We start from the raw sequence: 56,505 nt of genomic DNA, 5'->3' as shown, positions 1-56,505 counted from the left end.
GATGCCCCAGCACGCCGCCAACGAGGAGGTCCTCCGCACGTGCGGGGCGCCGTTCACGTCGCTGCGCAACGGCTTCTACGCCTCCACGGTGCCGAGGCTCCTCCAGGGCGCATGGCACACCGGGGAACTCCGGGTGCCCGAGGACGGGCCCGTCGCGTGGACCACGCACGGCGACCTGGCCGACGTCACGGCGCTGGCGCTGACGGGCGACGAGTTCGACGGGCTCACCCCGCCGCTCACAGGCCCGGAGGCGCTCACGATGGAGCAGGTCGCCGCGATGGCCTCGGAGACCGCCGGCCGCCCAATTCGTCGTGTCGTGGTGTCCGACACGGACTACCGCGCCGAGCTGGTCGGCCACGGCGCACCGGAGCCGGCTGCGGACATGCTCGTCGGGCTGTTCGCCGCGAGCCGGCGCGGCGACTTCGCCGCGGTCGACCCGACGCTGCCCCGCCTGCTCGGCAGGCCGGCGACGCCGCTCCGGGAGGTCCTGGCCACGGCGGTGCCGGCGGCTCAGGCGTAGTCGTCGTTCGTGCGCCCGGTGAGCACCGAGGTGTTCTCGTCCCGGGCCGGGTCCCGGCCACGATCGGCGGCCTCGTCGTTGGTCTTGATCATCAACCAGTCGTCGCCGCCCGTGCGCAGGAACGCGTAGCCGCCGGCGAGCTTCAGGCCGTGCAGCTCGACGGTGAGGTGGCCGTTCGCGAGGGCCTCGGCCGCGGCGCCCTCGGTCCGCATCTCGTAGGTGCCGGTGTCCCAGACGATGACCGTGCCGGTGCCGAGCCGGCCCTCGACGTCGATGTGGCCGAGCGCGTGGTCGTCCACGCGCTTGGCGAGACGGCGATGGGCCGGATCGGTCGACGGCCCCTTCGGCACGGCCCACGACACCAGCACGCCGTCGATCTCCAGCCGGACGTCGAAGTGCAGCGTCGAGGCGTGGTGGCGCTGGACGACGAAACGGCCGGCGGTGGTCACGACAGGCGCAGGGTCGCGACGAGCGGGCGGTGGTCGGACGCCGTGACCTCCGGCGCCTCGGGCTCGCCGACGGGGACGAGCCCGCGCACGAAGATGTAGTCGATCTTGCCGAGCAGGCTCGTCGCGAGCCGGGCGTCGGGGTCGACCTCGGTGAATCCCTGGCGCAGGGGCGCGAGCTCGGGCTGGGATGCGATGAGGTTGAGGTCGCCGAGCACCACGGCGGGCGCCGCCCCGGCCGCGTCGGCCGCGAGACGACGGAGCTGGTCGTCCTGCGTCCCGTCCAGCCCGAGGTGGGTGGTGTGGACGGTGACGGGGCGGTTCGCGCGGGTCGTCACCTGCAGGGACAGATAGCCGCGCTGCTCGTCGCGCCCGTCGGGCGGGTAGGTCGTGACGCGCGGGTCGGTCACGGGCAGGAGCGAGAGCACGGCCAGGCCGAACTGCACGTCGTCGGGACCCGTGTCGCAGGCGGGGCCGAGCGCGGCGTTGACCGACGCGTTGGCCTCGGCGGGGGTCGGCGGGCGGATCGGCCCCGGGACGACCTCGTAGATCAGGCCGTGGTTGCGCTGCAGGAGCCGGGCGAGCTCCTCGGCGTCGGCGGTACAGATCTCCTGCAGGGCGAGGACATCCGGGCGCAGCTGGGCGACGACCGGGGCCCACTCCGGCGGGTCGTGTGCGCCGGTCTGGACGTTCCAGGTCATCACGCGCAGCGCGGCGGGCTCGGCGGGGTCGGGGGTCGTCACGACCGGATCGGCGCCGCAGGCGACGACCAGGCCGACCAGGAGGGCGAGCCCGAGCGCCTGCCAGCGTCGCTGCACGTGCCCATGTTCATGGTTGACGTCGTCGAAGGCGCGACAGGGGCTGATCCTGCCTGCCGCGGAGCCGGATCCTCACCGACTGCCCGCGCCCCATCTCGTCCTGTGAACGCCCTCCGGACCGCCACCCGAACAGACGCATGGCCGTCCTTGTCTCGATCTCGCGCAGGTCGAGAGACTCGGTCCGCAGGCGTTCTGGTGGGAGAGGCGCGAATTCACGCCGCTCGGGACACCGTCGCCTGCCTCGAGGGGGACGCCGCCATGCCCGATGCCGCACAGGTCCGTGACCTTCTCCAGCGGCTCGAGGACGCGATGAATTCGCGGAAGCTCGAGGCGCTCGACGACATCGTCGCGACCGACTTCGTCCGGCACTGCGAGGCGACCCCGGACTTCGACGTCCGCAGCCTCGAGGACTTCAAGGAGTTCCTGCGGGCGAACACCGCGGGGTTCCCGGACAACGTCCAGACGTTCGAGCAGGTCGTCGTCGAGGGCGACCGGGCCGGGATCTGGGTGACCTACGAGGGCACGCAGACAGGTCCGTTCGGCCCGTTACCGGCGTCGGGGCGCAAGGTCCGGTTCAGCTTCGGCGGCGTCTTTCGCGTGCAGGGTGACAAGCTCGCTGAGCTGTGGGTGACCTGGGACAACATGACGATCCTCGGACAGCTCGGCGCTCTCGCCGGCTCCTGATGTCACCGGGGACGATCAGCCGAAGCGCTCGGTGGTGATGGCGCGGGCGGGGACGCCGAGGCTGCCGAGGCCGTCGAGCGCCGCGCCGACGAGCGGGGGCGGCCCGCAGACGAAGTACCGGTGGCTCTCGGGGACGCCCGTCGGCAGCACCGCCCGGAGCATGCCGGGATCGAGGCGGTGTCCGCCGGTGCGCAGGACCGAGAGATCGAGACGCCGGGACAGCGCGAGGATCTCGGTGGCGAACAGCGCCTCGTTCTCGCGCTCGGCGAGCAGGAGGGCGTGGGCGCGGGGATCGGCCGCCGCGGCGTGGGCGCGCAGGATGCTCATGATCGGCGTGATGCCGACCCCGCCGGCGATGAGGACGAGGCCGCCGCCGCTGATGTCGGTGGCGGCGATCGGCACGAAGGCGCCGTGCGGGCCGTCGACCCACACGTGCCGCCCGGCCTCGAGGGCCTGGAGACCGCTGCTGAACGGCCCGCGGTCACGGACGGTCAGCTCGAGCCGGCCCGCCCGCGTCGAGGCCGCGATCGTGAACGGGTGCTCCTCGGCGAGGGGCAGGCGCCGCAGCCGCAGCCACACGAACTGCCCCGGCTCGGGCGCGGGGTCGAGCGCGCGCCGCGCCGGGGTGAGCACCACGGTCGAGGTGTCCGACGACTCCGGGCGCACCGCGGACACGACGTGCAGGCCGCGGTCGAGCAGCGGCACGGCGATCCAGCGCCGCACGACCACGCCCACCAGCACGACGCCGAGCGCGCCGAGGGTGACCCCCACCAGCGGGTTCTCCGGCAGGTGCCCGAACAGCACCACGTGGGCGACGACCAGCAGCACCGTGGTGACCCCGAGCGCCGCGTGGACGCGGGAGGACAGCCCGTAGCGCCGCGAGGTGGCGCGGGGCCGCAGCGTCACGAGCACGGTCATGAGGACCGCCGCGATGATGCCGACCTTGATCGGCGGGCCGACCGCGAACAGGTTGAGGATTCCCAGGCCGCGGTGCGAGTGCGCGACGGCGGACACGACGTGCGTGACGGTGATGCCCACGACGGCCACGCCGAGCCGCCGGTGGAGCGCGACGCCGACCTCCACCCCGAGCACGCGGGTCAGGCCGCGCACCCGCGAGACGAGGACGACGATCGTCGCCATGAGCACCGCGGCGACGAGACCCGTCCCCGAGGTGAGCGAGACCGTCTCGGCGAGCTGGGGCGAGCCTGAGGAGATCATCAGGGCCACGATCGGCATGAGCACCAGCAGGGTGAGGACCATGACCCACGTCCGTCCCTGCTCGCTCATGGCGCGGAAGCTAGGCCGGTCTCCGACGGCGCCGGTGCCGTTCGGTGGCGCTGTGACCTTTTCGTGACCGAGAGGGAGCCCGTGACCGAACTCGTCGCCCGGGCCGTGGTCCTTCACCACGGCGCGCTGCTGCTCGTGCAGGAGCGGGCCGCCGGCTACTGGTTCTTCCCCGGCGGGCACGTCGAGGCGGGGGAGACGCCCGAGGACGCGGTGGTCCGCGAGCTGCGGGAGGAGCTCGACGTCGGCGCGACGATCACCGCGCGCTGGGGCGAGCTGGAGAACCGCTGGGACCGGCACCACGAGATCAACCACGTCTTCGCCGTCCACATCGACGCCGCCGACCCGGTCAGCCAGGAGCCGCGCCTCGCCGCCGGGTGGCACCGGCTCGAGGACCTCGACGACACCGACGTCCGCCCGCGACAGCTCGCCGACCTCGTCCTGGCTCACGCCCGCCGCAGGTAGCGGGGGTCGAGCGCGTCGGTCAGCCAGGTGTCGTCGTTGCCGCGGCGGAAGACGACGCCGTCCGCGGCGGCGGCGCGGGCGTCCACCACGAGCACCACCGGCCGCCCGTGGCGCGCGCCGACCGTGAGCGCGGTGTCGGGGTCCGGCGACAGGTGGACGTACTGGCGGCCGCCGGGGAGCAGGCCGTCGCGCAGGATCGCGTCGACCACGACCGACGACGTCCCGTGGAACAGCTCGTCGGGCGGGGCGGCCGGTGGCAGGGCGACGTGGCCGGGCAGCGAGTGTCCGTAGCGGGCACGCACGCGATCACCACAGAGCTCGAACCGCGCCTTCGACCCGTGCGCCACCACGTCCTCGACGTCGGCGCGCGACACCTGCAACGCCCGGCACAGCGCGTCCAGCGACACCCACCCCTGCGCGTCGAGCGTCAGCCCCACACGCCCCGGATCGTGGCGCAGGGCGCGGGACAGGCGCTTCGAGAGCCGGACGCGGTCCACGACCAGCAGGTTTGTCGACGGCCCCGCGGAGGCAAACGCCGGGACATGACGACCGTCGCCGGCATCGACGTCACGCACCCGGACAAGGTGCTCCTGCCCGCCCGCGAGGGCGGCGAGGACGTCACGAAAGCCGATCTCGCCCGGTACTGGGAATCGGTGGCCACCACGGTCCTGAAGCACCTGACGGGTCGGCCCCTGACCCTGCAGCGCTTCCCCGACGGCCTGGACGCCGGCGGGTTCGTCCAGCAGGACGCCGGGAAGCGCGCGCCGAAGGGCCTGCACACCGTCGACACCCCGCGCCGCGAGCGCAAGAAGGACGCGGACGACGTCGTGCACCACCCGGAGGTCGAGGAGACCGCCGACCTCATCCGGCTCGTCCAGTTCGGCACCGTCACGCTCCACGGCTGGAACGTCGTCGCGGGCGCGCTCGAGCGTCCCGACCGGCTGATCGTCGACATCGACCCCGGCGAGCGCCAGGACCTCGCCGGCATCCGGGACGTGGCGCGGGCCGTGCGGCACGCCGTCGAGGGCCGCGGCCTCGTCGCCTTCCTGCAGAGCACCGGCAGCCGCGGCTACCACGTCGTCGCGCCGCTGGACGGCTCCGCGGACCAGGAGGCCGTCCGGGCGGCCGCGATCGAGATCGCCGAGGCCGTCGCCGTGGACGACCCCGACGAGCTCACGACGGAGGTGCGCAAGGACGCCCGCGGCGGCCGGACCTTCCTCGACATCGGCCGCAACGCCTACGGCCAGACCGCGGTGATGCCCTACTCGCCGCGGGCCCGCCCGGGCGGACCGACCGCGACGCCGCTGGAGTGGGACGAGCTCGGCCGCGTCACGCCCGACCAGCACGACGTCCGCTCGATCCCGCGCCGCCTCGCCCGCAAGGCCGACCCGTGGGCCGGGTTCGCGGAGAACGCCCGCGCGTTGCCCTAGCCCGCGCTGCGCAGCACCGACCGGATCCCGACGACCAGCCCGACGGCGCAGGTCAGCGCGGCGGCGATCGCGCCGTAGAGGATCGACGGGTCGCCCAGCGCCCCGGTGAACGCCGCCCGCTCCGCGTTCACGACGTAGGTCAGCGGGTTCACCGTCGCCGCCGTCTGCATCCAGGCCGGCCCGGACTCGAGCGGCAGCATCATCCCGGAGAGGATCAGCAGCGGGAAGATCAGCGTCTGCTGCACGCCCCAGAACAGCCACTCGCGGTTCTTCGACGCCAGCGCCAGCGCGTAGGACAGCGCCCCGAGCCCGACGCCGAACACCCCGAGGATCGCCAGGCCGACGAGCACGCCGACGGGCGAGAACGTCACGCCGAACGGGACGGCCGCCAGCGTGATGATCACGGCTTGGACGACGAGCGGGGCGAGCTCCTTGAGTGCCCGCCCGACGAGGATCGACGCCCGCGAGATCGGGGTGGCGAGCACCCGCTCGTAGCTGCCGGTCATGAGCTCGAACAGCAGGTTGGCGCCGGTGCTCCCGGTGCCGAACAGGGCGATCATCACGACGACGCCGGGCAGGAACCACGTCAGAGGCGACTCGCCGCCGAGCTGGTCGGCCGACAGCGAGCCGGCCAGCAGCGGGGCGAACAGCCCGAGGAAGACCAGGGGCTGGAGCAGCGAGAAGATCAGCGAGAACGGGTCGCGCAGGACGAGCGCGAACTCGCGCACGAACACCGCGGCGGTGTCGTGGACGAAGCCGGACCGGGGTGCGACGACATCCGGGGGCGAGACGACATCGACGCTCATGCCGCGGCTCCTTCCTCGCGCAGGCTGCGGCCGGTCAGGGCCAGGAAGACGTCGTCGAGACTCGCCTCGTGCAGGTGCGCGGAGTGCACGGTGACGCCGGCCCGGTCGAGGCGGGTGAGCAGGCCGGGCAGCACCCGGGCGCCGCCGGTGAGGCGGAGCTCCACCCTGTCGGCGAGGGCCCGCGAGCCCTCGACCAGGCCCGCGACCGCCGCGGGGTCGTCGACCTGGAGCACCAGCCGGTCCTCGGCGTGGCGCGTGCGCAGCTCGGCGCTGCCGGCGTCGGCGATGACCTGGCCGTGGTCGACGACGACGATCCGCTCGGCCATCGCGTCGGCCTCGTCGAGGTAGTGGGTGGTGAGGACGACGGTGGTGTCGTGCTCCTCGCGCAGGCGGGTGATGTGCTCCCACAGGTTGGCGCGGGCCTGCGGGTCCATGCCGGTGGTGGGCTCGTCGAGGAAGAGCAGCCCGGGGCGGTGCATCAGGCCGATCGCGACGTCCATGCGCCGCTTCTGCCCGCCGGAGAGCGACGCGACGGTGCGGCGTTCGAGGCCCTGCAGCTCGAGGGCGTCCATGAGCTCCCCGGCCCGTCGGCGGGCCGTGGCGCGCGTCTGCCCGTAGAAGGAGCCCTGGGTGATCAGCTCGTCGAGCACGCGGTGGTTGTGACCGCCGGCGTTGCCCTGGCCGACGTAGCCGATCCGTCGCCGCACCCCGGTGGGGTCGGCGACGACGTCGATGCCCGCGACCTCCGCGGTGCCCGACGTCGGCCCGAGCAGCGTCGTCAGCATCCGCAGCAGCGTCGACTTGCCGGCGCCGTTCGGGCCGAGGACGGCCACGAGCTCGCCCGGCTCGACCCGCAGCGAGATGCCGCGGACCGCCTCGACCACCGCGCCGCGCCGTCGGAAGGTGCGGCGCAGGTCTTCGGTGCGGATCATCGCGATCCTTTCGGTACAACGTCTGGAAAGTGCCTGCGCTAGGTTAAGCGGACGCTGTCCGGAAAGGCAAGGGAGTGCTGATGGGCGACGAGCACCACCTCGACCTGCTCTGGGGACGGGGTCCCGCGACGGGACGGGGCCGGCCGGCGCGGACGACGCGCGAGCAGGTCGTCGCGGCCGCGCTCGCCCGCGCCGACGCCGCCGGCCTCGAGGAGCTCTCGATGCGCGCGGTCGCGGCCGACCTCGGCGTCGGGGTGATGGCGCTCTACACGCACGTCGAGAGCCGGGAGGGCCTCGTCGCCCTGATGATCGACGCGGCCTTCGCGGAGATCACGGGCGACCTGTATCCCCACCCCGGCGAGCCGTGGCGCGACGCCGCGGCCCGCCAGGCCCGGGCGCTGTGGGAGCTCTACGCCCGCCACCCGTGGATCCTCCACCACGGGAGCCGCCTGCCGATGGGGCCGCACGTCCTCGGCATGGAGGACGCCTTCTTCGCCCCGTTCCTCGACATCGGTCTCGCCCCGGCGGAGACGGTCAATGCCGCGATCGCCCTGCGCTCGCTGGTCACCGGCCTCGCGCGCGACTCGACCAGCGAGCAGGACCAGGTCCGGCGCACCGGTGTGGGGCTCGCCGAGTACTGGTCGTCGATCAACGCGGTGTTCTGGGAGCGGTACTTCGAGGAGGAGCGGTACCCCTCGATGACGCGGCTCTGGTACGAGGGCGGCTTCGAGAGCGAGGACGTCCTGGCCGAGGAGGGGATCCTCGAACGCGCGGTCGACGCCTATCTCGACGGGATCGCCGTTCGGGTGCATTCCGGAGGTTCCGGGCAGGACGCGGGCGGCGCCTGATCCCAGGGAGCACCATCGAGGGCAGGGGGCCCACCACCGTCACCGGGAGGACCGCGATGACCGACCAGGCGACCCACGCGTGGACCGGCGAGGTGGCCGCGCAGCGCGACGGCTTCACGCTGCTGCCCGAGGTCGAGGAGCTGCGCGACGCGGGGGAGACCCGCCGGGTCGCGACGCCGTTCGGGCACGAGGCGACGATGGTCACCCGCTACGCCGACGTCCGTGAGCTGCACGGCGACCCCGAGCGCTTCCGCCTCGACCGCGTCCCGGCGCCGCCGGCGCTGGTGGCGGCCGGCCGCGACACCGCCGAGTTCCGCCGTCGCCAGGCCGGCAACCTGCTGGGGCAGGAGCCGCCGGACCACACGCGGCTGCGCCGGATGCTCACCGGCGAGTTCACCGTCAAGCGGATGAAGCGCCTGGTCCCGCGCGTCGAGGAGATCGTCACCGAGCACCTGGACGCGATGGAGAAGGCGGGCCCGCCCGCGGAACTGGTCGCCGACTTCGCCCTGCCGGTGCCGTCGATGGTGATCTGCGAGCTGCTCGGGGTGCCGTACGAGGACCGCGGCGAGTTCACCGAGCGCAGCGCCCGCCAGCTCGACAGCACCATCGAGGCGGGCGAGCGGATGCGGCTGGCCGACGAGTCCCGCGTCTACATGTCGAGCCTCGTCTCCCGGCACCGCGAGGCCCCGGGCGACGACCTGCTCGGCATGCTCATCCGCGAGCACTCCGACGACGTCACCGACGACGAGCTCATCGGCATCGGCAACCTGCTGCTCGTCGCCGGGCACGAGACGACGTCGAACATGCTGTCGCTGGGCACGCTCGCGCTGCTCGAGCACCCCGACCAGCTGGCCCGGGTCCGCGACGACCCCTCGGCGGTCGACGGCGCGGTGGAGGAGCTGCTGCGTCGGCTGACCGTGGTGCACGGGAGCTTCCCGCGCGCCGTCGTCGCGGACACGACGCTCGGCGGGCACCCGGTGGCGGCCGGCGAGCTGGTGATCGCGTCGCTGGTCGCGGCCAACCACGACCCGGAGGTCGTCGAGCACGCCGAGGAGCTCGACATCTCCCGCCCGCCGTCCCCGCACCTCGCCTTCGGCCACGGCATCCACCACTGCCTGGGCGCCCCGCTGGCGCGGATCGAGATGCGCGTGGCGTTCCCGGCCCTGCTGCAGCGCTTCCCGGGGCTGCGCCTGGCCGGCGAGCCCGAGTTCCGCCACCGCACCCTGATCTACGGCCTGCACCGCCTGCCGTTGGCGTGGTGAGCTGCCGCCCGTGATCGGGAACGAGCCGGAGCTCGAGGTCGCCGAGAACTACCGTCGCTTCGCCGTCTCCCAGGCGCGAGGTCGCAGCCCGCTCTACGAGGAGCTCGCCCATGGCGTCGCGGAGGACCACGAGGTGGTGGCCCTCCTCGAAGAGCTCCCGCCCGAGAAGCGCCAGCCCAACCTGCTGCTCGCCGCCGTCCGCTTCCTCGCGGGCGTCCAGCCGGACTACCCGGCCTTCCGCGAGGTCGTGCTGGGGCGACGGGGCGAGGTCGTCGCGACGATGCTCGCGCGGCGTACGCAGACCAACGAGCACGCGCGGTGCGCCACGTTGCTCCCGGCGCTGGCCGCGCTCGAGGGTCCGCTGGCCCTGCTCGAGGTCGGCGCGAGCGCCGGGCTGTGCCTGTATCCCGACCGCTACGGCTACCACTACCGGCGCGCCGACGGCGAGGACGTCCGGCTCCCGGGGACGCCGGCGCTGACCTGCGACGTCCGGGGTCCGGCGCCACTGCCCGACGAGAAGCCGACCGTCGTCTGGCGCGCCGGCATCGACCTGAACCCGCTCGACGTCGCCGACCCGGACGACCTGCACTGGCTCGCGTGCCTCGTGTGGCCGGGCCGGCCGGAGCGCGTCGAGCGGCTGGAGGCGGCCGCCGCGGTCGCTCGCGAGGACCCGCCGCGGATCGTGCGCGGCGATCTCGTCGAGGAGCTCCACGCGCTCGCCGAGCAGGCGCCGCGGGAGGCCACGCTCGTGGTCCACCACTCCGCCGTCCTGACCTACCTGCCCCCGGACCGGCGCGCGGCGTTCGCCCGGGCCGTCGGCGAGCTCGATGCCGTGTGGTTCGCCAACGAGTCCGCCTCCGTCCTCGCCGATCTCCCGCAGCCGCCCCCGTCCGACCTGCCCGCACCCCCGCCCGGCCCCGTCCCGTTCCTGCTGGCGCGCGACGGGCACCGCCCGCTGGCCTGGGTCGACGCGCACGGCACGTGGGTGCAGTGGCTGTCGGGGTGAGGGCCCGACTCACCTGGAGAGAACGCTTCGGTTTTCGAAGCGTTTCCTGGAAGGCCGTCGGACCGGGTCTCTAGTGTCGCGCACCGTGACGCTCGTGCTCGGGATCGACATTGGGACGTCGTCGTCGAAGGGCGTCCTCGTCGACGCCGGCGACGGCACGGTCGTCGCGCGGGCGGAGGTCGAGCACGCGACGTCGTTCCCGCGGCCCGGATGGGTCGAGCACGACGCCGAGGACGTGTGGTGGGGCGACGTCGTGGCGCTGACGCGCGAGCTGCTGGCCCACGGCACGCCGGACGCGGTCGGCGTCAGCGGCATCGGGCCGGTGCTGCTGCCCGCCGATGCCGAGGCGTGCCCGCTGCGTCCCGCGATCCTCTACGGCGTCGACACCCGCGCCACCCGGGAGATCGACGAGCTCACCGACGAGATCGGCGCGGACGCGATCGTGGCGCGCGGCGGGACGCCGTTGTCGAGCCAGGCGGTCGGGCCCAAGTGGCGGTGGCTGCAGCGTCACGAGCCCGAGATCTGGGACGCGACGCGGTACTTCTTCATGGCGAGCTCGTACCTCGTGCACCGCCTGACCGGCGAGTACGTCCTCGACCACCACTCGGCGAGCCAGTGCGACCCGATGTACGACCTCGAGGCCGCCGACTGGGCGCCCGACCTGGCCGAGCTCGTCGCCCCCGGCCTCGCCCTGCCCCGGCTGCGGTGGCCGGGGGAGGTCGCGGGGGTCGTCACCGAGCACGCGGCGGCGCAGACCGGGCTGCGGGCCGGGACACCGGTGGTTACCGGGACGATCGACGCCTGGGCGGAGGCGGCCAGCGTCGGCGTGGAGAGCGCCGGCGACACGATGGTCATGTACGGCACGACGATGTTCCTGGTGCAGGTCGCGGACGCGCCTGTCCGGCACCCGGCGCTGTGGGCGACCCGCGGCGTCGCGCCCGGCTCGTTCACCACCGCGGCCGGGATGGCCACCTCCGGCGCGGTCACGGCGTGGCTGCGCGACCTCGTCGGCGCCGACTACACGACGTTGACCGACGAGGCCGCCGACGTCCCGCCCGGTGCCCGCGGGCTGCTCCTGCTGCCCTACTTCGCCGGCGAGCGCACCCCGATCCTCGACCCCGACGCCCGCGGCCTGGTGCTCGGGCTGACGACGGGGCACGGCCGCGCGGAGCTGTACCGCGCCGCGCTCGAGGGCATCGCGCACGGGGTGCGGCACAACCTCGAGGCGTTCCGCGACGCCGGCGGGCCGGACCCGCGCCTGGTCGCCGTCGGCGGTGGGACCCGCGGCGGGCTCTGGACGCAGATCGTCAGCGACGTGACCGGGCAGGAGCAGCACGTCCCGGCCGACACCACCGGCGCGGCGCTCGGGGACGCCGTCCTCGCCGCCCGCGCGCTCGGTTTCGCCGCCGACCTCGCGAGCTGGAACCCGATCGTCGCCACCGCGACGCCCGACCCCGAGCGCACCGCCCGCTACGACGCCTTCCACGAGCACTACCGCGCGCTCTACCCCGCCACCGCCGACGCCGCGCACTTCCTCGCCGAGGAGCAGCGGCGCGCCTAGACCTGGGGCGCGGTGACCAGCGACCGGAGCTGCGTGAGCACCGCCCGCAGGACCTCGGCGAGCGGGCGCTCCTCGCCCTCGGCGATCCACGTCGCGAAGCCGACCCGGAAGACAGCGACGCCGCTCTCGGCGGCCAGGGCGGCCGCCGTCGGGTCGACGCCGCGGCGGCGCAGGCCGTCGGTCATCGCCGTGGCCAGGCCGGAGAGCTTGAGGAGCTCGCGCTCCTGCAGGCCCGGGTCGGCGTCGATGACGCGCTGGCGCGCGCGGGACCACGATCGGCGCTCGTCGGGGAAGAACGCGGTCGCGCCCTCGAGCGCGGCCGCGACGATCGCCATGGGGTCGGAGTCGCCCGCCTCCTCGATGCCCGCGAGGAACAGGCGCTCGAACTCGTCCTGGCCGGAGAAGAGCACCTCGCGCTTGTCGGCGAAGTGCCGGAAGAAGGTCCGCTCGGTGAGCCCCGCCGTCGCGGCGATCTCCGCGACCGTCGTGCCGTCGAAGCCCTGCGCGCCGAACCGCTCGAGGGCGGCGGCCTGCAGCCGCTCGCGCGCCCCGGGCTTCCAGCGGACCATGGGCACAGCGTACTGATGGCAGTCGCTGACATCAGGGTCTACAGTGATGTCAGTACCTGACATGGTCGCCCGTGAGGGCAGAGGAGGCCACGCATCATGCGTGTATTCGTCACCGGAGCCAGCGGTTGGATCGGCTCCGCCACCGTCGACGAGCTGCTCGGCGCGGGACACGAGGTCGTCGGGCTCGCCCGCTCCGACGCCTCGGCCGCCGCGCTGGAGGCCAAGGGCGTGACGGTCCTGCGCGGGGACCTCGACGACCTCGAGGCGCTGCGGCGCGGGGCCGCCGACGCCGAGGGGGTCGTGCACCTCGCGAACAAGCACGACTGGACGCACCCGGCGGAGTCGAACCGGGCCGAGCGCGTCGCGGTCGAGACCCTGGGCGAGGCGCTCGTCGGCACCGGCCGGCCGCTCGTGCTGGCCGGCGGGGTGGCCGGGCTCGCGGTCGGGCGACCCGGGACGGAGGCGGATCCGTCGCCCGCGATCGGTCCGGACGCGCCGCGCGGCGGCGCGGAGAACCTGGCGTTCGCCTACGTCGACCGCGGCGTCCGCGCCGTCTGCGTCCGCTTCGCGCCCACCACCCACGGCGACGGCGACCACGGCTTCATCGCCCTCATCACCGCCGCCGCCCGCCGTCGAGGGGTGTCCGCCTACGTCGGGGACGGCTCGACGCGCTGGTCGGCGGTGCACGTCTCCGACGCCGCCCGGCTCGTCCGGCTCGGGCTCGAGCAGGCCCCGGCCGGGACGCGGCTGCACGCCGTCGCCGAGGAGGCGATCCCCAGCCGCGAGATCGCCCAGGCGATCGGCGACGCGCTGGGCGTCCCCGTCACCTCCGTGGCCCCCGACGACGCCGTCGAGCACTTCGGCTTCATCGGCATGTTCTTCGCGATGGACCTCGCCGCGTCGAGCGACCACACCCGCAGGGCCTTCGACTGGACACCGACGGGTCCCGGCCTGCTCGAGGACATCAAGGCCGGCGCGTACCGAGGTGCCTGACGGCATGTGAGCACTTCGGAGTGCTCCAGCACCTCGAAGTGCTCACATGCGCGGAGCGCACCTACTCGAAGTCGACGTCCTTCGTCTCGGGGCCCGCGGCCGCGCCCGCGGCCCCGAGCAGGCCGCCGAAGGCGAGCAGCACGAGCACGGCCGTCGCGTACGGCATGAGCCCGCCGAGGCCCTCGAGGAAGAAGGCGTAGAAGGACGGGATCACGACCGACACGCTGAATCCGAGGCCGAAGCCGGAGGCGCGGACGTCGGTGCGGAACCGCTCGGTGATGTAGGGCAGGACGACGCCCCACGGTGCGGTCACGACGATCGAGAACAGGCACACGACGAGGATCACGACGCCGAGCGGTAGGCCGCGGCCGTTGACGAGCACGGCCATCAGCCCCACGCCGACCGTGGCGATGAGCAGCCCGCCGATCATGAAGAACCGCCGTCTCCCGATGCGCTGGCCGATCACTCCCGCCGCGATGTAGCTGCCGACCAGGCAGACGTAGGCGATCAGCAACGTCACCGTCAGCTGGTTGTTGGACAGGCCCACGAGGTTGCGCAGCACGGTGGTCGGCAGGAAGAGCGTCACGAGGTTCTGCGTCAGCCAGAACCCGGTCATCATCCCGAAGACCTGCAGGAACGTGGAGCTGCGCAGCACCGCGAGGAGCGGTCGGCCCGCGCCGCCCTGCGAGGTGCCCTCGGACTTCGCGGCCTCGGCGGCCTCCCAGATCTCCGACTCGGACACGCTGCGCACGTAGTACGCCGCGAGGACGAAGGCCAGCAGCGCGCCGAGCACGAACGGGACGCGCCAGCCCCACACGGCGTACGGGGAGTCGGGCCCGGCCAGCGGGAAGAGCGCGAACGAGGCCAGGCCGACGAGCGTGATCACGACGTAGGCCAGGGGGAACGCCGACAGGATGATCCCGCCGAGCAGCCCGCGGCGGCTCTTCGTCGAGTACTCCATGGCCAGCGGGAGCGCGCCGGTGTACCCGCCGCCGAGACAGATCCCGTCGAGGAACCGCAGCACGATGAGCACCCAGAACGACGCGATCCCGATCGTCGTGTAGCCGGGCACCAGGGCGATGAGCAGCGTGATCACGCCGAAGCCCGTCACCGAGATGATCGTGCTGCGCCGGCGCCCGATGCGGTCGGCCAGCGCGCCGAACACCGCGGCGCCGATCGGCCGCCCGACGAGCGTGGTGACGAAGACGAGCGACGTGAAGATCGCGGTGGTGCCCGGGTCGAGCTGCGCGGGCTGGAAGTAGAGCAGCGCCGGGGTCAGCACCACGGTCGGCAGATAGATGTCGAACATGTCGACGAACTCCGCGAAGAACGCCCCGCGGGTCGCCGACTTCCGCTTCTCCGCACGTTCCGGGCTCTCCGCCGGCGTGCTCACGGCCTGCTCGGGACTCGTCATCGAGACCACTCCTCGCCACCGAGGTGCTTCTTCGTCTGGCTGTCAGACAATCTGGAACGTAGAGTCGCGCCCCGACGGCGTCAACAGGTCCTCGACGGGGAGGCGCGATGGGGCTCGACGAGACACGGGTGGCGGAGACGCTCACCGACGGACTGCTCGCGGGCCTGCCGCCCGGACCCGACTGGAGCCTGCTGCTCGAGATCGGGGCCACCCGCGTCCTGGTCCGGGTGGTCGAGGGCTCCGTGCGCGTCGAGGGCGCGCCGGGCATCAACGCCACCTGGGACGTCGGCTTCGCCGTCTCCGACGCGGAGTGGGCCGAGTTCTGCGCCGACCCGCCCCCGCGCGGCGCGACGACGGCGCAGGCCCTCGTCGCCACCCGCGGCAGCGAGCGGATCACCGGCCGGCGCGAGGTGTGGGCGCGGGCGGCCCCCGCGATCGACCGGATCCTCGACGCGCTGCGCGACACCGAACGGGCGCCGATCCGGCGACGGCCCGATCCCGCGCCGCGACCGCCGGGGTTCGGGCCGAGCGTCGGGCGCTACCTGCACCTGGACGACGGTCGAAGGATCTTCGTGGAGACCGCGGGCGAGGGCCCGCCGCTGCTGTGCCTGCACACGGCGGGCGCCGACTCGCGCCAGTTCCGCGGCCTGCTCGAGGACCCGCGGGTCACCGACCACCACACCGTCGTCGCCTTCGACATGCCCTGGCACGGGCGCTCCGATCCCCCCGACGACTGGCAGCACCGCCGCTACACGCTCGACACCGCGACGTACGCGGCGACGGTGCTCGCGGTCGCCGAGGCGCTCGAGCTCGACCGCCCGGTGCTCCTGGGCTGCTCGATGGGCGGAGCGATCGCGCTCTACCTCGCCGCCGAGCACGGCGGCCGGTTCGCCGGGGTGTGCGCGCTCGAGGGTGGTCTCGGGAGTGCCGGGCGCTTCGTCGAGTGGACCCACCGCGCCGACGTCGACCACTCCGGCTTCCTGGCCAGCTGGGTCGGCGGGCTGATCGCGCCCTCGAGCCCGGAGGGACAGCGTGCCCAGACCCTGTGGGGCTACGCCAGCAACGGACCCGGCGTCTACCAGGGCGACACGGCCTTCTACTCGATCGACTTCCCCCCGATCGCCGCCGGCCTCGGCCGCGCGACCTGTCCGCTGTACGTCTTCAGCGGCGAGTACGACTACTCGGCCACCACGGAGATGAGCCGGCGGGCCGCCGAGCAGCTGGGCGGGGAGCTGGTGGTCATGGCGGGACGCGGCCACTTCCCGATGTCCGAGGACCCCGAGGGGCTCCTCGAGCACCTGCTGCCGGTGCTAGCCAAGATCCGGAGCGGAGCGCTGCGATGACCAACGAGGTCTGGGCCGTCCGCTACGGCACGCGCGTCACCACGCGCACCGAGGCGTACCTCAACTGGCACGTCTACGGCGAACCCGACGAGTCGTTCCGGATGGACTACTTCTTCTGGATCGTCCGGGGCGACGGGCGCACCACCGTCGTCGACTGCGGGTTCGACCCCGAGGTCGGGCGACGTCGCGGCCGGGAGGTGCTCGTCGACCCCGTCGACGCGCTGGCCGCGCTCGGCATCGACGCCGCCACGGTCGACCGGCTGGTGGTCAGCCACGCGCACTACGACCACATCGGCAACCTCGACCGCTTCCCGGCCGCCGAGATCGTCGTGACCGCGCGGGAGCTCGCCTTCTGGACCGGCCCGCACGCCGGGCGCGTCCAGTTCGCGCACTCCACCGAGGCCGGCGAGATCGCCGCGCTGGCCCGCGCCCACGACGAGGGCCGGGTCACGACGTTCACCGGCTACTGCGAGCTGGGCGACGGGTTCGGGCTGCTCGAGGTCGGCGGGCACACGCCGGGCCAGCTGATCGCCCGCGTCGCGGTGCAGGGCGGGGAGGTCGTGCTGGCCGCCGACGCGCTGCACTTCTACGACGAGCTCACACGGGACCGGCCGTTCTTCGTCGTCGCCGACCTCGAGGCCATGTACGCGGGCTTCGACACGCTGCGCGAGATCACCGACCGGCCGGGCCGGGTCCTCGTGGCCGGGCACGACGCCGACGTGGGACGCCGCTTCCCCGGTCGCGCGCAGGGCACGGGGATCGACGACCTGGTGATCCGACTCGAGGTGGAGGGACGCCGGACATGACCACGGTCGGCGTGATCGGACTGGGCAACATGGGCGGGCGGATGGCGCGCCGGCTGGTGGACGCGGGGTGGGAGGTCGTCGGCCACGACCCGGTCACGGGCCGGGCGGAGGACGTCGGCGCCGAGGCCGTCGGGAGCCCCGCCGAGGTCGCGCGGCGCGCTGCGACGGTGCTGCTCTCGCTGCCGGACTCGACGGTCGTCGAGCCGGTGGTCCGCGACCTGCTCACCGGGGCGGCGTCCGGCACGACCGTGGTCGACCTGTCGACGGCGTCGCCCGAGTCGACGGTCGCGCTCGCCGCGGAGGCCGCGACCCGCGACGTCACCTACCTCGACGCCGGCATCTCCGGCGGCGCGGCGGCGGCCGAGAAGGGCACGCTGACGATCATGGCAGGCGGCGACGCCGCGGCCCTCGACGCGATCCGCCCCGTCCTCGCGCCGCTGGCCGCGACCGTGCACCACCTCGGTCCGGTCGGCGCCGGGCACACCGCGAAGCTGCTCAACAACTTCCTCAACGCGGTGACGCTCGCCGCAACCGCCGAGGTCATGGTGGCCGGGCAGCGCGCGGGCCTGGACCTGCGCACGCTGCTCGCGGCCATCAACGGCGGCAGCGGGCAGTCGTTCGCCTCGAGCAACCGGTTCCCGCGCATCGTCGAGGGCGACTACCTCGAGGGCGGGCTCACAAGCCGCCTGATGACCAAGGACGTCACGCTCTACACCGAGCTTCTCGCGCGCCTCGGCGTGCCCTCGCTCAACGCCGCGGGCCCCATCGCCTCGTTCGGCATGGCCGCGCACCTCGGCTACGGCGACGTCATCTCCAACCGCGTCGTGGACGCCCTCGGCGACCTCGCCGGCGGCGTCCGGATCCAGCAGCCCACGACTGAGTCCACTTCTGGGGAGGTCTCGTGAAGATCGTCCACGGGCGCGCCGACGGCGTCGTCACCGAAGCACGCGGTGCCACCTTCACCGGCACCGTCTGGGGCGACCCGGTGCTGCCGACCACCGACGGCACCACGATCAACTCGGTGACGTTCACCCCCGGCGCACGGACCTTCTGGCACCACCACGAGCGGGGCCAGATCCTCGTCGTCACCGCCGGGACGGGGTGGGTGTGCACGCACGGCGAGACGCCGCAGCCGCTCACGGTCGGCGACGTCGTCTGGGTGCCGCCGGACGAGCGGCACTGGCACGGCGCCGGGCCCGGCTCGATCATGACCCACCTCGCGGTCTCCCTGGGCACGACGACCTGGCTCGACGAGGTCTCCGAGGACGAGTACGGGCGGGCAGCGCGATGAGCGGCCGGAACGGGACCGACGACCGCTTCGAGCGCGGCCTCGCCATCCGCAAGGAGGTCGTCGGCGAAGACCACGTCGAGCGGTCGATGGCGCAGGTCAGCGACTTCTCCCGGCCCGTGCAGGAGTACGTGACCCGCTGCTGCTGGGGCGAGGTGTGGGACCGCCCGGGCCTCGACCGCCGCACCCGCAGCCTGCTCAACCTCGTCATGCTCACCGCGCTCGGCCGCTCCCACGAGCTCGCGGTGCACGTGCGCGGCGCGCTCACCAACGGAGTCACCGAAACCGAGATCCAGGAGGCGCTGCTGCAGGCCACGGCCTACTGCGGGGCGCCCGCCGGCCTCGAGGCGTTCCGGGTCGCCGACGGGGTGCTGGCCGAGACGAGGGAGCGGTCGTGAGCGGGCCCTCCGGCCGGGCGGTCGGGTTCGTCGGCCTCGGGCAGATGGGCACGCCGATGGTGTCGCGCCTCGTCGACGCGGGCGTGACGGTCCGGGCGTACGACGCCTCGCCCGAGGCGCGCGAGGCGTTCGCCGCCGCCGTGCCCGGCGCGACGGTCGTCGGCTCGGCGTCGGAGACGGCCGACGGCGCCGAGGCCGTGCTGCTCTGCCTGCCGAACTCGGCGATCGTCGAGTCGGTGGTGGCGGAGCTCGACGCCGCCCGCGTGATCGTGGACATGAGCTCCTCGGAGCCCCTGCGCACCCGCGCGCTCGCGGCCTCGCTGGCCGACACGGGGCGCGTGCTGGTCGACGCCCCGGTCTCCGGCGGCGTCTCCGGGGCCCGCGCGGGCACGCTCGCCGTGATGGTCGGCGGGGCCGACGACGTCGTCGCGGACCTCGAACCGCTGCTCGCCGCCATGGGCCGCCCCCGCCACGTCGGGCCGGTCGGCGCCGGCCATGCGCTCAAGGCGCTGAACAACCTGATGTCGGCGGCCCACCTCGTCGCGAGCTCGGAGGCGGTGCTCGTCGGCGAGGAGTTCGGGCTCGACCCCGCCGTGATGCTCGAGGTCGTCAACGGCTCGTCCGGGCGCAGCGGATCGACCGAGAACAAGTGGCCGAACCACATCCTGCCCGGCACCTACGGGGCCGGCTTCGGCATCGGCCTGCTGGTGAAGGACATCCACATCGCCCTCGACCTCGCCGCGAGCACGAGCGTCCCGACCCGGCACGCGGCGGCGACGGTCGCGCTCTGGGACGAGGCACTCGCCGAGCTCGGGCCGACCGCCGACCACACCGAGATCGCCCGCTGGCTGCGCGAGCGGAAGGGGACACCGTGACGCTCACCGACGAGCAGCAGGCCATCAAGGACGAGTTCGTCCGCGTGCGCGGCACCTGGGGCGAGCCGTGGGAGCGGATGCTGGAACTCGACCCCGCCTTCGTCCGCGCCTACCTCGACTTCTCCGCGGTGCCGTGGCGCCGCGAGCCGGGCGCGCTCACGCCGAAGGTCCGCGAGCTCCTCTACATCGCCGTCGACGCCGCCGCGACCCACCTCTACACGCCGGGGGTGCGCCAGCACGTGGCCGCGGCGCTCGACGCCGGCGCGACGCCGCACGAGATCATGGAGGTGCTCGAGCTGACGAGCACGCTCGGCATCCACGCCGCGAACATCGGGGTGCCGCTGCTGGTCGAGGTGCTCGTCGAGGAGGGCCTGCGCGACGGGCCGGCGCCGCTCGACGAGCGCCAGGAGCGGCTCAAGGCCGAGTTCACCGCGACCCGTGGCTACTGGCACACGTTCTGGGACGAGATCCTCGAGCTGGACCCGGACCTGTTCGAGGCCTACGTCGCCTTCTCGTCGGTGCCCTGGCAGACCGGCACGCTCGAGCCGAAGGTCAAGGAGCTCGTCTACTGCGCCTTCGACGCCTCGGCGACCCACCTCTACGTGCCCGGCCTCAAGCTGCACCTGCGCAACGCCCTGGGCCACGGCGCGACCGTCGCGGAGATCCTCGAGATGTTCGAGATCGCCAGCGTCGTCGGGATCCACGCCGCGACGACCGCGGCACCGATCCTCGCCGAGCTGGCCGCATCGCGCTGACGCGTGCTGCCGGGGCCAGGTGCGACGATGGGCGCCGTGTCGTCGTCGGTGTGGGGCCCCGAGCCGCTGCCGCGCGTCGCCGCGCCGTTGCGCGAGCAGGTGACCGACCGCGTGCGCTCGGCGATCCTCGACCTGCGCCTGCGCCCCGGGGAGCGCCTCATCGAGCGCGAGCTCACCGAGAGCCTCGGGGTCTCGCGGGCCACGGTCCGCGAGGTCATCCGCCAGCTCGCCGCCGAGGGTCTCGTCACCGTCGTCCCGCAGCGCGGGGCCGAGGTGACGTCGCTGTCGCCGTCCGACGCCGCCGACATCTACGAGATGCGCGCCTCGCTCGAGGCGCTCGCGGTCCGGCGCTTCGTCCAGCGGGCCGGCGACGACCAGGTCCGCGCGCTGCGCAGTGCCGTCGACGAGATCGCCCGCAGCGCCGCGACGGGCGAGGTCGGCGACCACCTCGGCGCGAAGGACCGCTTCTACGACGTGCTCATGGAGGGCTCGGCGAGCGGGCCGCTCCAGCAGACGCTCGCCGGGCTCCAGGCGCGGGTGCGGCTGCTGCGCGCGACGTCGCTCTCCGCGCCGGGCCGGCCCGCCGAGGCGGCGGCGGAGCTGCGCGCGGTGGTCGACGCCGTCGAGGCGCGGGACGCCGACGCGGCCGCCGAGGCGAGCATCCGGCACATCCGCGCGGCCGCGGCGACGGCGACCGCCCAGCTCACGACCTGACCGGGGGTGCCTGCCGGCATGTGAGCACTTCGGAGTGCTCCAGCACCTCGAAGTGCTCACATGCGCGCAGCGCACCCGGCAGCGGGTCCCGGTGCAGGACGCCGAGGCGCTGGGTCGCGCGGGTGAGGGCGACGTAGAGGTCGGCGGCCCCCTGCGGTCCCTGCGCCAGGATGCGGTCCGGGTCGACGACGAGCACCGCGTCGAACTCGAGGCCCTTCGTCGCGGTCGGCGCCACCCCGCCGGTCCCGATCACCACGCTCGTCCCCTCGCGTCCGGCCTCGTCGCGCACGAACGCCTCGATCGCGGCCGGGAGCTCGTCGTCGGTGACCTGCCGCGACCACGGCCGCACACCGGAGGCCCGCACCGAGTCCGGCGGCCGGACGTCCGGGGCGAACTCCGCCAGCACCGCGGCCGCGACGGCCATGATCTCCGCCGGCGTGCGGTAGTTGACCGTCAGCGACCGGTACGCCCAGCGCCCGGGGACGTAGGGCTCGAGCATCGCGCCCCAGGACCTCGCCCCGGCCGGGGAGCGGCGCTGGGCGAGGTCGCCGACCACGGTGAACGAGCGGCTCGGGCAGCGCCGCATCAGCACCCGCCAGTCCATCTCCGAGAGCTCCTGGGCCTCGTCGACGACGACGTGGCGGTATGTCCAGTCGCGGTCGGCCGCGGCGCGCTCGGCGAGCTCGCGTGTGTCGCGCTCCTCGAACCGCTCGGCCAGGCGCGCGTCGTGGATCAGGTCGTCGACGGTCACCCCGACGTCCTCGTCCAGCTCCTCGCGGTCCAGCGTCAGGATCTCCATGACGCCGGCGGCGTACTCGGACTCGGCCTGCCGCTCCCGCTCGGCGGCGCGCTCCTCGGCGTCGACCGCCGCCTTGTCGCGTCCCAGCAGGTCGACCAGCTCGTCGAGCAGCGGCACGTCGGGCACCGTCCAGGCGTGCCCGTCGGCCCGCCACAGCGCGGGGTCCGCGCCGGCTGCGCGCAGCCGGTCGGACGAGGCGTAGAGCGGGCCGAGCAGCGTCGCCGGGGTCAGGATCGGCCAGAGCTCGTCGAGCGCGGCGGTGAACGCCTCGGACTTCGCCAGCTCGTCGAGCACGTCGGTGCGCAGCTGCGCCCACGCGGCGCGGTCGGACCGGGTGATCCAGCCCCGGGCGATCCGGCCGACCGCCCGTTCGGTGAGGACGTAGGTGACGATCTCGGTGAACACCGGGCGGGCCTCGTTGTGCGGGAGCCCGCTCGCGCGTGCCTCCTCGCGCGCCCACTGCGCGGTCTCGGCGTCGATGCGCACCGTGACGTCCTCGAGCGCGATCGTCAGCGGCTCCTCGGGCAGCCGCTGCCGGTCCGCGATCGCCGCGGCGAGCACGTCGAGCATCGCCCGCGAGCCCTTGAGCCGGGTGGCCTCGGGTGTGTCCTCAGCCGTGACCGCGAGGCCGGGCACGAGGTCGCCGGTCGTCGTGAACACGACGTCGGACTCGCCCAGCGACGGGAGGACGCGCCCGATGTGGTGCAGGAACGCCGGGTTCGGCCCGACCACGAGCACGCCGTGGCGCTCCATCCGCTCGCGCTGCGTGTAGAGCAGATAGGCGACGCGGTGCAGCGCCACGACGGTCTTGCCGGTGCCCGGGCCACCCTCGATGACGAGCACACCGGGGTGGTCGAGGCGGATGATCTCGTCCTGCTCGGCCTGGATCGTCGCGACGATGTCGCGCATGCCCTCGCCGCGCGGCGCGTTCACGGCCGCGAGCAGGGCCGCGTCCGCGTCGCGGTCGGCGCCGTCGGGGCCGCCGGCGCCGGGACGGCTGAGCACCTCGTCGGTGAAGTCGACGATGCGGCGCCCGCGCGTGTGGAACTGACGGCGCCGGCGCATGTCCTCGGGGTGCGCGCCGGTGGCGACGTAGAAGGCGCGCGAGGCCGGGGCGCGCCAGTCGAGCAGCACCGGCTCGTCGTGCTCGTCGCGCAGACCGATCCGGCCGATGTAGGAGCGCTCGCCGGAGTGCGCGTCGAGCCGCCCGAAGCACAGCCCGTTGTCCGCGACGTCCAGTCGCTTCATCTGCGTGGCCGCGGCACGCACCGCGACGTCGCGCTCCATGGGCGACTCGCCGGTGCCCTTCAGTGCCGCGTCGTACTCGCCCTTCACGCGCGCGCGTTCCGCATCGAGCCGGGCGTAGAGCCCGGACACGTGGTCGCGCTCGGATCGCAGTTCCTCGTCGTACCCCGGCGTGGACACAGGCCTCCCCACGGCGCCACGCGAGGGCGCCGATCCCGTTCTGGTGAGCGGCGATCGTGCGCCGGGACCCGGGTCTTGCCGCAAGCCCCGTGGTCGGCTATACGTTGGAAACGGAAGAGATCAGGTGCGGTCGCCGCCGCGCCGGGCGCGCTTGTCGGCGTACATCGCGGCGTCGGCCGCGGCGCAGGCGCCCGGGAAGCCGTCGGAGACCGTGAACGGGGCCGTGCCGATCGAGCACGGCACGCCCGAGTCGTCCAGGGCCTCGCGCAGCCGCATGACCAGGCCTTCCGCGTCCTCGGTGCCCACCTGCACCACCAGCGCGAACTCGTCACCGCCGAGGCGGGCGAGCGGATCGGTGCTGCGGATCGCCGAGCGCAGGACCGCGGCGGTGTGCCGCAGGTGCCGGTCGCCGGCGTCGTGCCCCTCGGTGTCGTTGACGGTCTTGAGCCCGTCGCTGTCGAGCATGACCACCGAGGCGGGGTCGCCGAAGCGCCGGAAGCGCTCGTCCTCGCGTGCCAGCCAGCGCTCCCACCCCCGGCGGTTGAGCAGCCCGGTGAGCGGATCGGTCTCGGCGTCACTGACGGCCCGCTCGAGGGCGCGCGCGGTGTCGACCGCGGCGGAGTCGGCCTCGAGCACCGACGACAGGAGGCTGGACAGCAGGTCGAGCAGCGGCTCCTGGTCGTCCAGCGTCGTCGTCACCGGCTCGCGGTTCATCCCGACCACGGTGCCGAACAGCGACCCGTCACCGGTGACGATCGGGGTGCCGACGTAGCTGCCGACCTCGATGCCCTGCTCCGCGGCGGTGCACGCGATGCGTTCCAGATCGGGGATCGCGCGGGTGTCCGGGACGATGCGCGGGGTGGTCCCGGCGACCATGTACTGGCACATCGAGTCGGTCCACGCCGCGCTCACGCCCGGCTCGAGCCCGTAGGCCGAGTCGGCGGTGACCAGCATCGTCTGCCGGCCGTCCGCGACGCGCGTGACCGCCCAGGCGTCGAGCGGGACGACGCGGGCGAGGTAGTCGACCACCATGCGGCAGGCCGCGTCGAAGGCGCGCGGCGGCGCGAGCTCCGCAGCGATGCGGAGATCCTGAGTGGACGTCACGACCATGCCTCCCCCGGCGTGGATGCGCGGCCCCCACCCGGCCGCTGGCTCCAGTGTTGCCCCCGCCGTTGCGCGCCGGTCGGGGAGGTCCCCGGTCATCACCCGTTGTGGCCATCGGCAGGGGTCGGGTGGCGGCGATCGGGCTCTCTCAGGCCGTCTAGCGCCTCCGCGAGACGGCCGGATACTCCGTCAGAGACGGACGCCCGCGCGCCACACCGCGCGGACGTCGCGGGTGGCGGTGACGTCGGACAGCGGGTCGCCCTCGACGAGCAGCAGGTCGGCGCGCTTGCCCGGCGTGATCCGGCCGCGGTCGGCGAGGCCGAACACGTCCGCCGGCAGCGAGGTCGCGGCGCGCAGGACGTGGCGCGGCGTCAGCCCCGCCCGCGCGAGCAGCTCCAGCTCGAGGTGCATCGACGCCCCGTGCAGCACCGCGGCGGCGTGGCCGGGGACGTCGTTGGCGTCGGTGCCGGCGAGGATCGTCGCGCCGGCGTCGACGAGGCGCCCGACGTTCCCGGTCGCGTGGTCGTAGGACACGCCGGGCGCGGTGCTGACGGGCAGGTGGCCCCGGTCGCCGGCGCGCAGCGCTGCGACGACCTCGGGGTCGAGCCCGGAGAGCAGGCGCGGGTCGGCGAGGAGCTCGTCGGTGCTCGCGGCGTCGGACCGGGCCCGCATCATCGCCAGCGTCGGGCAGACGACGAGGCCGGCGAGGTCGGCGTCGTCGACCGGGCCGTCCAGCGGGACGTGGGTGAGGACGTCGACCCCGGCCTCGAGCGCGGTCCGGAACGCCCACCGGGTCGGCGCGTGCGCCACGGTCTGCAGGCCGTGGGACCGCGCGGCGGCGCACACGGCCGCCACCGTCTCCGGGCTCAGCGTGGGCCGGGTGACGTCGGCGCTGTTCTCGACGAAGATCTTGAGGTAGTCGGAGCCCTCGCGGACGCGGTCGCTGACGAACTGCTCGGCGTCCTGCGGGCCCGAGAGCCCGGGCATGCGCCAGCCCGAGGGGTCGGGCGGGAGCATCACCGCGGGCCAGCCGTCGACCGCGCCGGCCATGAGTCCGGAGCTGCGCAGGTCGGCCTCGTCGGTGCGCACCTGCGCCCGCCTCCGGAGCATGGCGGTGAACTGCGGCGGCGCGGAGAACATGTCGAGCACGGTGGTGACGCCGTGGCGCAGGTCCTGGCCGAGGTTGCCGGCACCACGGAGGTGCACGTGCGCGTCGATCAGCCCGGGCAGCAGGGTCATGCCCCGGCCGTCGACGTCCCCCGTCCCGCCGTCCCTCCCGGGGCCCATCGCGGTGACCACCCCGTCGTCGATGGTCACGCTCACCACGCCGAGGGCGTCGTTCCCGTCGAACACCCGCGCGCCGGAGATCGTCGTCATCGCCCTGCCTCCCCTGCCGACAGGGGACCAGGGTGGCACCGCACCGAGATCACCAGGGCGAAAGACACCTCTCGGGGGCGTCAGGAGGTGCGTTTCGCCGTGCTGATCTCCCCCGCGGGCGGTCTCACGCGAAGCAGGTCAGCGGTCCGCCGTGGTAGGTGACCATGTCGTCGAGGGCGGCGAAGACGTCGATCGTCCCGCCGCGCTCGAGGCCGTCGAGTTCGGCGTAGGCGCGGTGGAGGTTGCCGACGATGCGCTCGGCGTCGGGCCAGTCGGTGAACCGGCCGAGGTCGGTGTCCCGCGCGGCCTGCAGCGGGGTGACGCCGGCGGCGCGGCCGCGTTCGGCGACGTCGAGGACGAAGCGCAGGTAGTCGAGCGTCGCGTCCAGCGGCGCCCGGTCGTGGAACACGGGGCCGTGGCCGGGCACGGTCGTCTGCGCGCCGAGGGGCACCAGGACGTTCTCGAGCACGTCGATCGCACCCGCCACCGAGCCCATGAGAAGGAACGGTGTGCCGCCGTGGAAGACCAGGTCGCCGCAGAACAGCGTCGACCGGTCGGGGAACCAGACGATCGAGTCGTTGGTGGTGTGCGCCGGGGTGCCCACGTGCAGGACCTCGCCGCGCAGGTCACCGGCGTGCACCGCGACGCGGTCGGTGAAGGTGATGAACGGCGGGTCGAGGGGCAGGTCGCCCCACTCGGGGTTCTGCCAGTACGTCAGCTCGCGGGCGGGGCCGAACGCGATGGCCTCGGACCGGGTCTTCTCGTGCGCCACGATCGCCGCGTTCCCGAACAGGGCGTTGCCGAAGGTGTGGTCGCCGTGGTGGTGGGTGTTGACGAGAGTGCGCACCGGCCGATCGGTCACCGAGGCGATCGCGTCGAGGAACGCGCGGGTGCGGCGCTCGGTGGAGCACGCGTCGATCGCGGTCACGCCCTGCGGGCCGACCACGAAGCCGGTGTTGTTGATCCACCACGTGCCGTCGGGCTGGATGTAGGCGTGGATGCCGTCGGAGACCTCCTCGCACCGCGGGGGTCCCGGCACGGTGATGTCGTCGTGTCGGACGCTCATCGGATCAGGCGATCTCGGCGCGCAGCTGCTCAGCCGCCTTCGCCATCGAGACGAGCTTCCCGCGCGCCATCGGCCGCGGCAGCGAGAACAGACCGCAGTCGGACGTCAGGTGGACGCGGTCGGGCGAGACGTGCTCGAGGGCCTTGCGCACGCCCGCGGCGATCGCGTCCGGCGTCTCGACGACGAGCCGCTTGATGTCGATGCAACCGACGCCGAGGCCCTTGTCGCTGGGGAAGCGCGACCACAAGTTGAAGTCGTCGTCCGGGAAGCCCGTCTCGGCGAAGGCGTACTCGACGGCGTCGACCCGCAGCTCGTTCGCGACCAGCTCGTGGAACCCGGCGTACGGCGTGATGCCGACCGGGACGCCGCTGGCGAGGTGACAGATGTGGAAGATCGTCAGGGCGTCGACGCCCTCGAGCGCCTGGTTGAGCGTCTCGACGACGAGGGGGTAGTCCTCGGGCTGGTGCAGGGTGAAGCCGACGTCGTCGAGCTGCAGCACCTCGACCCCGGCGGCGACGGCGTCCTTGAACTCGGCGTTGTAGGCCGCCGCGAGGTCGCGGTAGAGCGCCTTCTTGTCGTGGTAGTGGCGGTCGGTCAGCCAGCCGGCGAGGTTCGCCGGGCCCATCCCGCTGCAGAACTTCACGGTGCGCGGGCTGACGGCGCGAGCGCTCGTCCACAGGTCGGCGAGGTGCATGGTGCCGCGCCCGATCGGGCCGGTCACGGCCGTCTCGCTCCACGTCCCGGCGAACGGCGCCGCGGTCTCGGTGCCGAACGCCTCGAACAGGTGGTTCGGCGCGGGCTCCACCGTGATGCCGTCGAGGTGGTAGGCGGGGTAGAGCAGGAACGACGAGATGAAGCCCTCGTGGCGGTCGTACCAGAGGTGGCCGTCGGTGGGCAGGTCGATGCCGGCGTCGATCTGGTCGCCGATCATCGCGCGCACGCCGTCGGAGTAGGCCTCGGCGAAGTCTCCGCGGCGCATGGCCACGCGGATGTCCTCGCCGCCGAGGTCGAAGGTGTTCCACTTCGGCCGCGGGTAGGAGCCCACCGCGGTGGTCGGGAAGAGGTGGCCGAAGTGGTCACTGAGTCGCCGGGCCATCGTGGCCTCCCACGTCGTCGGGGTCGGTCGTCGGGGTCGTGAGCCCACCGTGGCCCGGGTCGTCCGCCGGATCACGTGCCGTTTCGGTTGCGATCCGTCCCTTGACAGCTCAGGGCAGGGTGACGAGGTCCGCCGCCTGGCGGAACGCGAGCGCGACGCGCGAGTCGTCGTCGACGCCCGTGGCCACCGAGACGCGGCACTCGTCGCCGGCCAGCGGGACGAACCGGACGTCGGGGCGGGCGAAGAAGCGCCGGGCGGGATCGCCGTGGACGCCGAGCATCCCGGACGTCGCGACCGCCGCGGGGATCGCGGCGGGGGTGCGCACCACCGGGCTGCGGCGCGACACCTGCATCGCGGGCCCCGCCCACCGCCCGAGACCGGGATGGCGCCCGACCGGCCGCACCCACGCCGCGCCCGCGACGTCGTCCTCGTCGAGGTGCTCCGCGTCGGCGAACGGGGACGAGACCGGGACGACCGCGACCCGACCCGCCGTCAGCACGTGATCGAGACGCAGCCCGTCGACCGGTCCGACGTCGTGCACCACCGCGACGTCGACCTGCCCCTCGCGGACGGCGTCGAACTGGGAGTCCCAGTCCAGCTCGATGTGCACGAGCAGGCTCTCCGGGAGCTGCGCCTGCACCAGGCGGCGCAGCGCGGGCCAGCGGTCGGCCGCTCCGAAGCCGAGGATCCCGACGCGCACGACCCCGTCGTCGTTCGCCGACGGCGCGTCGTGCACCGCCGCGGCCAGGTCGTCGACGCGCGCCAGCACGTCGCACGCCCGCTCGACCAGGCGGACCCCGGCCGGGGTGAGGGTGACGCGACGGCTCGTGCGGTCGAAGAGGCGGGCCCCGACCTCCTTCTCCAGCGCGCGTACGTGCCGCCCGAAGGCCTGCGGGGCGATGTAGTGCCGCTCCGCGGCCTTCCGGAAGTGCAGTTCCTCCGCCAGCGTCACCGCGTAGCGGAGCGCCTGGATGTCCATGAGAACGCCTCCGTGACCGGCGACGCTACTGCGCGGCGGGGCTCGGAGGAACGGGTTCACGTGTCGCGGGCGGCCTCGATGCGCCGCGCGACCTCGTCGCCGGCGGGGGTGTTTTGGAGCCAGCAGATGTTGCCGGGCCGAAGGTCCTTCTCGGGATCCCACCACTCTCGGCGCAGACGTTGCAGCGCCTCGTCCGTGGACAGGGGCCACGGTTCGAAGTCGGGGTTCACGTCACCGAGCCGAGCAAGGTCGTTCTCGACCAGCACCGTGATGGCCTCCAGGCTCGCGTCGCGGAGGGCGACGGGGTCCCGTTCGAGATACGGCACCCCGTCGTTCCGCTCGACGAGGTGCATCACGTACCGCACCTCATCGAGACTGATCCAGTCGTCGAGGCCCCGAAGCAGAATCTGGCCAGCGCCGTCCTGCTCGGTCAGCGTCGGGGAATGTGGACTTTCCATCGCTCTCCGTTCGGGAGTCTCGCGTCCAGTGTCGTGCCGCCGGAGCCCGATCGGTCGCGGAGCCCGATCTCCGTCCCGTCGGGCAGCCGGACCGACGGGCCGTCGTAGCCGTCCCAGCGCAAGGGCGTGCCGTTCTCGGACAACTCGTCGTAGAGGTCTCGGACAGCCTGCTCGTCAGGCAGCTGCCGTACACCGGGATTCCTTCCCGGGTCGCCCACAGTCGGGATGCGATCGGCAGCGGGCAGGGCCGCGTCCGCCCCTGCATCGGCGTCCGCCGCGACGGTGAAGGGCGCGACGCGGTCGTCGCCGACCGCGTGGGCGATCGCGTCCGCCGCGCCGACACCGGCGATGCCCACACCCGTCGCCACCCCGGCGAGCGACAGACCGCCGAGGGGGACACCGGCCACGGCGCCGACCCCGGTCGCGTCGAGGGCCACGGACCCGACGACGCCGGCGGCGCTGACCGCGGCCAGCGCGCCACCACCGACCACGGCCGCGGCGTCCAGGGGGTTCTGGAGCAGGGCGTTCCCGACCGAGGCCGTCGCATTGCCCGCCTCCGCCGCGACCGCGCCCGCCCCGTCGGCGAGCTCCCCCCAGAACCCGGGCGCGGGCGGGGCGGCGCCGCAGGCCGCGGTGACCACGGCGGCGGACCGATCGCCGGAGTCCCGCACGTGCTGCCGGGCCTCGGCGAGGAGCCGCTGGGCGTCGGCGCGTGCGCCGTCGCCGGGGTCGACGAACGGCACAGGGGCGCCCCCGGCCGCGATCGCCTGGTCGTACTGCGCGCGGGCGGTCATCGACGCCCTCTGCGCCTCGTGCCAGCGGGTCACGGCCTCGCCTGCCCGACCCCGCGCCCACTCCAGCGCGGCGGCGTGGTCTTCGGCAGCGCGGGCGGCGTCACCGAAGGCCGCGGCGGCGTCCTGCCAGCGTCGAGGCTCGGGAGCGAACGCCGCGCGGAAACCGTCCGCGGCCGGCCCGGACCAGCCGTCCGGCGTGCGGACCCGGCCGAGCCCGGACGAGGCCTCCTCGAGCATCAGCGCGTACCGCCGGTAGGTCGCACCGGCGGTGCGCAGGACGACGGGGTCGCCGGGGATCAGGGCGGTCAGGTCCTCGGTGGCGCCGAGCTCCGGCATCAGCTCCCTCCCGGGTCGGGGCCCGCACCGCGCACCAGCCCGTCGAGACCGCGGGCGGCACCGGTGTCCGCCCGCCGGTACCCGGCCTCGGCCGCCGCGAGCCGGTCGGCGACGTCGCGGCCGTCGTCGGCGAGGGCTTCCACACCCTGCTGCCACCGCGTGGCGAACTCCTCGAGCGCCGCGCTCAACCGGTCGTGACCGGGCGCGGACCCGACGCCGTCGAGCCGCCCGACCTCGACCTGGTCGACGGTGGCGCGCACACCCCGGGCCGCCCGGCCCAGCGCCTCGAGGTCGACCGCGTACCCGCCCCCCACGATCGAGAGGCTGGCACGCCCCGGACGTTGCTGGGTGCCGTTCCGGAAGAACGCTTGACCTCGACTTCCGTCTAGGTCGCACCGTCGAGCACATGAGCCGACACCAGCCCACAGCACTGATCACCGGCGCGTCCCGCGGGCTCGGGCGCGCGCTCACCGCCGACCTGGCCGCCGACGGCTGGCGCGTCGTCGTCGACGCGCGCCACGGCGACGAACTCGCCGCCGCCGTCGCCGGCCTGCCCGGCGTCGTCACGGTCCCCGGCGACGTCGCCGACCCCGTCCACCGGACCGCCCTCGCGGAGGCCGCCGACGACCTCGGTGGCCTCGACCTGCTCGTCCTCAACGCGAGCCTGCTCGGACCCAGCCCGCAGCCCGAGCTCGCCGACTACCCGCTCGACGTGCTCGAGCAGGTGCTGCGCGTCAACGTCGTCGCGCCGCTCGGACTCGTCCAGGCGCTGCGCCCGCTGCTGCGTCCCGGGGCGCGGATCGTCGCCGTCACGTCCGACGCCGGAGCCGAGGCCATGGCCGGGTGGGGCGGCTACGGCACGTCGAAGGCGGCGCTCGAGCACCTCGGCGCGGTGCTGGCCGTCGAGAACCCGCAGTGGCGCGTGTACGTCGTCGACCCCGGCGACATGCGCACCGTGATGCACCAGGAGGCCTTCCCGGGCGAGGACATCAGCGACCGCCCCGAGCCCGAGACCGTCGTGCCCGCGCTGCGCGCGCTCGTCGACGGCGACCACCCCAGCGGCCGCTACCGCGCCGCCGACCTCACCCCGGCGGTGGCCTCATGACCGTGCTGCCCGTGACGTCCTTCCGGCTCCCGCCCGACGCGGAGGCCCACGAACCGCCCGAGCACCGAGGTCTCGCCCGGGACGGCGTGCGGCTGCTCGTCGCCCGTCCCGGCGTCGTCGAGCACCGGCGGTTCCACGAGCTCGCCGACGTCCTCGACCCCGGCGACCTTCTCGTCGTCAACACCTCCGCGACCCTCCCGGCCGCCCTCGACGCCCGACACCGCGACGGGCGGGCCATGGCGCTGCACGTGGCGACGGACCTCGACGACGGCGACTGGGTCGTCGAACCCCGCCGCCCCGACGGACCCGAGCGCGACGTCGCGGCCGGCGACCGGCTCACGCTGCCCGGCGTCGTCCTCACCCTCGTCGCGCCCTACCCCGACGAGCACGCCCCGCGACGGTTGTGGCGGGCGCGGCCCTGGCCGGCGGTCGGGAGGGCGGGCCATCTCGCGAGGTACGGGCACCCGATCGCGTACGGGCACCTCGCCGGGCGGTTCCCGCTCGCGGACCACCAGACCGTCTATGCCACCGAGCCCGGCAGTGCCGAGATGCCGAGCGCCGGGCGCCCGCTGTCCGAGCGGCTGCTCGTGCGCGTGATGGCGCGCGGCGTGACCGTCGCCCCGCTCCTGCTGCACGCCGGGGTGTCGAGCCAGGAGAAGCACGAGCCGCCGACGGCCGAGCGGTTCCGGGTGCCGGCGTCCACCGCCCGTCTCGTCAACTCGGCGCGGGCGGCCGGTGCGCGGGTCGTCGCGGTGGGGACGACCGTGGTGCGGGCGCTCGAGACCGTGGCGGCGCCGGACGGGACCGTGTCCTCGGGACACGGTTGGACCGACCTCGTCCTCGGCTCCCACCGCCCGGCGCGGACCGTCGACGGGCTGGTCTCCGGGCTGCACGAGCCGGAGGCGAGCCACCTGGCGCTGTTCGAGGCGGTGGCCGGGCCGGCGCTCGTCGGGCGGGCGTACGAGGCGGCCGTGGCGGAGCGGTACCTGTGGCACGAGTTCGGCGACTCGACGCTCCTGCTGCCCTCGGGGGTGGCGTCGTGAGCCGGTCCACGCGGCACGCGCCGCTCCTGCTGCACAACACGATGCGGATCACCGAGGGACACCTCGACGAGTTCCGCGCAGCCGTCGAGCGGGCGGTGGCCTTCGTCGAGGAGCACGGGCCCCAGCTCGCCGTCCAGGTCTTCATCGACGACGAGCGGCTCCTCGCCCACAGCTTCCAGCTCTACCCGGACTCGGCGGCGATCGTGGAGCACTGGCGCCTCTCCGACCCCTACATCGCGGAGGTGATGGAGCACTGCTCGGTCGAGCGCCTGGAGATGTACGGCGAGCCCGAGGAGGACGTCGTCGGGGACGTGTTCCGGCCGGACGTCGCCGGGGACGTGCCGCGCAGCGTGGTGCCGCGGCTCATCGGGTTCGTACGATCCTGAGCGACACTTGACCCTCACGCGACGGAAGGCCCGAGGGTGGTCCCCATGACCGAGACGGCACCGGGGACGACCACGTGGACGGTGGGCCAGGTCGCCGAGCGTTCCGGGGTGACGGTCCGGACCCTGCACCACTACGACGAGATCGGGCTCCTGCGCCCGAGCCGCCGGAGTGCGTCGGGGTACCGGCTCTACACCGACGAGGACCTCGTGCGGCTGCAGCACGTCGTCGTCTACCGGCGGCTCGGGTTCTCGCTCGAGGAGGTCGCCGTCCTCCTCGACGACCCCGAGGCCGACGTCGCCGGGCACCTGCGCCGGCAGCGCGCCGCGGTCATGTCCCGGCTGGACGAGCTCGGCGAGCTCGTCACGGCCATCGACCGAGCCCTGGAGGCAGAAGTGTCCGGCATCCAGCTGACCCCCGCCGAGCAGCGCGAACTGTTCGGCGAGGGCTACAAGGAGGAGTACCAGGAGGAGGCGCGCGAGCGGTGGGGCGACACCGACGCCTGGCGTCAGTCCCAGCAGCGCACCTCGCAGTACACGAAGGCCGACTGGCAGGCGATGAAGGCCGAGATGGACGACATCCACGGCCGCTTCGTCGTCGCGCTGCAGGCGGGTGAGCCCGCAGACGGGCCGGCGGCGGTGGACGCCGCGGAGGCCCACCGCCAGCACATCACGCGGTGGTTCTACGACTGCCCGGCCGAGATGCACGCGTGCATCTCCGACATGTACGTCTCCGACCCGCGCTTCACCAAGACGTACGAGGACATCGCCCCCGGGCTGGCCCAGTACGTCCGGGACGCGGTGCACGCGAACGCGGAGCGGCAGTAGATCGCTGTTTCGGTGACGAACCCCTGCAGATCTGTGGGGGTTCGTCACCGAACCCCCGATCTTCGTCCGAACCGCACCCACGGCGTGGCGCCGGTGGCTAGCGTGAGCGGTCGGTGATCGGGAGGAGGGCGACGCAATGACCCAAGCCGGCGGCGGGTCCTTCGCCGTGGACATCGCCCGGGCGCCGAAGGCGATCCGGGATCTGGAGCAGGCTCGGGACGAGCTCAAGGGCATCAAGCGAGACGCCATAGCCCTCGGTCAGGTGGATCCACCAACGAGGGACCAGGTCAGCCTCGACGCCGCTCAGAAGCTCAGCGAGGTCGGCGTCGGAAGCGCCGGTTCCCTGATGCAGGCGCTCGACGGGGGCATCGCAGAGATCGAGAGGCTGATCGGCGCACTTCGGACTGGGTTTGCTGCCTACGAACGCGAGAATTCAGCGGCAGCCGGCAATCTTCGCTCGCTGCAGTGAAGCGATACGCGGGCGCGGTGATCCTGGCTCTCGCGTTGGCGGCCTGTGGCGGCTCTCCGCCACAGCCGCAACCGGCTCAGGAGGAGCGATATGGGGCGCCGCTCGCGAACGATCCTCGCGACGTGAGGTCCTTCGCCGCTGACCCCTGCCGTAGTCCGCTCTCCTCCGGCGAGATGCAGGAGTTGGGATTCAACGGAACTGGTCGACTCGATGTCCTGCTGACAGGCGAGCGAGGCTGCGTCTGGGACTCGCAGGACGACTCCCAGGACGTCACCTTCATCGTGGTGGGCACCAGGGACGTCCTCGTCGACACCTACAGGACGCGGCAGTTCGCGATCTTTCGGCCGACGACCATCGCGGGCTTGCCAGCGACTCTCGAGCAGAGTTCGACCGATTCGATCGGCTGCACGATCACCGTAGGAACTGCGGCGGGTCAGGGATTCATCGCCGATTATTACGAGGGCGATCTCGGCGCCAACGGTCAAGCCGACGACCCCTGTGGCCGTGGTCAACGTGTCGCGGAACGATTCGCTGCCTCCCTCCCACCCCTCCCCGCCAAGTAGCAACCGTGTCCTCAGGACACGGTCTTCTTCTCTCGCCCCACCCCGCGCTCCGCGGCACACCGAAGATCCCGATCCGTGGAGCGGTCGCTCCGCTCAGCGGAACGTCCGCTCCGGGATCAAAGATCTTGCCCTGCCACCCCTCCCACGCCGGCCGCTCACGGCACCAGCAGCGTCTTCCCCACCGCCGTCCGGGCCGCGATGGCGGCGTGGGCGTCGGAGGCCTTCTCGAGCGGGAAGGTCTGCCCGATCACCGGCCGGTAGCGTCCCTCCGCCGCCTCGGCCAGGGTCCGCTCGACGTGAGATCTCCGGGCCGCGCGGTCGAGGCGGGGGAGGTCGGTCAGGCCCGTCAGGGCGATCCGCCGTCGCGCGGCCTCGTCCGGGTCGGGCGACGCGAACTCGCCGTCCGCCGTGCCGTAGGAGACGAAGCGGCCGCCATCGGCCACGATCCCGAACCCCGCCCGGCCGAGCGCGCCGCCGGCGCCGTCGAGCACGGCGTCGACCGAGCCGACGTGGGAGGTCCACGACGGGGACCCGTAGTCCACGATCTCCGCGGCGCCCAGCGAGCGCGCCAGCGAGGTCTTCACCGGACCCCGCGCCGCGGCGACGACGTGCACCCCGCGCCGCGTCAGCTCCTGGACGAGCAGCACACCCGCCCCGCCGGCGGCGGCCAGGACGAGCACCCGCTCGCCCTCCCGCGCCGCCACGGCGTCGAGCAGCGACCGCAGCGTCGGACCGTCGTGGAGCAGGGCCACGGCCTGCTGGTCGGTGAGGGCGTCGGGGATCGGGATCAGCTCCGACTCCGCCACCACGGCCTGCTCGGCGTAGCCCCCGACCGGGATCTCCGACCCGCCCACGACCTGCTTGGTGTCGGCGACGACGCGGCGCCCGGCGCAGGTCCCCGCCACCCCGCTGCCCGGCACGTAGGGCGGGCGGACCGGGAAGAAGTCCTCGCCCCACCCCGCACGCAGCAGCGTGTCCAGGAACATCACGTCGGACGCGGACACGGCGATCACCGCCTCGCCGGATCCGGGCTCCGGATCCGGGGCGTCGGCGGGACGCAGCACCTCGGGTCCACCGAACTCCTCCACCTGCACCACGCGCATGTCCACTCCTCGGATCGACGACGCGACCGAGGCTGCGGCGTGAACGAAGGTCGAGGTCAAGACGTGGGCGCGGACGTCCGTACCAGGACACGCGCACCGACTCACGAGCCCGGAGGGCGGAGCTGTCGGCCCCCTCGTCTAGCGTCGCGAGCGAGCAGGACCGGGTCGCCGGGGGGAGGTGGAGGCGTGCTGCACGTTCATCGGGCGGAGCGCGCCGATCGGCTCGTCGAGGCCCTGGCCGACGTGCTCGCCGACCCGCCGGACGACCCCTTCGCGCCCGAGCTCGTCGCCGTCCCCACGCGCGGGATCGAGCGGTGGCTCGCACAGCGGCTGTCCCACCGGCTCGGCGTCACGGGCGGGGACGACGGGGTGTGCGCCAACGTCGTCTTCCCGTCGCCCGCGGACGTCGTCGGACGCGTGCTGGCGGTCCCGGACGAGGACCCGTGGCGTCCGGAGCGCCTGGTGTGGCCGCTGCTCGAGACCATCGACGAGTGCGCCGAGGAGCCGTGGTGCGCGCCGCTCGGCGCCTTCCTCGGCGTCGGCGACCAGGGCGACACCCGACGCGGGCGCCGGTTCGCGGCCGCCCGTCACCTCGCCCGGCTCTTCGGCCGCTACGCCGACCACCGGCCCGCGCTGGTCCGCGCCTGGGCGGCCGGGGACGACACGCAGACACCCGACGACCTGCGCTGGCAGCCCGAGCTGTGGCGCCGGCTGCGGGCACGGGTGGCGACGGTGAGCCCGGCCGAGACGGTCGCGGACGTCCGCGTGCCCGCCGGCCGCTTCCCGGCGCGCCTCTCGCTGTTCGGGGCGACCCGCCTCTCGGACACCGAGCTCACCGTCCTCGACGCCCTCGCCGTCGACCACGACGTCCACCTCTGGCTGCCCCACCCCTCACCCGCGCTCTGGACGGGCCTCGAGGGACGCGAGGGCAGCCGGCGCGCCGACGACACGAGCGCGCAGGCCGTGGCGCACCCCCTGCTCGCGAGCCTCGGGCGCGACGTCCGTGAGCTGCAGCTGCGCCTGTCCCGCCCGGGACGCGCCGCGCGCACCGACCGGCACCACGCGGCGGCCACGACGCCGACCACCCTGCTCGCCCAGCTGCAGGACGACCTGCGCCACGACCGCGCGCCCGCGGCCCGACCCGCGGTCGACGACGGCAGCATCCGCGTGCACCGCTGCCACGGTCCGGACCGCCAGGTCGAGGTCCTGCGCGAGACGATCCTCGGCATCCTGCGCGCCGACCCGACGCTCGAGCCGCGCGACGTCATCGTCCTGTGTCCGGACATCGAGACGTTCGCCCCGCTCGTCACGGCGTCCTTCGGGCCGGGCGACGGCGAGGCGACCGCGCACCCCGGCCACCGGCTGCGGGTCCGGCTCGCCGACCGCTCGCTGCGCGAGGTCAACCCGCTGTTCGGCACGCTCGCCACGCTGCTCGACCTCGCCGACGCGCGGGTGACGGCCTCGCAGCTGCTCGACCTCGCCGAGTCCGACCCGGTCCGCCGGCGCTTCCGCTTCGACGACGAGGACCTCGCGCGTCTGCGCGAGCTCGCCGAGCGCGCCGGGGTCCGCTGGGGGCTCGACGCGCCGCACCGCGCGGCGTTCTCCCTCGCGCGCTTCGGCGAGAACACCTGGTCCCAGGGGCTCGACCGCCTGTTGGTCGGCGTGGCCATGTCCGCCGACGGCGGCGACTGGCTGGGCGACGCGCTCCCGCTCGACGAGGTCGACTCCGGCGACGCCGAGCGCGTCGGGCGCCTCGGCGAGCTGGTCGACCGCGTGGGCGCGGTGCTCGAGGACCTGCGCGGCGAGAAGCCCCTCGCGGCCTGGATCGACGCCCTGCGCCGCGGGCTCGACGGCCTCACGGCCACCGTCCCGGCCGACGCCTGGCAGCTCGCGCAGGCGCGCGGCGAGCTCACCGCGGTGCTCGAGAGCGCCCCGCACGACCCGACGATGACGCTGCACGACGTGCGGGCGGTGCTCGCCGACCGGCTCGCCGGCCGCCCCACCCGCGCGAACTTCCGCACCGGCACGCTCACGGTGGCGACACTGATGCCGATGCGCTCGGTGCCGCACCGCGTGGTGTGCCTGCTCGGCATGGACGACCAGGTCTTCCCCCGCGAGACCCGCGCGGACGGCGACGACGTGCTGGCCCGCGACCCGCGCGTGGGCGAGCGCGACCCCGCCGCCGAGGACCGCCAGCTGCTGCTCGACGCGATCGTCGCCGCCACCGACCACCTGGTCGTCGTCCACTCCGGCGCCGACGAGCGCACCGGCGCTGACCGGCCGCCCGCGGTCCCGATCGGCGAGCTGCTCGACACCCTCGACGCCACCTTCGCGTTCGCCCCCACCTCTGAGAACGGCGCCGAGCGGGCCCGCGACCACCTGACGCGGCGCAACCCGCTCCAGCCGTTCGACGCGGGCGACTTCGACGCGAGCGCGCCCTTCTCCTTCGACGGCGCGGCCCTCGCCGGCACGCGCGCGCTGCGCTCCGAGCGCTCCGCCCTCGTCCCGTTCCTGCCGGGTCCGCTGCCGGCCCGTCCGCGCGGACCGCTCGACGTCGACGACCTCGTGCGGTTCGTCGAGCACCCGGTGCGGGCGTTCCTCCGCCAGCGCCTCGGGGTCTTCGCCCGCGGCGAGGAGGAGGAGACGGCGGAGGCGGTGCCGGTCGAGCCCGACGGCCTCGCGCGCTGGGCGATCGGCGAGCGCCTGCTGCGCGACCGGCTCGACGGCCGTGACGTCGCGGCCTGCATGGAGGCGGAACGCCGGCGCGGGGAGCTCCCGCCCGGCCCGCTCGGCGACCGTCTGGTGCGCGACATCGGCCGTCAGGTCGAACCGCTGACCGCCGCCGTCACCGGGCTGCGCGACGCGGCCGCCACCGACGTCGACATCACCTCGGACACGCTCGTCGGCTCCGTCGCCGGGGTGCACGAGTCGACGCTGGTCACCGTGACGTTCTCGCGGCTGGCGCCCAAGCACCGGTTGCGCGCCTGGATCGGCCTGCTCGCGCTCAGCGCCGCCCACCCGGACCGCACCTGGCGGGCCGTCACCGTCGGCCGCGGCTCCTGGGACAAGCCCACCACCGTCTCCACCCTCGGGCCGCTCGAGCCCGAGGTGGCGCAGAAGGTGCTCGCCGACCTCCTCGCCCTGCACGCCGACGGCATGCTCGAGCCGCTGCCGCTGATGTGCCAGACGTCGGAGGCCTACGCCCAGGCGCGGGCGACGAAGGGCGAGAGCGCGGCGATGAACCGGGCGCGCGACAAGTGGGCGACCCGCTTCGGCGGCGAGCAGGTCGACCCCGCGCACGTCCTCGTCTGGGGGCGGCGGCGCCTGCTCGACGACCTCGTCGGGGCGGCGACGGGCGAGGCGCCGAGCAGGTTCGCGGGGCTCGCCACGCGGCTGTGGACGCCGGTGCGCGAGGCTGAGGAGCTGGGCAGCCGATGACCGCGACGCTCACGCGCCCCTTCGACGTCTGCGGCGACCTCCCGAGCGGCACCACGGTCCTCGAGGCCAGCGCGGGCACCGGCAAGACGTACACGATCGCCGCGCTCGCGGCCCGTTACGTCGCCGAGGGCCACGCGACGTTGCCGCAGGTCATGCTCGTGACGTTCGGCCGCGAGGCCACACGCGAGCTGCGCGAGCGGGTGCGGGGCCGGTTCGTGGCCACCGAGCGCGCGCTGGCCGACCCGGCGGGCGCGCGCCGCCACGACGACCCCGTGACCCGGCTGCTCGCCGACGGCGACGACGCCGTCGTGGCCCTCCGGCGCGCCCGGCTGGGTGCGGCGCTCGCCGGCTTCGACGCCGCCACGATCGCGACCACCCACCAGTTCTGCCAGGACATGCTCACCGGCCTCGGGATCGTCGGCGACACCGATCCCGACGGCACGTTCGTCGAGCGCATCGACGACGTGGTCACCGAGGTCGTCGACGACTTCTACCTGCGCAAGTACGCCGTCCCCGGCGCGAAGACCCCCGACTTCGACCGCGCCACGGCCCTGGCGATCGGCCAGGCCGTGGTCAACGACCCCGGCGCGCGCATCGCGCCCGGGCGCGACGCCCCCGACGCGGCGGGCGCGCGGGCGGGGTTCGCCGAGGCCGTGCGCGCCGAGGTCGAGCGGCGCAAGCGCGGGCGCCGGCTGTTCACGTTCGACGACATGCTGTTGCGCCTGCACCGCGCGCTGCGCCATCCGCAGCTCGGTGCTGCCGCCCGCGCGCGGCTGCGGGCGCGGTTCTCGGTCGTGCTGGTCGACGAGTTCCAGGACACCGACCCCATCCAGTGGGACATCCTGCGGGCGGCGTTCCACGAGGAGTCCGCGGACCGGCCGACGGCGCTGACCTTCATCGGCGACCCGAAGCAGGCGATCTACGCCTTCCGCGGCGCCGACGTCGTCAGCTACCTGCAGGCCGTCGAGACCGCGGGCACGCGCGAGGGGCTGACGAAGAACTGGCGCAGTGACGAGCCGCTGGTGCGCGCCCTGGACACCGTCTTCGGGGGCGCCGCGCTGGGCGACGAGAAGATCGTCGTGCCGCGGGTCGAGTCCGCGCACCCGACGCGCAGGCTCGTCGGCGCGCCCCGGCCGGCGCCGTTCCGCCTGCGGGTGCTCCCGCGGGCCGGTCTGCGGTCGCACTGGAAGACCGGGCTCCCGATGGTCGGCCCGGTCCGCGAGCGGATCGCGGCCGACCTGGCCGCCGACGTCGCCGAGCTGGTCGCCGCCGACTCCCGCTGGGAGGACGGCCGGGAGGACCCGTCGCTCGGCCCGGGCGACGTCGCGGTGCTCGTGCGCACCAACGCGCAGGCGGGCCTGGTGCGCGAGGCCCTCGCCGTCGCGGGCGTGCCCTCGGTCCTCGCCGGGGCCACCAGCGTGTTCGCCACCGAGAGCGCCGAGGAGTGGCTGACGCTGCTCGAGGCCGTCGAGCAGCCGGGCCGCACGGGACGGGTCCGGGCGGCCGCGCTCACGGTGTTCCTCGGGCACGCCGCCGTCGACCTCGATGCCCACGCCGACGCCGTCCTGCCCGAGGTCGGCGGGATGCTGCGACGGTGGGGCGCCGCGCTGCACGACCGCGGCGTCGCGGCCTTCCTCGAGGCCGTGGCGGCGGAGACCGGGCTCGCCGCGCGGGTGCTCGCCCGCGTCGACGGCGAGCGGCGCATCACCGACATCCGCCACATCGGCCAGGTCCTGCACGCCGCGGCGGTCGAGTCGCGTCTCGGCGTCGTCGCGCTGGTCGAGTGGCTCCGCGCGCGCATGGCCGAGGCCGCCGCGGGCACCGGCGAGCTGCGTCCCGAGCGCAGCCGGCGGCTCGACTCCGACGCCAGCGCGGTCCAGGTGCTCACCGTGCACAAATGCAAGGGCCTCGAGTTCCCGGTGGTCTACGTGCCGTTCGGGTGGGACCGCTGGGTCTCCGACACCCCGACCGTCGTCACCCACCACGACGAGCACGGCCGGCGGGTGCGCGCGGTCGGCGGGCAGGACGACCCCGCGTGGCCCGAGCACGTCGCCGCGGCGCGCGCCGAGGACGACGGCGAGGACCTGCGCCTGCTCTACGTCGCGCTGACCCGCGCGCAGGGCCAGGTCGTGTGCTGGTGGGCGCCCGCGACCACCACCGCGAACTCGGCGGTGCAGCGCCTGTTCCTCGGGCGGCCCGCCCCGGGCACCAGCCCCGACGGCGCGTACCCGGTGGTCGAGGACGAGCGTGTCCTCGCGGAGCTGAGCGTGCTGGCCGGGGACGACATCGCCGTCGAGCGGGTCGAGCCGCGCACGGCGGTGCCCTTCGTCCCGTCCGCGGGACGCGTCCACGCCCTGGCCGCGGCCCCGTTCGACCGCCCCCTCGACCTCGCCTGGCGGCGCTCGTCGTACTCCTCGCTCACCGCCGGCGCGCACGCCGGTGCGCCCGTCAGCGAGCCCGAGGAGCGCACGATCGTCGACGAGGACGATCCGGAGGACGCTGCGGCGCCGGTCCCCGACGAGGTCGAGCCCGTCCCGTCCCCGATGGCGGACCTGCCCGTCGGGGCGGCGTTCGGCACGCTCGTGCACTCCGTGCTCGAGACCGTCGACACCGCCACCGGCGACCTGCACGCCGCGCTCGTCGCCGCGGCCACCGAGGAGCTGCGGCACCACCCGCACGCCGATGTCGACGCGACGACGCTCGCCGAGGCGCTCCTGCCGGTGATGCGCACGCCGCTGCCGCGCGGCGGGCCGGCCAGCCTCGCGGACGTCACCCCCGCCGACCGGCTCGCCGAGCTCGACTTCGAGCTCCCGCTCGCCGGCGGCGACCGCGCGGGCGCGGACACGCCGCTGGTGACGCTCGCCGCCGTCGCGGCGCTCCTGCGCCGCCACCTGCCGGCGGACGATCCGCTCGCCGCCTACCCCGACGCCCTCGAGCACCAGGCCCACGGCCTCGGCGACCAGGTGCTGCGCGGTTACCTCACCGGCAGCATCGACGGTGTCCTGCGCGGCCCGGACGGGCGGTTCGTCGTCGTCGACTACAAGACGAACTGGCTGGGGCCGGTGGGCCCGACCGGTCGCGAGCCGTTGACCGCCGCGCACTACGGGCCGACGGCGATGGCCACCGCGATGATCGGCTCCCACTACCCCCTGCAGGCGATCCTCTACGCGGTCGCCCTGCACCGGTTCCTGCGCTGGCGGCTGCGCGGCTACGACCCCGCGACCCACCTGGGCGGCGTGCTCTACCTGTTCCTGCGCGGCATGTGCGGCCCGGACACCCCGGTGGTCGGCGGTACGACGTGCGGTGTGTTCGCGTGGTCGCCGCCGGCCGCGCTCGTCGTCGAGCTCAGCTCCCTGCTCGACGGGGGCCGGCGGTGAGCGCGCCGACCGTGGTCGGCGATCTCCTCGCCGAGGACGGCATCCGCTTCGCGACGCGGGCCACGGGCCTGCTCGCCGCGTTCAACATGCGCGGCGTCCTGGCGCCCACCGACGTCCACGTCGCGCGCCGTCTCGGGCGCCTCGGCGGCGAGGACGACGAGCAGGTCCTGCTCGCCGCCGCCCTGGTGGTGCGCGCGCTGCGGGCCGGGTCGGTGTGCCTGGACCTCGCCGCCGTCGACCGGACGGTGCTGGCCGAGGGCGACGAGGTCGTCGACACCTCGGACCTGCCGTGGCCCGACCCCGCCCCGTGGACCGCGGCCGTCGCCGCGTCGCCCCTGGTCGCCGACGACGCCGCCACCGCGGCCGGGCGCCCGCTGCGGCTGGTCGACGGCCTGCTCTACCTCGACCGGTACTGGCGCCAGGAGGAGCAGGTCCGCGCCACCCTCGCGCAGCGCGCCGCCGCCCCGCCCCCGGAGGTCGACGAGGAGCGGCTCCACGTCGCGCTCGACCGCCTCTTCCGCGCCCGGGAGGGTGGTGACGGCGCGCCCGACGACGCGCAGCGCCGCGCCGTCGCCGTGTGCACGCTGCGCTGGACCAGCGTGCTCGCCGGCGGCCCCGGCACCGGCAAGACCACCACCGTCGCGACGCTGCTCGCGGTGCTGCGCGACCAGGACCCGTCGCTGCGCATCGCGCTGGCCGCCCCCACCGGCAAGGCGGCCGCGCGGCTGTCGGAGGCGCTCGCCGAGGTCGACCTCCCGGACGCCGACCGCGCGCGCATCACGGGGCTCTCCGCCTCGACGATCCACCGCCTGCTCGGGCCGATCCGCGGGTCGTCGCGGTTCCGCCACGACCGCCACCGGCACCTGCCCTTCGACGTGGTGGTGGTCGACGAGACGTCGATGGTGTCGCTGACGCTCATGGCCCGGCTGCTCGAGGCCGTGCGGCCCGACGCCCGGCTCGTGCTCGTCGGCGACCCCGACCAGCTCGCCTCGGTCGAGGCGGGCGCGGTGCTCGGTGACCTCGTCGCGGCGCCCGCCGACCCGGAGCCGGTGTTCGACCGGACCCTGGAACGCGTCGGCGCGCCGGGCCCGCCGGTGCGGGGCGGGGTGACGGTGCTCGACCGCACCTGGAGGTTCCACGGCACCATCGCCACGCTCGCCGCCGCGATCCGTGAGGGCGACGCTGACGCCGCGGTCGCCGCCCTGCGCGCCGGGCACCACGACGTGGTGTTCGTCGAGGACGCCGACCTCACCACCCGCGATCCGGGCGGCCTGCGGGAGCTGCGCGAGGAGGTCGTCGGCGGTGCCGCCGAGACCGAGCTCGCCGCGCTGGACGGTGACGCGTCGCTCGCCCTCACGCGCCTCGACGAGCACCGCCTGCTGTGCGCGCACCGACGCGGCCCGTGGGGCGTCACCCGGTGGGCCGCCGACGTCGAGCGCTGGGTGCTCGAGGCCGGGCCCGTCGCCGACCGTGACGAGGAGTGGTACCCCGGACGCCCGCTGCTGGTGACGGCCAACGACCACGACCGCGGCATCTACAACGGCGACACCGGGGTGGTGATCTCCACGCCCCGGGGTGCCCGCGCGGTGTTCGCCCGCGGCGGGGCGCCGGTGGAGATCGCGCCGGCCCTGCTCGACGGCATCGCGACCGTGCACGCGATGACCGTGCACCGTGCCCAGGGCAGCCAGTTCGCCCGCGTCTCGGTGATCCTGCCCCCCGCCGAGTCGCCGCTGCTGACCCGCGAGCTGCTCTACACGGCGGTCACCCGCGCCCGGACGAAGGTGCGGCTCGTCGGCAGCGAGGACGCCGTCCGGGCCGCGATCGCCCGGCCGATCGGACGGGCCTCGGGGCTGCGTCGACGCCGGTGAGGACGGCGCTGGCCGCGCGTCGGGATTGACGACGCCGCCACCCGTATGGGCGAATCCTCCTCTCGGCGGGCGGGGTGGCCTGCCCGGCGGGAGGAGAGCGCGTGACGCCGGTGATCGTCTCCATCGTGGTGCTGGTCGCGATCTTCGTGATCGCGACGGTGCTGCCGATCAACCTCGGCGCGCTCGGGTTCGTGGCGGCGGCCGGCGTCGGCGTGATCGTCGTCGGCATGAGCCTCGACGACGTGCTCGCCGAGTTCCCCGGCGACCTGTTCCTCATCCTGCTCGGGCTGACCTACCTCTTCGCGGTCGCCCACCAGAACGGCACGGTCGACCTGCTCGTGCGCTGGTCCATGCGCCTCGTGCGGGGCCACCTCGTCGCCGCGCCGTGGATCTTCTTCACGCTGTCCGCGGTGTTCTCGGCGATCGGCGCGCTGTTCGCGGTCGCGATCGTGGCGCCGCTGGCGATGCCGTTCGCCCGCCGCTACGGGGTGGACCTGCTGCTCATGGGCATGATGGTCGTCCACGGATCACTGGCCGGCGCCTTCTCCCCGATCAGCGTCTACGGCACCTTCGTGGCCGGCGTCGTCGGTCCGACCGGGATCCCGTTCAGCCCCACGGTGCTCTTCCTCGCCCCGCTCGTGATCAACCTCGTGATCGCGGCGGTCATCTTCGTCGTCCTCGGCGGCCGGTCCCTGGCGGGCGTGCGGGTGGCGCACAACGTGCCGGTGGGCGGGCCGGAGGGCACGTCGAGCACGGACACCGAGGAGGACACCGAGGAGGACGCCGAGCAGCAGGAGGCCCCGCCCGTCGACCGCGCCCAGGTCCTCACGCTGATCGGCATCCTGGCGCTCGCGGTGGGCACGGTGGCGTTCGGGCTCGACGTCGGCGTGCTGTCGCTGACGATCGCGGTGGTGCTCGGGATCCTGTGCCCGGCCGGGCACCGCGAGGCCACGCGCGGCATCGCCTGGTCCACGATCCTGCTGGTCTGCGGCGTGCTCACCTACGTCGCGGTGCTCCAGGAGGCGGGCACCGTGGACTACGTCGGTGAGGCCATCGTCGCGCTCGGCGTCCCGCTGATCGCGGCGCTGCTGCTCTGCTACCTCGGCGGCGTGCTCTCGGCGTTCGCGTCGTCGGCGGGCATCCTCGGCGTCGCGATCCCGCTGGCGCTCCCGTTCCTCCAGCAGGGGGCGGTCAGCGCGGTCGGGATGGTCGCGGCGCTCGCGGTCGCGTCCACGGTCGTCGACGTCAGCCCGTTCTCGACCAACGGTGCGCTGGTGCTCGCGTCCACGCCGGCCGACATCGACCGGGAGGCGTTCTACCGCCGGATGCTCGTCTACAGCGGGATCGTCGTGGTGACGGGTCCCCTGCTGGCGTGGGCCCTGCTCGTCCTGCCCGGATGGCTGTAGGAGCCACCGAGCGGGTAACCCGACCCCCATGACCGAGGAGCAGGGCAAGACCCCCCAGGCCCGCAACCCCGCGGCGGACCCGGACCACGCGCCCGAGAAGCAGAGTGAGCTCAAGCTCAACGTCGGGATCGGGATCCTCGGCACGGCCCTGTCGGTCGGTGTCGCCCTGATCTTCTTCTTGGTGCTCCACGACATCGTGCTCGGCATCGTCTTCGCCGTCGTGGCCCTCGTCGCCCTCGCGATCACCCTGCGCGTCGCGTCCCGGAAGCGGAACGCCAAGTCGTCCTGACGGCGGCTTCTTCCAGGGAGAAGCTTCGGTTTTCGAAGCTTCGTCGTGGGTGGTCCTGCCTCTCACCGCGGCAGTCGGTCGATGACCTCGGCGAGACGCCCGCGCAGGCCATCGCCGTCGACCCGCGGTCACCTGGAGATCCGCCACCGGACGAGCGTTCCACGCTCAGCACGAGAGCGGGGGCGGATCAGTCGTAACCCCGGAACCCCTGCCACGCGAGCCGGCGCTCGCGGCGGGGGTCTGACTCGACGCGATCGGTGCGATCGAAGATCTTCGTGAGGCGGGTCTCGGTGTCGTAGGTCGGCCAGTGGCCGGCCGGCGTGCCGTACCGGGCGAAGTGGACCCAGTCGGCCTGGATGCGCTCGGACAGTGCCCGCAGGTGGCGACGCCCGCCGAGTGCGGTCAGGACGCGGGCCGCGCCCGAGTCGACGAGACCGAACACGGCGTAGAGCTCCATGCCGTGTGTGGCCCGGACGCCCATCAGGTTCAGCACCGGCGTCGTGAGGTCGTAGCGGTACGCCCACACCGGCCCCCGGTGCGCCTGCATGACGCGCACCGACGGGTACCAGAACATGTAGTCCCCGCCGAGGTCCTTGCGGTGCGCCGTGCCTTCGTAGGCGGCGAGCACCTGGTCACGCAGCTCGGGCTGGGTCAGCGCGAACATCTGCGACGCCCGCTCCTCGCTGACCAGGACGTCCATCCGCAGGCGGGGGAGCTCGAAGAGGCGCCCCTCGGTGTCGTTGGTGCCGATGATCAGTGGGACGTCGACCGCGCGGCCGCCCTCGAACGCGTCGAGCGGGGACTCGGGCAGCAGGTCACCGTCGACGACGGGCGCGGTGGGGATCGTGCCCGGCTGGTCGCCGATGCTCTCGCGCAGGATGCGGGCGGCGGCCAGCAGCTCGTCCGGGGTGGCGGTCGTGAGGCCCCGGAGCGGGTCGTCGTCGGCACCCAGGGCGGAGACGAACCCGGCGGCCCAGCCCCGCGCGCGCTCCTGGCCGAACACCATGCCCGGCGCCGAGCTCTCGGCGATGGCCCGGTGGAACAGGCCATGGGCGGCGGGCGTCGCCATCAGCGTCGTCACCGAGATCGCCCCGGCCGACTCGCCGAACACCGTGACCTGCCCGGGGTCGCCCCCGAAGGCCGCGATGTTGTCGCGCACCCACTCCAGGGCGGCGATCTGGTCGCGCAGGCCGAGGTTCGACTCGATGGGGCGCTCGGGCGTGCCGAAGCCGGAGAAGTCGAGGTAGCCGAGCGCGCCGAGGCGGTAGTTGACGGTCACGACGAGGCACTCGCCGCGGCGCACGAAGTCGTAGCCGCGGTAGGTGGGGGCCGACGACGCCCCGACGACGAACGCGCCGCCGTAGAACCAGACCATCACGGGGCGCGGTTCGTCGGACGGGGTGGCCGGGGCGCTGACGTTGAGCGTCAGGCAGTCCTCGCCCATCGGGGTGTGCTTACCGGCGCCGATGAACTCGCCGACACGCTCCTGGATCGGCACCGGCCCGTACCGCGAGGCGTCGCGCGCGCCCTCCCACGGCACCACGGGCTGCGGGGCGCGCAGGCGGAGATCGCCGACGGGCGGCGCCGCGTAGGGGACACCGCGCCAGGTGTGCACGTCGTGCGTGGTGATGCCGCGGACGACGCCGCCGGTGGTCTTGATCTCGGGACCGGGAGTGGGGGCCTGGGACCGCGAGCGCATGTCCCGACTCTCGTCCACGGCGCCCGCGGACGCCCGCCGATGTGATCTGTACGGCCCGTCCCGGGCGTGTCGCGGTCGGAACCCGCCCCCTCGATGACAAGACGAGTGGACGTGCTGACACGCTCGGCGGTACGCAGAGCGACGCTCGGTCACACCACTGATGGATATTCGCCCTATCGGCCCAGCGTGTCGCGTTGCGAGGACGAAGATTTCTCTCGATGGACGTGCAGACGGATGCGGGCGTGGACGCCGCGCTGTGGGGACTCGAGGCCGCCTTCGTGGCGCACCCGGCCCCACGGTCGCTGGCGGGCTGCCCCCACTGCCACGGTGGCGAGGTGTCGGTCGCGGACACCGACCCGCTCACGCTGGCGCTCACCCTGGGCAACACGCTGGGCACGCCGGACGACCTGCGCGCGCTCACCCCGTGGCTGCTGCGCAGGGCGCTCACCGACGACCGTGTGGACCTGCGCACCGTGCTCGGCCGGATCGCCGAGAACTGGGCGACGTGGAGCGACCTCGAGCGTGACGCGGTGCGCGACGTCGCCGACGCCGTGTGGTCGGCGCTGCTGGACATGCACCCCGACGCCCCCGGAGGCGCGACGGCCGTGGCGATGCTCGACAGCGTCGGTGCGCTCGGCGAGCCACCTGCGCGGCTGATCGCGATCTGGGAGTACAAGGAGATCGCGAGCGCGGACCACCACCTCGCCGAGCTCGTCGTCGACGCCTTCTACGGTGCGCGCGTCGACCCGATGATCCTGGCCTGGGTGCACGCCGACACCCAGCGCGAGCGCCTCGAGCGCGCCCGGGTCCGCGACGCGCGCGAGCGCTGGGCCGGCACGCTCACCGCGGCCTGTGACCTCCTGGACTGAACCCTCTCGGAGACACTGGGCGGGTGGCGAGCTCGCGGGGTCTGCCCGACACCCTGATCGACGAGTTGTGGCGGCGCGCGGTCGGCGGGATCGGCCCGTTCGCCGGCGCGGCGTCGGTGGCCGACGACGCGTTGCGCGCGACCGAGGACGACGTCGAGGCCGCGGTGCGCCGGGTCGTCGGCAGCCATGTCCGGCTCGCGGCCAGCTCGGGCCTGCTCACCAGCCTCGGGGGCGCCGCGACGCTCGTGGTCACCGCGCCGGCGGGGATGACCGGGCTCTACCTGCTCGGCACGCGCCTCGCCGCCGTGATCGCCCACCTGCGCGGCCGGGACCTCGAGGACCCGGTGATCCGGACCGCGGCGCTCGTGTGCGTCCTGGGCGCCGACGGCACCGAGCTCGCCGAGCGCACGGGACTCGACCTCGTCAACGCCTCGCTGCTCTACGGCCTGCGCCGCCTGCCGCCCGAGGTGCGCGGACAGCTCGACACCCGCATCGGCTACCGCCTCACCTCGCGCTTCACCAAACGCGGCGCCCTCAACGTCACCAAGCTCATCCCCGTCGTCGCGGCCCCGATCGGCGCGGGGGCGGACGCCATGGCGATGAGGACGGTGGCGACGTTCGCGCAGGCTCACCTCTGAGTGGAGAGCGCTGACACGAAGTCACCCGACCGGGCGCCTTCTGCGCGTGGTGTGGCGAGTGGTGCGCATGTGGGGGTCATCGTGGGCGCCGGCGGATCATGACGAGGCCGCCGACGCGAGCGGAGGTGTGTGCGCGATGGTCGGGTCCGGTGCTCCGAGGGGGCGTGCCCGCAGGGCGACGCGGACGCGGACGGGCGCCGTCGTGCTGCTGACGACGGGGGCGCTGCTGCTCCCGAGCCCCGCGCTGGCGCAGCCGGCCGGTCCGGCGGTGCCCCCCGACCCGACGGCGCCCACCGGCGTCTCGCAGCTCGATCCCGCGCACGCGGTCATGCCACCGGCCGGTCTGCCGCCCGCGGCGCCGGTGGCGGCCGGCGTCGCGCCCGTCTCGTACGCGCCGGGGGCCCGTGACGCGCTCGGGGCGCGGCAGGCGCGCAGCGAGAGCCCGCTGCGTCTCGTCGCCGTGACCTGGGCCGGACCGGCGCCGGACGCGGTGTCCCTGCGCTCGACCGACGCCGCCGGGCGGTGGGGCACCTGGACGAACCTCGACCCGGCGGGCAGCGAGCGCGAGGACGTGCCCCCGACCGGCGGGCCCGTGCGCGGCGGGACCGACCCGATCTGGGTGGGCGACCGCACCGGGGTCGAGGTCCGCGCGATGCGCGCCGGGCAGCCGGTGACCGACCAGGTGCAGGTCGTGCGGATCGACCCGGGCGTCGGCAGCAACGACCAGGCGATCGGGGCGATGGGCTCGGCGCGCGGGCCGGCCACCCCGAAGTACGTGACGCGCGCCCAGTGGGGCGCCGACGAGTCGAAGATGACGTGGCCGCCGCAGACGACCCCGGCGGTGCGCGCGGTGACCATCCACCACACCAGCGAGTCCAACGACTACTCGCCCGCCGACTCCCCGGGCATCGTCCGCGCGATCTTCGCCTACCACTCGGAGAGCCAGGGCTGGGGCGACATCGGCTACAACGCCCTCGTCGACAAGTACGGGACGATCTTCGAGGGACGCGCGGGCGGGCTCGACCGCAACGTCACCGCCGCCCACGCGGGCGGGTTCAACCGCGAGACCTTCGGCATCGCGATGATGGGCAACTACCAGGGCACGCCGGCGACCCCCGCCGCGATGGCGTCCACGGCGGCGCTGGCCGCGTGGAAGCTCGGCGGGCTCTACCGCGACCCGCGCCAGCAGGTGCAGCTCACGTCGAACGGCGGGGGCACCTCGCGCTTCCCGAAGGGCCAGTCGACGACGGTGCCGGCGCTGTTCGCGCACCGCGACGTGGGCCGGACGTCGTGCCCGGGCGACGCCGCCTACGCGCAGATGGAGCCGCTGCGCGTGAAGGTGCAGGAGCTCATCGCGGGCGCGGCGGCGGACGTCCGGACGGCCTGGTCGGCCGACCGTGACGCGCTCGGCGAGCCGACCCGCGTCGAGTCGCCCACCGTCGACGGCACGGGGCGGCGCACCGACTTCGAGCGCGGCTCGGTGGTCTGGTCGCCGCGGACCGGGGCGTGGCCGGTGACCGGGGCGATCGCCGAGCACTGGCGGGGTGCCGGCGCCGAGGGCTCGCCGCTCGGCTACCCGACCAGCGCCGAGTACGACGTCCCGACCGGGCGTCAGCAGAACTTCGAGCACGGGGCGCTGACCTGGACCCGGGGCAGCGGGACGGTGGCCGCGCCCGCCTGACCACCACGCCCGTCCGACCATCCGGCGGTCCGGCGCCCGCGGGGGCAGGATGCGCGGCGTGGACGACGACGCGGCGCGCCGGGCGGCCGTGGAGCGTTTCCTCGCCCTGGTCGCGGCGGGGGAGCCGGACCTGCTGGAGGGCGCGCTCGAGATCGCCCGCGCCGCCGACCCGTCGGCCGACGCGGAGCACGCGCGCGCCGAGATCGACCGGCTCGCCGTGGGGATCACCGACGTCGACGCCCTGGTGCACCGGCTCTTCGTCGAGGAGGGCTTCCACGGCGACCGCGAGGACTACTACGACCCGCGGAACTCCTCCCTGATCGAGGTGCTCGGCCGGCGTACCGGCATCCCGATCACCCTCGCCGTGCTGTGCATGGAGGTCGGGCGCCGCGCGGGCGTCGCGCTGGAGCCGGTCGGGATGCCGGGGCACTTCCTCGTGCACCCCGTGGGCTCGGCGCGCCACCTCGACCCGTTCACCGGGGAGATGCTCGACCGCGAGCAGTGCGAGCGCCGGTTCCGGGAGTCGACGGGCCTCGGCTCCGACGGGGCATTCGACGACGCCTTCCTGGCGCCGGTCACCAACGACTCCGTCCTCGTGCGGATGCTCGCCAACCTGCGCGGCATCCACCGGGCGCGCGGCGACCTCGCCCAGCTCGGGTGGGTGCTGCGCATGCGCCTCGCCCTTCCCGGGGTCTCCGCGGTCGAGGTCGCCGAGCTGGCCGAGATCCGCGGGCGCCGCGCGGCGTTCGGCGAGGCCGCGGCCCTGCTCGAGCACTGGGCGGAGCACCTGCCCCGCGACGCCGACGAGCTCCGCCGCCACGCCCGTCGCTGGCGCGCGCACCTCAACTGACCCGTGAGCGAAGTTCCCGGCTATAGCCGGGAACTTCACTCACATGGGGTCGGGAATCCAGCTGCCGTGGAAGCCCGAGGGCACGCCGCGGGGGAGGGTCACCGCGGCGACCGCAGGCCCGCCGACGTCGGTCGCGTCGAGCACCAGCAGCTGGGACGCCGCGCCGTCGCGGGTGGTGGTGATCGTCAGCAGCCAGCCGTCGTCCTCGGCGCGACCGGGCGCCTCGGACGCCACGAACACCGCCTCGCCCGCCACGACGTCGGGGCCCAGCTCGTGCGCGGCCAGGGTGCCGTCGCTGTCGACCTTCACCACGGCGCCGGCCCGCTCGCCACCCGCGCCGCGATCGGCGACGGCGTAGCGCCAGCGCGACGGGCGGCCCACGAGCGCCTCGTCGATCGTCGGGAACTCGACGCCCCGCTCCTCGAGCGCCGTCTCGGTCACCGAGCCGTCGCGCGGGTCGAGCACCCAGCGGTGCATCCGGGCCGCGCCCGTGGCCGCGGCGGCCGCCGCGGGGTCGCCCGGCACGGGCCCGCCCCACATCACCCCGACGTCCGCCGGCGCGTAGCGCGCGCCGTCGACCACCACGCGCCCGTCGTCGTCGGTGTGCGCCCCGCCCACGTGGAAGACGTAGCAGGGGTCGACGTCGAACCACGTCACCGCGCCTGCCGGGTCGTCCTGGCGCATCACACCGAGGCGCGCGCCGTACGACTCGTCCCAGCCGAACGGCATGCCCGTCGCCATCCGCTCCCACTGGAAGGTCATCGGCAGGTCGAGCCACACGACGTGCTCGGCGGTGACCGCGAAGTCGTGCATCATCGTCGGCCCCGCGACGTCGACCCCGCGGCTGACGAGATCGCTGCCGTCGGCGGAGAGCCGGTGGTAGGTCAGGAACGGCGGGAACGGCGAGTAGCCGAAGAAGTGCAGGTCGCCGCTGACCGGGTCGGTCTTCGGATGCGCCGTCATCGCCGTGGTGAGCCTGCCGTCGAAGTCGCAGGGCCCGACGGTGCCGAGGTCGGCGTCCACCTCGTAGGGCAGCCCGTTCTCGACCAGCGCGAACAGCCGCCCGCCGTGCTCGATGACGTGGGTGTTCGCGGGGACCGCGGCCAGGTCGACGCCGGCCTCGGACAGGAACGGGTGCCCCTCGAGCGCGCGCGTGCGCACCCAGCGGTTGCGGTACCACTCCGCGCGCCCCTCGCGCAGCCGCACGCCGTGCAGCATCCCGTGCGCGGTGAAGAGGTGGCCGGGCTCCTCGCCGAGCAGCCGGTTGGGGCCGTTGCGCAGGTAGCGCCCGGTGAGCTCGGGCGGCAGGCTCCCCTCGACGGGGAGGTCGACGGCGTCGATCTCGTCGGGCACCGGGGCGAACCGCCCGCCCAGCTCCGGGCGACGTCCGATCGGGGTGGGGGTGGGCGTGGTGGCCATGCGCCCCACCCTCAACCTGTCCATACAGACATGTCAAGACGGACTGGTAGCGTCGCGTCATGTCGCTGCGCCACGCCCTGCTGGGCCTGCTCGCCCAGGGCCCGGCCAGCGGGTACGACCTCACCCGCGCCTTCGACGGCGGCATCGGTCGCTACGCCTGGCAGGCGGGCCACAGCCGCATCTACCCCGAGCTCGCCAAGATGACCGAGGCCGGCCAGGTCGTGGTCGACGAGACGGGGCCGCGCGGGCGCAAGTCCTACGCGCTCACCGAGGACGGGCGCGCCGAGCTGCGCCGGTGGATGTTCCACTGGCCCGAGCAGGCGACGGTGCGCGACGAGACGGTCCTGCGCATGTTCCTCGTGCAGTCGCTGGAGCCCGACGACGCGCGCACGCTCCTCGAGGGCATCGCCGCGCACTGCGCCGCCGAGATCGAGGAGCTGCGGCCGCTGATGGAGGCGGAGGACGCCGAGCACCGCGAGGGCGATCCGCTCCCCTTCGGACGCCTCGCCGGCGAGTACGGGCTCCGGCAGTACGAGGCCGTGCACGGCTGGGCGACGTGGAGCCTGGAGCGCCTGGTCGGCGTCGGCGCGGCGCGCTGAGCGTCAGGCCCCCCAGGCCTCCGATCTCAGGCCGCGACCTCGTGCTCGGCCGCCCAGGCGCGAGCCTGGGCGCCGGCGCGCTTGCCGTACCAGCCGTTCCACACCGACAGGCCGACGATCACCGTCACCATCATCGCCGTCGACAGGCCGACCATGACGTCGATCGGCAGCAGGTAGATCAGCGGGACGCGCACGATCGCCTCCAGGAGCAGACCGACGCCCCACACCACCGCGCTGCGCCGGAACATCCGCCGGATCGGCGGCAGCGTCCGGTAGAAGCCGTCCATCTCGGCGGCCTCCTTCGGCTGCCACGTCTGGAACGCCGACAGGGTCAGCGGCTTGCCGAAGAACAGGCTCGCGAGGAACACCAGGCCGACGAGCGCCGTGCCGAACGAGTCCTTGACCAGCAGGAACCGCGGGTCACCGCCGACGAACGCCAGGGCGAGACCGAGGCCGAACACGGCGAGCATCACCGCGGCGAACCACGTGATCTCGCGGCTGCGCACCGCGACCCAGGCCAGGCGCAGGCCGGCGGCGAGCGTCGCGACGAGCAGGGCCACCCAGTCCGACGCGCCCAGCAGGTGCAGCGCGTAGTAGCCGACGAGCGGGACGCCGACGTCCCAGAGCAGGCCCGAGAAGTGCGTCAGGCCGCCGGGGCGCCGCTCGTCCGCGGCGGCGGTCTCGTGCTCCATGGCGAGGAGCATCCACCTGTCCGTCGCGACATGTCAATCAGGACATGTCACTCGTCGGCGTCCAGACCACGCTCGATGGCATATCTCGTCAGCTCCACGCGGTTGGTGAGCTGGAGCTTGCGCAGGGAGTTCTGGACGTGGTTCTCCACGGTCCGGTGCGAGAGCGTCAGCCGCGTGGCGATGGCCCGGGCTGTCAGCCCCTTGGCGACGAGGCGCAGGACCTCGGTCTCGCGCGGGGTCAGCCGCGGCTCGTCGGGGCCCTCGGACTCGAGCCGCCGGTACTCGCCGAGCACGAGCCCGGCCAGCCCGGGCGAGAAGACGGCCTGCCCCCGGGCGGTGCGGTCGATCGCGTCGACGAGCTCCTCCATGCCGGCCGACTTGACCAGGTAGCCCGACGCGCCCGCCCGCACGGCCTCGAGGACGTGGCCGTGCTCGGTGCTCGCCGAGAGCACGAGGACGCGGGTGTCGGGCAGCGCCTCCCGGATCGCCGCCGTCGCCTCGGCGCCGGAGAGCTCCGGGAGCTGCAGGTCCATGAGCACGACGTCGGGCCGCACGGCGCGCGCGATGCGCACCGCGGCGGCCCCGTCCGGGGCGGTGGCGACGATCTCGACGTCGTGTTCGCCGAGGTCGCGGGCGACGCCCTCGCGCCAGATCGGGTGGTCGTCGACGACCATGACGCGGACCATCACGCCTCCTTGCGCGGAACGACGATCTCCCACTCCGTGCCCTCGCCGGGGCCCGTGTGCAGCGACAGGGTGCCGCCGAGATCCCGGACGCGACCGCGCATCGATCCCGCGACGCCGAGGTGGCCCTCCGCCGCGGCCTCCTCCAGGCGCCCGTCGGGGATGCCGGGGCCGTCGTCGCGCACGCTCACGGTGACCGCGTCGTCGTCGGCCTCGACCAGCACCCACAACCCGGCGTCCGGGGCGTGCTGCGCGGCGTTGGTGACGGCTTCGCGGAGCACGGCGGCGAGCTCGTCGACGGCGGTCGCGGGCAGGGGCACCGCGTGCGCGGGCACCGCCAGCGAGGCGTGCGTCGGCAGCACGCCGGCGAGGCGCGAGGACAGGTCGACCGTGCCGTCGGCCGCCGGTACGGGGGCCGAGGTGATCAGCCGGCGCAGTGCGACCTCCTGTTCCCCGGCCAGGCGGGCGAGCTCGACGGCGGGCGCGTCGACCCCGTCCCGGGCGAGCTCGTCGCCACGGCGGCGCACGAGCGCGAGCACCTGCAGCACGCCGTCGTGGATGTCGCGGGCCAGCCGTTCGCGCTCGGCCGTCGCGGCCTCGCGGGCGGCGGCGGCGCGCAGCTGCTCGACCGAGCGGCGCATCGTGTCGGCCGCCAGCCCCACGGCGAGCCCGGCGACGAGCAGCAGCTGGGCGTCGAAGAGCAGGTCGGCGTCGAGCGCGCGGCGCACCCCGAACAGGACGGCGAGGGTGACCACCGCCCCGGCCAGACCGCCCCGCCACCCGAGGGCGATCGCCATCGCGAGCACCGGCCCCGCCGACCACACGGTGGTGATCACCGAACCACCGGCGTCG

At 74.4% G+C, this 56,505-nt stretch carries 56 protein-coding genes (2 of these 56 cut by a window edge); 33 read left to right on the top strand and 23 right to left on the bottom strand.

Features of this window, described 5'->3' with window-relative positions; genetic code table 11:
- Positions 1-520: the 3' portion of an NmrA family NAD(P)-binding protein gene (locus tag PH191_RS20050; RefSeq protein ID WP_274196387.1), read on the top strand. The gene continues 347 nt to the left of window position 1, outside the view; the window shows 520 of its 867 coding nt (coding positions 348-867); the start codon falls outside the window, past its left edge; the stop codon is at positions 518-520.
- On the opposite strand, the gene PH191_RS20045 is transcribed toward PH191_RS20050, so the two are convergent.
- Together PH191_RS20045 and PH191_RS20040 are read right to left on the bottom strand one after the other, a co-directional pair.
- A complete protein-coding gene (locus PH191_RS20045; protein WP_274196386.1) occupies positions 511-969 on the bottom strand; it encodes a DNA polymerase ligase N-terminal domain-containing protein in 459 nt (152 codons plus the stop codon). The two genes, PH191_RS20050 and PH191_RS20045, sit on opposite strands and share 10 nt — an antisense overlap.
- A complete protein-coding gene (locus PH191_RS20040; protein WP_274196385.1) occupies positions 966-1,784 on the bottom strand; it encodes an endonuclease/exonuclease/phosphatase family protein in 819 nt (272 codons plus the stop codon). Before PH191_RS20040 ends, PH191_RS20045 begins: the two co-directional genes overlap by 4 nt.
- 258 nt (positions 1,785-2,042) lie before the next feature.
- Here PH191_RS20040 and PH191_RS20035 point away from each other — a divergent pair, with 258 nt between their 5' ends.
- Positions 2,043-2,468, top strand: coding sequence for an ester cyclase (locus PH191_RS20035; RefSeq protein WP_274196384.1), 426 nt, complete (start codon positions 2,043-2,045; stop codon positions 2,466-2,468).
- Between the two features lie 15 nt (positions 2,469-2,483).
- Here the strand turns inward: PH191_RS20035 and PH191_RS20030 are convergent, their stop codons facing one another.
- The gene (locus PH191_RS20030; protein WP_274196383.1) at positions 2,484-3,755 is read right to left on the bottom strand and encodes a ferredoxin reductase family protein; all 1,272 of its coding nucleotides are present in this window, start codon (positions 3,753-3,755) and stop codon (positions 2,484-2,486) included.
- An 81-nt stretch (positions 3,756-3,836) separates the two neighbouring features.
- Between PH191_RS20030 and PH191_RS20025 the strand changes: the two genes are divergently transcribed.
- Entirely contained in the window at positions 3,837-4,217 is a 381-nt protein-coding gene (locus tag PH191_RS20025) for an NUDIX domain-containing protein (RefSeq protein WP_274196382.1), read from the top strand.
- Here PH191_RS20025 and PH191_RS20020 read toward each other — a convergent pair.
- Positions 4,199-4,714, bottom strand: a complete 516-nt coding sequence (locus PH191_RS20020; RefSeq protein WP_274196381.1) for an RNA 2'-phosphotransferase — start codon at positions 4,712-4,714, stop codon at positions 4,199-4,201. The genes PH191_RS20025 and PH191_RS20020 overlap by 19 nt on opposite strands.
- A 45-nt stretch (positions 4,715-4,759) precedes the next feature.
- Here PH191_RS20020 and PH191_RS20015 point away from each other — a divergent pair, with 45 nt between their 5' ends.
- Complete coding sequence (locus PH191_RS20015) at positions 4,760-5,647, top strand: DNA polymerase domain-containing protein (protein ID WP_274196380.1); 888 nt, start codon at positions 4,760-4,762, stop codon at positions 5,645-5,647.
- On the opposite strand, the gene PH191_RS20010 is transcribed toward PH191_RS20015, so the two are convergent.
- Both PH191_RS20010 and PH191_RS20005 read right to left on the bottom strand, forming a co-directional pair.
- Complete coding sequence (locus PH191_RS20010; protein WP_274196379.1) at positions 5,644-6,453, bottom strand: ABC transporter permease; 810 nt, start codon at positions 6,451-6,453, stop codon at positions 5,644-5,646. The two genes, PH191_RS20015 and PH191_RS20010, sit on opposite strands and share 4 nt — an antisense overlap.
- A complete protein-coding gene (locus PH191_RS20005) occupies positions 6,450-7,385 on the bottom strand; it encodes an ABC transporter ATP-binding protein (protein WP_274196378.1) in 936 nt (311 codons plus the stop codon). Before PH191_RS20005 ends, PH191_RS20010 begins: the two co-directional genes overlap by 4 nt.
- Positions 7,386-7,465: 80 nt before the next feature.
- Here PH191_RS20005 and PH191_RS20000 point away from each other — a divergent pair, with 80 nt between their 5' ends.
- The 4 genes from PH191_RS20000 to PH191_RS19985 all read left to right on the top strand — a co-directional run bounded on the left by PH191_RS20000 (position 7,466) and on the right by PH191_RS19985 (position 12,062).
- The gene (locus PH191_RS20000) at positions 7,466-8,233 is read left to right on the top strand and encodes a TetR/AcrR family transcriptional regulator (RefSeq protein ID WP_274196377.1); all 768 of its coding nucleotides are present in this window, start codon (positions 7,466-7,468) and stop codon (positions 8,231-8,233) included.
- Between the two features lie 56 nt (positions 8,234-8,289).
- Positions 8,290-9,495, top strand: a complete 1,206-nt coding sequence (locus tag PH191_RS19995) for a cytochrome P450 (RefSeq protein ID WP_274196376.1) — start codon at positions 8,290-8,292, stop codon at positions 9,493-9,495.
- 10 nt (positions 9,496-9,505) lie between these two features.
- Entirely contained in the window at positions 9,506-10,501 is a 996-nt protein-coding gene (locus PH191_RS19990) for a DUF2332 domain-containing protein (protein ID WP_274196375.1), read from the top strand.
- Between the two features lie 85 nt (positions 10,502-10,586).
- Positions 10,587-12,062 carry an FGGY-family carbohydrate kinase gene (locus PH191_RS19985; RefSeq protein ID WP_274196374.1) on the top strand — a complete coding sequence of 492 codons (1,476 nt, stop codon included), beginning with the start codon at positions 10,587-10,589 and terminating at the stop codon, positions 12,060-12,062.
- Here the strand turns inward: PH191_RS19985 and PH191_RS19980 are convergent.
- Positions 12,059-12,631, bottom strand: coding sequence for a TetR family transcriptional regulator (locus tag PH191_RS19980; protein ID WP_274196373.1), 573 nt, complete (start codon positions 12,629-12,631; stop codon positions 12,059-12,061). The two genes, PH191_RS19985 and PH191_RS19980, sit on opposite strands and share 4 nt — an antisense overlap.
- Positions 12,632-12,727: 96 nt before the next feature.
- On the opposite strand from PH191_RS19980, the gene PH191_RS19975 reads away from it, so the two are divergent.
- On the top strand, positions 12,728-13,624 hold the full coding sequence (locus PH191_RS19975; RefSeq protein WP_274196372.1) for an SDR family oxidoreductase: 897 nt from the start codon (positions 12,728-12,730) through the stop codon (positions 13,622-13,624).
- Positions 13,625-13,685: 61 nt separating this feature from the next.
- Here the strand turns inward: PH191_RS19975 and PH191_RS19970 are convergent, their stop codons facing one another.
- On the bottom strand, positions 13,686-15,038 hold the full coding sequence (locus tag PH191_RS19970; RefSeq protein ID WP_274196371.1) for an MFS transporter: 1,353 nt from the start codon (positions 15,036-15,038) through the stop codon (positions 13,686-13,688).
- A 107-nt stretch (positions 15,039-15,145) separates the two neighbouring features.
- Here PH191_RS19970 and PH191_RS19965 point away from each other — a divergent pair, with 107 nt between their 5' ends.
- The 8 genes from PH191_RS19965 to PH191_RS19930 are packed head-to-tail and all read left to right on the top strand — an operon-like array spanning position 15,146 to position 21,217.
- Entirely contained in the window at positions 15,146-16,381 is a 1,236-nt protein-coding gene (locus tag PH191_RS19965; protein WP_274196370.1) for an alpha/beta fold hydrolase, read from the top strand.
- The gene (locus tag PH191_RS19960) at positions 16,378-17,187 is read left to right on the top strand and encodes an N-acyl homoserine lactonase family protein (protein ID WP_274196369.1); all 810 of its coding nucleotides are present in this window, start codon (positions 16,378-16,380) and stop codon (positions 17,185-17,187) included. Before PH191_RS19965 ends, PH191_RS19960 begins: the two co-directional genes overlap by 4 nt.
- Complete coding sequence (locus tag PH191_RS19955) at positions 17,184-18,092, top strand: NAD(P)-dependent oxidoreductase (RefSeq protein WP_274196368.1); 909 nt, start codon at positions 17,184-17,186, stop codon at positions 18,090-18,092. Before PH191_RS19960 ends, PH191_RS19955 begins: the two co-directional genes overlap by 4 nt.
- On the top strand, positions 18,089-18,478 hold the full coding sequence (locus tag PH191_RS19950; RefSeq protein WP_274196367.1) for a cupin domain-containing protein: 390 nt from the start codon (positions 18,089-18,091) through the stop codon (positions 18,476-18,478). Before PH191_RS19955 ends, PH191_RS19950 begins: the two co-directional genes overlap by 4 nt.
- Positions 18,475-18,873: a carboxymuconolactone decarboxylase family protein gene (locus PH191_RS19945; RefSeq protein WP_274196366.1), complete on the top strand. Its 399-nt coding sequence runs from the start codon at positions 18,475-18,477 to the stop codon at positions 18,871-18,873. Before PH191_RS19950 ends, PH191_RS19945 begins: the two co-directional genes overlap by 4 nt.
- Positions 18,870-19,748: an NAD(P)-dependent oxidoreductase gene (locus PH191_RS19940; protein WP_274196365.1), complete on the top strand. Its 879-nt coding sequence runs from the start codon at positions 18,870-18,872 to the stop codon at positions 19,746-19,748. Before PH191_RS19945 ends, PH191_RS19940 begins: the two co-directional genes overlap by 4 nt.
- Positions 19,745-20,503 carry a carboxymuconolactone decarboxylase family protein gene (locus tag PH191_RS19935; RefSeq protein WP_274196364.1) on the top strand — a complete coding sequence of 253 codons (759 nt, stop codon included), beginning with the start codon at positions 19,745-19,747 and terminating at the stop codon, positions 20,501-20,503. The genes PH191_RS19940 and PH191_RS19935 overlap by 4 nt, the downstream gene beginning before the upstream one ends.
- A 27-nt stretch (positions 20,504-20,530) precedes the next feature.
- A complete protein-coding gene (locus PH191_RS19930; protein WP_274196363.1) occupies positions 20,531-21,217 on the top strand; it encodes a GntR family transcriptional regulator in 687 nt (228 codons plus the stop codon).
- Here PH191_RS19930 and helR read toward each other — a convergent pair.
- The 9 genes from helR to PH191_RS19885 form a co-directional block, all read right to left on the bottom strand.
- A complete protein-coding gene (helR, locus tag PH191_RS19925; RefSeq protein ID WP_274196362.1) occupies positions 21,207-23,441 on the bottom strand; it encodes an RNA polymerase recycling motor ATPase HelR in 2,235 nt (744 codons plus the stop codon). The genes PH191_RS19930 and helR overlap by 11 nt on opposite strands.
- A 120-nt stretch (positions 23,442-23,561) precedes the next feature.
- On the bottom strand, positions 23,562-24,545 hold the full coding sequence (locus PH191_RS19920) for a sensor domain-containing diguanylate cyclase (protein WP_420791830.1): 984 nt from the start codon (positions 24,543-24,545) through the stop codon (positions 23,562-23,564).
- A 189-nt stretch (positions 24,546-24,734) separates the two neighbouring features.
- Positions 24,735-25,922, bottom strand: coding sequence for an amidohydrolase family protein (locus PH191_RS19915; protein ID WP_274196360.1), 1,188 nt, complete (start codon positions 25,920-25,922; stop codon positions 24,735-24,737).
- A gap of 124 nt (positions 25,923-26,046) precedes the next feature.
- A complete protein-coding gene (locus PH191_RS19910) occupies positions 26,047-26,988 on the bottom strand; it encodes an MBL fold metallo-hydrolase (protein WP_274196359.1) in 942 nt (313 codons plus the stop codon).
- Between the two features lie 4 nt (positions 26,989-26,992).
- On the bottom strand, positions 26,993-28,084 hold the full coding sequence (locus PH191_RS19905) for a hypothetical protein (protein WP_274196358.1): 1,092 nt from the start codon (positions 28,082-28,084) through the stop codon (positions 26,993-26,995).
- Between the two features lie 109 nt (positions 28,085-28,193).
- On the bottom strand, positions 28,194-29,063 hold the full coding sequence (locus tag PH191_RS19900; protein ID WP_274196357.1) for a LysR family transcriptional regulator: 870 nt from the start codon (positions 29,061-29,063) through the stop codon (positions 28,194-28,196).
- Positions 29,064-29,119: 56 nt separating this feature from the next.
- On the bottom strand, positions 29,120-29,428 hold the full coding sequence (locus PH191_RS19895) for a hypothetical protein (protein ID WP_274196356.1): 309 nt from the start codon (positions 29,426-29,428) through the stop codon (positions 29,120-29,122).
- 65 nt (positions 29,429-29,493) lie between these two features.
- Positions 29,494-30,651 (bottom strand): putative T7SS-secreted protein, encoded by a 1,158-nt coding sequence (locus PH191_RS19890; protein WP_274196355.1) that lies wholly within the window; start codon positions 30,649-30,651, stop codon positions 29,494-29,496.
- Positions 30,651-30,965, bottom strand: a complete 315-nt coding sequence (locus tag PH191_RS19885; RefSeq protein WP_274196354.1) for a hypothetical protein — start codon at positions 30,963-30,965, stop codon at positions 30,651-30,653. Before PH191_RS19885 ends, PH191_RS19890 begins: the two co-directional genes overlap by 1 nt.
- 92 nt (positions 30,966-31,057) lie before the next feature.
- On the opposite strand from PH191_RS19885, the gene PH191_RS19880 reads away from it, so the two are divergent.
- The 6 genes from PH191_RS19880 (at position 31,058) to PH191_RS19855 (ending at position 35,042) form a co-directional block, all read left to right on the top strand.
- Positions 31,058-31,756, top strand: coding sequence for an SDR family NAD(P)-dependent oxidoreductase (locus PH191_RS19880; RefSeq protein WP_274196353.1), 699 nt, complete (start codon positions 31,058-31,060; stop codon positions 31,754-31,756).
- On the top strand, positions 31,753-32,799 hold the full coding sequence (locus tag PH191_RS19875; RefSeq protein ID WP_274196352.1) for an S-adenosylmethionine:tRNA ribosyltransferase-isomerase: 1,047 nt from the start codon (positions 31,753-31,755) through the stop codon (positions 32,797-32,799). The genes PH191_RS19880 and PH191_RS19875 overlap by 4 nt, the downstream gene beginning before the upstream one ends.
- Positions 32,796-33,185, top strand: coding sequence for a hypothetical protein (locus PH191_RS19870; protein ID WP_274196351.1), 390 nt, complete (start codon positions 32,796-32,798; stop codon positions 33,183-33,185). Before PH191_RS19875 ends, PH191_RS19870 begins: the two co-directional genes overlap by 4 nt.
- A gap of 45 nt (positions 33,186-33,230) precedes the next feature.
- Positions 33,231-34,010 (top strand): MerR family transcriptional regulator, encoded by a 780-nt coding sequence (locus PH191_RS19865; RefSeq protein WP_274196350.1) that lies wholly within the window; start codon positions 33,231-33,233, stop codon positions 34,008-34,010.
- A gap of 136 nt (positions 34,011-34,146) precedes the next feature.
- A complete protein-coding gene (locus PH191_RS19860; RefSeq protein ID WP_274196349.1) occupies positions 34,147-34,479 on the top strand; it encodes a PE domain-containing protein in 333 nt (110 codons plus the stop codon).
- Positions 34,476-35,042 carry a DUF3558 domain-containing protein gene (locus PH191_RS19855; protein ID WP_337994083.1) on the top strand — a complete coding sequence of 189 codons (567 nt, stop codon included), beginning with the start codon at positions 34,476-34,478 and terminating at the stop codon, positions 35,040-35,042. Before PH191_RS19860 ends, PH191_RS19855 begins: the two co-directional genes overlap by 4 nt.
- A 155-nt stretch (positions 35,043-35,197) precedes the next feature.
- On the opposite strand, the gene PH191_RS19850 is transcribed toward PH191_RS19855, so the two are convergent.
- Positions 35,198-36,145 (bottom strand): zinc-binding dehydrogenase, encoded by a 948-nt coding sequence (locus tag PH191_RS19850; protein ID WP_274196347.1) that lies wholly within the window; start codon positions 36,143-36,145, stop codon positions 35,198-35,200.
- A 186-nt stretch (positions 36,146-36,331) separates the two neighbouring features.
- On the opposite strand from PH191_RS19850, the gene recC reads away from it, so the two are divergent.
- The 5 genes from recC (at position 36,332) to PH191_RS19825 (ending at position 46,523) form a co-directional block, all read left to right on the top strand.
- Positions 36,332-39,583 carry an exodeoxyribonuclease V subunit gamma gene (gene recC, locus PH191_RS19845; RefSeq protein ID WP_274196346.1) on the top strand — a complete coding sequence of 1,084 codons (3,252 nt, stop codon included), beginning with the start codon at positions 36,332-36,334 and terminating at the stop codon, positions 39,581-39,583.
- Complete coding sequence (locus PH191_RS19840) at positions 39,580-42,960, top strand: UvrD-helicase domain-containing protein (protein ID WP_274196345.1); 3,381 nt, start codon at positions 39,580-39,582, stop codon at positions 42,958-42,960. The genes recC and PH191_RS19840 overlap by 4 nt, the downstream gene beginning before the upstream one ends.
- Entirely contained in the window at positions 42,957-44,828 is a 1,872-nt protein-coding gene (gene recD, locus PH191_RS19835; RefSeq protein WP_274196344.1) for an exodeoxyribonuclease V subunit alpha, read from the top strand. Before PH191_RS19840 ends, recD begins: the two co-directional genes overlap by 4 nt.
- A 101-nt stretch (positions 44,829-44,929) precedes the next feature.
- Complete coding sequence (locus PH191_RS19830) at positions 44,930-46,234, top strand: SLC13 family permease (RefSeq protein WP_274196343.1); 1,305 nt, start codon at positions 44,930-44,932, stop codon at positions 46,232-46,234.
- A gap of 28 nt (positions 46,235-46,262) precedes the next feature.
- Entirely contained in the window at positions 46,263-46,523 is a 261-nt protein-coding gene (locus PH191_RS19825) for a hypothetical protein (protein WP_274196342.1), read from the top strand.
- Positions 46,524-46,710: 187 nt separating this feature from the next.
- On the opposite strand, the gene PH191_RS19820 is transcribed toward PH191_RS19825, so the two are convergent.
- A complete protein-coding gene (locus PH191_RS19820) occupies positions 46,711-48,222 on the bottom strand; it encodes a carboxylesterase/lipase family protein (protein WP_274196341.1) in 1,512 nt (503 codons plus the stop codon).
- 218 nt (positions 48,223-48,440) lie between these two features.
- Between PH191_RS19820 and PH191_RS19815 the strand changes: the two genes are divergently transcribed.
- The 4 genes from PH191_RS19815 to PH191_RS19800 all read left to right on the top strand — a co-directional run bounded on the left by PH191_RS19815 (position 48,441) and on the right by PH191_RS19800 (position 52,260).
- On the top strand, positions 48,441-49,091 hold the full coding sequence (locus PH191_RS19815; protein WP_274196340.1) for a hypothetical protein: 651 nt from the start codon (positions 48,441-48,443) through the stop codon (positions 49,089-49,091).
- 23 nt (positions 49,092-49,114) lie between these two features.
- Positions 49,115-49,729: a hypothetical protein gene (locus tag PH191_RS19810; RefSeq protein ID WP_274196339.1), complete on the top strand. Its 615-nt coding sequence runs from the start codon at positions 49,115-49,117 to the stop codon at positions 49,727-49,729.
- Between the two features lie 202 nt (positions 49,730-49,931).
- Positions 49,932-51,410, top strand: coding sequence for an N-acetylmuramoyl-L-alanine amidase (locus tag PH191_RS19805; RefSeq protein ID WP_274196338.1), 1,479 nt, complete (start codon positions 49,932-49,934; stop codon positions 51,408-51,410).
- Between the two features lie 58 nt (positions 51,411-51,468).
- On the top strand, positions 51,469-52,260 hold the full coding sequence (locus PH191_RS19800) for a SirB1 family protein (protein ID WP_274196337.1): 792 nt from the start codon (positions 51,469-51,471) through the stop codon (positions 52,258-52,260).
- Between the two features lie 39 nt (positions 52,261-52,299).
- Here PH191_RS19800 and PH191_RS19795 read toward each other — a convergent pair whose 3' ends face one another.
- A complete protein-coding gene (locus PH191_RS19795; RefSeq protein ID WP_274196336.1) occupies positions 52,300-53,679 on the bottom strand; it encodes a carotenoid oxygenase family protein in 1,380 nt (459 codons plus the stop codon).
- Between the two features lie 59 nt (positions 53,680-53,738).
- On the opposite strand from PH191_RS19795, the gene PH191_RS19790 reads away from it, so the two are divergent.
- Positions 53,739-54,278, top strand: a complete 540-nt coding sequence (locus PH191_RS19790) for a PadR family transcriptional regulator (protein WP_274196335.1) — start codon at positions 53,739-53,741, stop codon at positions 54,276-54,278.
- Positions 54,279-54,304: 26 nt separating this feature from the next.
- On the opposite strand, the gene PH191_RS19785 is transcribed toward PH191_RS19790, so the two are convergent.
- The 3 genes in view from PH191_RS19785 to macS are tightly spaced (at most 47 nt apart) and all read right to left on the bottom strand, a layout consistent with a single transcriptional unit that may run on beyond the window.
- A complete protein-coding gene (locus tag PH191_RS19785; protein WP_274196334.1) occupies positions 54,305-54,970 on the bottom strand; it encodes a VC0807 family protein in 666 nt (221 codons plus the stop codon).
- 47 nt (positions 54,971-55,017) lie between these two features.
- On the bottom strand, positions 55,018-55,656 hold the full coding sequence (locus PH191_RS19780; RefSeq protein WP_274196333.1) for a response regulator: 639 nt from the start codon (positions 55,654-55,656) through the stop codon (positions 55,018-55,020).
- Positions 55,656-56,505, bottom strand: the 3' portion of a protein-coding gene (gene macS, locus PH191_RS19775) for a MacS family sensor histidine kinase (protein WP_274196332.1). Its footprint extends 317 nt past the window's final position; only the last 850 of its 1,167 coding nucleotides appear in the window; its start codon lies beyond the right edge, outside the window; it ends in the stop codon at positions 55,656-55,658. The genes PH191_RS19780 and macS overlap by 1 nt, the downstream gene beginning before the upstream one ends.

This window comes from Actinomycetospora callitridis, assembly GCF_028737265.1.
GTDB lineage: Bacteria > Actinomycetota > Actinomycetes > Mycobacteriales > Pseudonocardiaceae > Actinomycetospora > Actinomycetospora callitridis.
Note: the sequence above shows the minus strand (reverse complement) of the source record. Positions and strands in the feature narration are given on the sequence as shown.

Coding starts and splice junctions, on each gene's coding strand:
- PH191_RS19980 (WP_274196373.1), bottom strand. CDS start 12,631: ATGGTCCGCTGGAAGCCCGGGGCGCGCGAGCGGCTGCAGGCCGCCGCC.
- PH191_RS19890 (WP_274196355.1), bottom strand. CDS start 30,651: ATGCCGGAGCTCGGCGCCACCGAGGACCTGACCGCCCTGATCCCCGGC.
- PH191_RS20035 (WP_274196384.1), top strand. CDS start 2,043: ATGCCCGATGCCGCACAGGTCCGTGACCTTCTCCAGCGGCTCGAGGAC.
- PH191_RS19905 (WP_274196358.1), bottom strand. CDS start 28,084: ATGGCCCGGCGACTCAGTGACCACTTCGGCCACCTCTTCCCGACCACC.
- PH191_RS19945 (WP_274196366.1), top strand. CDS start 18,475: ATGAGCGGCCGGAACGGGACCGACGACCGCTTCGAGCGCGGCCTCGCC.
- PH191_RS20010 (WP_274196379.1), bottom strand. CDS start 6,453: ATGAGCGTCGATGTCGTCTCGCCCCCGGATGTCGTCGCACCCCGGTCC.
- PH191_RS19900 (WP_274196357.1), bottom strand. CDS start 29,063: ATGGACATCCAGGCGCTCCGCTACGCGGTGACGCTGGCGGAGGAACTG.
- PH191_RS19960 (WP_274196369.1), top strand. CDS start 16,378: ATGACCAACGAGGTCTGGGCCGTCCGCTACGGCACGCGCGTCACCACG.
- PH191_RS19780 (WP_274196333.1), bottom strand. CDS start 55,656: ATGGTCCGCGTCATGGTCGTCGACGACCACCCGATCTGGCGCGAGGGC.
- PH191_RS19970 (WP_274196371.1), bottom strand. CDS start 15,038: ATGACGAGTCCCGAGCAGGCCGTGAGCACGCCGGCGGAGAGCCCGGAA.
- PH191_RS19955 (WP_274196368.1), top strand. CDS start 17,184: ATGACCACGGTCGGCGTGATCGGACTGGGCAACATGGGCGGGCGGATG.
- PH191_RS20015 (WP_274196380.1), top strand. CDS start 4,760: ATGACGACCGTCGCCGGCATCGACGTCACGCACCCGGACAAGGTGCTC.
- PH191_RS19785 (WP_274196334.1), bottom strand. CDS start 54,970: ATGGAGCACGAGACCGCCGCCGCGGACGAGCGGCGCCCCGGCGGCCTG.
- PH191_RS19965 (WP_274196370.1), top strand. CDS start 15,146: ATGGGGCTCGACGAGACACGGGTGGCGGAGACGCTCACCGACGGACTG.
- PH191_RS19910 (WP_274196359.1), bottom strand. CDS start 26,988: ATGAGCGTCCGACACGACGACATCACCGTGCCGGGACCCCCGCGGTGC.
- PH191_RS19930 (WP_274196363.1), top strand. CDS start 20,531: ATGGGCGCCGTGTCGTCGTCGGTGTGGGGCCCCGAGCCGCTGCCGCGC.
- PH191_RS19790 (WP_274196335.1), top strand. CDS start 53,739: ATGTCGCTGCGCCACGCCCTGCTGGGCCTGCTCGCCCAGGGCCCGGCC.
- PH191_RS20000 (WP_274196377.1), top strand. CDS start 7,466: ATGGGCGACGAGCACCACCTCGACCTGCTCTGGGGACGGGGTCCCGCG.
- PH191_RS19880 (WP_274196353.1), top strand. CDS start 31,058: ATGAGCCGACACCAGCCCACAGCACTGATCACCGGCGCGTCCCGCGGG.
- PH191_RS20030 (WP_274196383.1), bottom strand. CDS start 3,755: ATGAGCGAGCAGGGACGGACGTGGGTCATGGTCCTCACCCTGCTGGTG.
- PH191_RS19875 (WP_274196352.1), top strand. CDS start 31,753: ATGACCGTGCTGCCCGTGACGTCCTTCCGGCTCCCGCCCGACGCGGAG.
- PH191_RS19820 (WP_274196341.1), bottom strand. CDS start 48,222: ATGCGCTCGCGGTCCCAGGCCCCCACTCCCGGTCCCGAGATCAAGACC.
- PH191_RS20005 (WP_274196378.1), bottom strand. CDS start 7,385: ATGATCCGCACCGAAGACCTGCGCCGCACCTTCCGACGGCGCGGCGCG.
- PH191_RS19840 (WP_274196345.1), top strand. CDS start 39,580: ATGACCGCGACGCTCACGCGCCCCTTCGACGTCTGCGGCGACCTCCCG.
- PH191_RS19915 (WP_274196360.1), bottom strand. CDS start 25,922: ATGACGACGATCTCCGGCGCGCGGGTGTTCGACGGGAACGACGCCCTC.
- PH191_RS19815 (WP_274196340.1), top strand. CDS start 48,441: ATGGACGTGCAGACGGATGCGGGCGTGGACGCCGCGCTGTGGGGACTC.
- PH191_RS19995 (WP_274196376.1), top strand. CDS start 8,290: ATGACCGACCAGGCGACCCACGCGTGGACCGGCGAGGTGGCCGCGCAG.
- PH191_RS19865 (WP_274196350.1), top strand. CDS start 33,231: ATGACCGAGACGGCACCGGGGACGACCACGTGGACGGTGGGCCAGGTC.
- PH191_RS19795 (WP_274196336.1), bottom strand. CDS start 53,679: ATGGCCACCACGCCCACCCCCACCCCGATCGGACGTCGCCCGGAGCTG.
- PH191_RS19975 (WP_274196372.1), top strand. CDS start 12,728: ATGCGTGTATTCGTCACCGGAGCCAGCGGTTGGATCGGCTCCGCCACC.
- PH191_RS19860 (WP_274196349.1), top strand. CDS start 34,147: ATGACCCAAGCCGGCGGCGGGTCCTTCGCCGTGGACATCGCCCGGGCG.
- PH191_RS19850 (WP_274196347.1), bottom strand. CDS start 36,145: ATGCGCGTGGTGCAGGTGGAGGAGTTCGGTGGACCCGAGGTGCTGCGT.
- PH191_RS19825 (WP_274196342.1), top strand. CDS start 46,263: ATGACCGAGGAGCAGGGCAAGACCCCCCAGGCCCGCAACCCCGCGGCG.